At 59.7% G+C, this 57,671-nt stretch carries 51 protein-coding genes; 23 read left to right on the top strand and 28 right to left on the bottom strand.

From position 1 onward, the window contains the following. Window positions 1-118: 118 nt before the first annotated feature. Entirely contained in the window at window positions 119-1,396 is a 1,278-nt protein-coding gene (locus tag ACYVIT_RS00580) for an O-antigen ligase family protein (protein ID WP_415806995.1), read from the top strand. 20 nt (window positions 1,397-1,416) lie between these two features. Here the strand turns inward: ACYVIT_RS00580 and ACYVIT_RS00575 are convergent, their stop codons facing one another. From ACYVIT_RS00575 to ACYVIT_RS00565, 3 genes are all read right to left on the bottom strand, one after another. Beyond that, window positions 1,417-2,856: a 3-deoxy-D-manno-octulosonic acid transferase gene (locus ACYVIT_RS00575; protein WP_415806993.1), complete on the bottom strand. Its 1,440-nt coding sequence runs from the start codon at window positions 2,854-2,856 to the stop codon at window positions 1,417-1,419. 21 nt (window positions 2,857-2,877) lie between these two features. After that, window positions 2,878-3,897 (bottom strand): lipopolysaccharide heptosyltransferase I, encoded by a 1,020-nt coding sequence (waaC, locus tag ACYVIT_RS00570; protein WP_415806992.1) that lies wholly within the window; start codon window positions 3,895-3,897, stop codon window positions 2,878-2,880. A gap of 106 nt (window positions 3,898-4,003) precedes the next feature. After that, a complete protein-coding gene (locus ACYVIT_RS00565; protein WP_415806991.1) occupies window positions 4,004-6,055 on the bottom strand; it encodes an acyltransferase family protein in 2,052 nt (683 codons plus the stop codon). Between the two features lie 250 nt (window positions 6,056-6,305). Here ACYVIT_RS00565 and ACYVIT_RS00560 point away from each other — a divergent pair, with 250 nt between their 5' ends. The 6 genes from ACYVIT_RS00560 to ACYVIT_RS00535 all read left to right on the top strand — a co-directional run bounded on the left by ACYVIT_RS00560 (window position 6,306) and on the right by ACYVIT_RS00535 (window position 11,149). Further along, window positions 6,306-6,872 carry a CoxG family protein gene (locus ACYVIT_RS00560; protein WP_415806990.1) on the top strand — a complete coding sequence of 189 codons (567 nt, stop codon included), beginning with the start codon at window positions 6,306-6,308 and terminating at the stop codon, window positions 6,870-6,872. Between the two features lie 162 nt (window positions 6,873-7,034). After that, window positions 7,035-8,477: an MFS transporter gene (locus tag ACYVIT_RS00555; RefSeq protein ID WP_415806989.1), complete on the top strand. Its 1,443-nt coding sequence runs from the start codon at window positions 7,035-7,037 to the stop codon at window positions 8,475-8,477. A 15-nt stretch (window positions 8,478-8,492) separates the two neighbouring features. Beyond that, window positions 8,493-9,371, top strand: coding sequence for a DMT family transporter (locus tag ACYVIT_RS00550; protein WP_415806988.1), 879 nt, complete (start codon window positions 8,493-8,495; stop codon window positions 9,369-9,371). A 237-nt stretch (window positions 9,372-9,608) separates the two neighbouring features. After that, window positions 9,609-10,385: a hypothetical protein gene (locus tag ACYVIT_RS00545; protein WP_415806987.1), complete on the top strand. Its 777-nt coding sequence runs from the start codon at window positions 9,609-9,611 to the stop codon at window positions 10,383-10,385. Window positions 10,386-10,463: 78 nt separating this feature from the next. After that, window positions 10,464-10,847, top strand: coding sequence for a hypothetical protein (locus ACYVIT_RS00540; RefSeq protein ID WP_415806986.1), 384 nt, complete (start codon window positions 10,464-10,466; stop codon window positions 10,845-10,847). 2 nt (window positions 10,848-10,849) lie between these two features. Then, window positions 10,850-11,149, top strand: a complete 300-nt coding sequence (locus tag ACYVIT_RS00535) for a hypothetical protein (RefSeq protein WP_415806985.1) — start codon at window positions 10,850-10,852, stop codon at window positions 11,147-11,149. Between the two features lies 1 nt (window position 11,150). On the opposite strand, the gene clsB is transcribed toward ACYVIT_RS00535, so the two are convergent. The 8 genes from clsB to ACYVIT_RS00495 form a co-directional block, all read right to left on the bottom strand. Next, window positions 11,151-12,362, bottom strand: coding sequence for a cardiolipin synthase ClsB (clsB, locus tag ACYVIT_RS00530; RefSeq protein ID WP_415806984.1), 1,212 nt, complete (start codon window positions 12,360-12,362; stop codon window positions 11,151-11,153). Further along, the gene (locus ACYVIT_RS00525; protein ID WP_415806983.1) at window positions 12,359-13,219 is read right to left on the bottom strand and encodes an endonuclease/exonuclease/phosphatase family protein; all 861 of its coding nucleotides are present in this window, start codon (window positions 13,217-13,219) and stop codon (window positions 12,359-12,361) included. Before ACYVIT_RS00525 ends, clsB begins: the two co-directional genes overlap by 4 nt. Before the next feature lie 110 nt (window positions 13,220-13,329). Continuing rightward, window positions 13,330-15,117 (bottom strand): aspartate--tRNA ligase, encoded by a 1,788-nt coding sequence (gene aspS / locus ACYVIT_RS00520; RefSeq protein ID WP_415806982.1) that lies wholly within the window; start codon window positions 15,115-15,117, stop codon window positions 13,330-13,332. A gap of 41 nt (window positions 15,118-15,158) precedes the next feature. Next, the gene (locus ACYVIT_RS00515) at window positions 15,159-15,800 is read right to left on the bottom strand and encodes a DUF502 domain-containing protein (protein ID WP_415806981.1); all 642 of its coding nucleotides are present in this window, start codon (window positions 15,798-15,800) and stop codon (window positions 15,159-15,161) included. 20 nt (window positions 15,801-15,820) lie between these two features. Next, a complete protein-coding gene (locus ACYVIT_RS00510; protein WP_415806980.1) occupies window positions 15,821-16,147 on the bottom strand; it encodes an FmdB family zinc ribbon protein in 327 nt (108 codons plus the stop codon). Window positions 16,148-16,423: 276 nt separating this feature from the next. Beyond that, window positions 16,424-17,374: an alpha/beta fold hydrolase gene (locus ACYVIT_RS00505; RefSeq protein WP_415806979.1), complete on the bottom strand. Its 951-nt coding sequence runs from the start codon at window positions 17,372-17,374 to the stop codon at window positions 16,424-16,426. Between the two features lie 38 nt (window positions 17,375-17,412). Continuing rightward, window positions 17,413-17,502, bottom strand: coding sequence for a zinc-binding dehydrogenase (locus ACYVIT_RS00500; RefSeq protein WP_415806978.1), 90 nt, complete (start codon window positions 17,500-17,502; stop codon window positions 17,413-17,415). A gap of 43 nt (window positions 17,503-17,545) precedes the next feature. Further along, window positions 17,546-18,754, bottom strand: coding sequence for an MFS transporter (locus ACYVIT_RS00495; protein WP_415806977.1), 1,209 nt, complete (start codon window positions 18,752-18,754; stop codon window positions 17,546-17,548). 276 nt (window positions 18,755-19,030) lie between these two features. Between ACYVIT_RS00495 and ACYVIT_RS00490 the strand changes: the two genes are divergently transcribed. After that, complete coding sequence (locus tag ACYVIT_RS00490) at window positions 19,031-19,654, top strand: TetR/AcrR family transcriptional regulator (protein WP_415806976.1); 624 nt, start codon at window positions 19,031-19,033, stop codon at window positions 19,652-19,654. A gap of 51 nt (window positions 19,655-19,705) precedes the next feature. On the opposite strand, the gene ACYVIT_RS00485 is transcribed toward ACYVIT_RS00490, so the two are convergent. The 8 genes from ACYVIT_RS00485 to ACYVIT_RS00450 all read right to left on the bottom strand — a co-directional run bounded on the left by ACYVIT_RS00485 (window position 19,706) and on the right by ACYVIT_RS00450 (window position 29,444). Beyond that, the gene (locus ACYVIT_RS00485) at window positions 19,706-20,998 is read right to left on the bottom strand and encodes a putative Na+/H+ antiporter (RefSeq protein ID WP_415806975.1); all 1,293 of its coding nucleotides are present in this window, start codon (window positions 20,996-20,998) and stop codon (window positions 19,706-19,708) included. A 204-nt stretch (window positions 20,999-21,202) separates the two neighbouring features. Further along, entirely contained in the window at window positions 21,203-22,834 is a 1,632-nt protein-coding gene (locus ACYVIT_RS00480; RefSeq protein ID WP_415806974.1) for a GMC family oxidoreductase, read from the bottom strand. A gap of 57 nt (window positions 22,835-22,891) precedes the next feature. Then, a complete protein-coding gene (locus tag ACYVIT_RS00475) occupies window positions 22,892-23,794 on the bottom strand; it encodes a DUF6999 family protein (RefSeq protein ID WP_415806973.1) in 903 nt (300 codons plus the stop codon). 2 nt (window positions 23,795-23,796) lie between these two features. Beyond that, complete coding sequence (locus ACYVIT_RS00470) at window positions 23,797-25,740, bottom strand: iron-containing redox enzyme family protein (RefSeq protein ID WP_415806972.1); 1,944 nt, start codon at window positions 25,738-25,740, stop codon at window positions 23,797-23,799. A 19-nt stretch (window positions 25,741-25,759) separates the two neighbouring features. Beyond that, window positions 25,760-26,665 carry a fatty acid desaturase gene (locus tag ACYVIT_RS00465; protein WP_415806971.1) on the bottom strand — a complete coding sequence of 302 codons (906 nt, stop codon included), beginning with the start codon at window positions 26,663-26,665 and terminating at the stop codon, window positions 25,760-25,762. 4 nt (window positions 26,666-26,669) lie between these two features. Next, on the bottom strand, window positions 26,670-27,446 hold the full coding sequence (locus tag ACYVIT_RS00460; RefSeq protein ID WP_415806970.1) for a sterol desaturase family protein: 777 nt from the start codon (window positions 27,444-27,446) through the stop codon (window positions 26,670-26,672). Window positions 27,447-27,598: 152 nt separating this feature from the next. After that, complete coding sequence (gene dapA / locus ACYVIT_RS00455) at window positions 27,599-28,567, bottom strand: 4-hydroxy-tetrahydrodipicolinate synthase (protein ID WP_415806969.1); 969 nt, start codon at window positions 28,565-28,567, stop codon at window positions 27,599-27,601. A 385-nt stretch (window positions 28,568-28,952) separates the two neighbouring features. Beyond that, window positions 28,953-29,444, bottom strand: a complete 492-nt coding sequence (locus tag ACYVIT_RS00450) for a GAF domain-containing protein (RefSeq protein ID WP_415806968.1) — start codon at window positions 29,442-29,444, stop codon at window positions 28,953-28,955. Between the two features lie 128 nt (window positions 29,445-29,572). On the opposite strand from ACYVIT_RS00450, the gene ACYVIT_RS00445 reads away from it, so the two are divergent. The 4 genes from ACYVIT_RS00445 (at window position 29,573) to ACYVIT_RS00430 (ending at window position 32,892) form a co-directional block, all read left to right on the top strand. Then, on the top strand, window positions 29,573-30,772 hold the full coding sequence (locus ACYVIT_RS00445) for an aminotransferase-like domain-containing protein (protein ID WP_415806967.1): 1,200 nt from the start codon (window positions 29,573-29,575) through the stop codon (window positions 30,770-30,772). 72 nt (window positions 30,773-30,844) lie between these two features. Beyond that, complete coding sequence (gene ubiA, locus ACYVIT_RS00440) at window positions 30,845-31,771, top strand: 4-hydroxybenzoate octaprenyltransferase (protein WP_415806966.1); 927 nt, start codon at window positions 30,845-30,847, stop codon at window positions 31,769-31,771. Between the two features lie 34 nt (window positions 31,772-31,805). Further along, the gene (locus ACYVIT_RS00435) at window positions 31,806-32,225 is read left to right on the top strand and encodes a DUF1090 domain-containing protein (RefSeq protein ID WP_415806965.1); all 420 of its coding nucleotides are present in this window, start codon (window positions 31,806-31,808) and stop codon (window positions 32,223-32,225) included. 274 nt (window positions 32,226-32,499) lie between these two features. After that, a complete protein-coding gene (locus tag ACYVIT_RS00430; protein WP_415806963.1) occupies window positions 32,500-32,892 on the top strand; it encodes a DUF4148 domain-containing protein in 393 nt (130 codons plus the stop codon). A 181-nt stretch (window positions 32,893-33,073) separates the two neighbouring features. On the opposite strand, the gene glcC is transcribed toward ACYVIT_RS00430, so the two are convergent. Further along, window positions 33,074-33,838 carry a transcriptional regulator GlcC gene (gene glcC / locus ACYVIT_RS00425; protein WP_415806962.1) on the bottom strand — a complete coding sequence of 255 codons (765 nt, stop codon included), beginning with the start codon at window positions 33,836-33,838 and terminating at the stop codon, window positions 33,074-33,076. Between the two features lie 224 nt (window positions 33,839-34,062). Here glcC and ACYVIT_RS00420 point away from each other — a divergent pair, with 224 nt between their 5' ends. The 7 genes from ACYVIT_RS00420 to ACYVIT_RS00390 all read left to right on the top strand — a co-directional run bounded on the left by ACYVIT_RS00420 (window position 34,063) and on the right by ACYVIT_RS00390 (window position 42,854). Next, window positions 34,063-36,237: a malate synthase G gene (locus ACYVIT_RS00420; RefSeq protein WP_415806961.1), complete on the top strand. Its 2,175-nt coding sequence runs from the start codon at window positions 34,063-34,065 to the stop codon at window positions 36,235-36,237. A gap of 185 nt (window positions 36,238-36,422) precedes the next feature. After that, window positions 36,423-38,603 carry a TonB-dependent siderophore receptor gene (locus tag ACYVIT_RS00415; protein ID WP_415807033.1) on the top strand — a complete coding sequence of 727 codons (2,181 nt, stop codon included), beginning with the start codon at window positions 36,423-36,425 and terminating at the stop codon, window positions 38,601-38,603. 194 nt (window positions 38,604-38,797) lie between these two features. Then, a complete protein-coding gene (locus ACYVIT_RS00410) occupies window positions 38,798-39,220 on the top strand; it encodes a PaaI family thioesterase (protein WP_415806960.1) in 423 nt (140 codons plus the stop codon). A gap of 74 nt (window positions 39,221-39,294) precedes the next feature. Then, complete coding sequence (locus ACYVIT_RS00405; RefSeq protein ID WP_415806958.1) at window positions 39,295-39,978, top strand: nitroreductase; 684 nt, start codon at window positions 39,295-39,297, stop codon at window positions 39,976-39,978. Between the two features lie 51 nt (window positions 39,979-40,029). Next, window positions 40,030-40,425 carry a RidA family protein gene (locus ACYVIT_RS00400; protein WP_415806957.1) on the top strand — a complete coding sequence of 132 codons (396 nt, stop codon included), beginning with the start codon at window positions 40,030-40,032 and terminating at the stop codon, window positions 40,423-40,425. A gap of 144 nt (window positions 40,426-40,569) precedes the next feature. Continuing rightward, window positions 40,570-41,853, top strand: coding sequence for an MFS transporter (locus tag ACYVIT_RS00395; protein WP_415806956.1), 1,284 nt, complete (start codon window positions 40,570-40,572; stop codon window positions 41,851-41,853). 17 nt (window positions 41,854-41,870) lie between these two features. Beyond that, window positions 41,871-42,854 (top strand): threonine/serine dehydratase, encoded by a 984-nt coding sequence (locus tag ACYVIT_RS00390; protein ID WP_415806955.1) that lies wholly within the window; start codon window positions 41,871-41,873, stop codon window positions 42,852-42,854. A gap of 100 nt (window positions 42,855-42,954) precedes the next feature. Here ACYVIT_RS00390 and ACYVIT_RS00385 read toward each other — a convergent pair whose 3' ends face one another. Both ACYVIT_RS00385 and ACYVIT_RS00380 read right to left on the bottom strand, forming a co-directional pair. Next, window positions 42,955-44,013, bottom strand: coding sequence for a lactonase family protein (locus ACYVIT_RS00385; protein WP_415806954.1), 1,059 nt, complete (start codon window positions 44,011-44,013; stop codon window positions 42,955-42,957). Between the two features lie 12 nt (window positions 44,014-44,025). Then, window positions 44,026-45,018, bottom strand: a complete 993-nt coding sequence (locus ACYVIT_RS00380) for a Bug family tripartite tricarboxylate transporter substrate binding protein (protein ID WP_415806953.1) — start codon at window positions 45,016-45,018, stop codon at window positions 44,026-44,028. Between the two features lie 102 nt (window positions 45,019-45,120). Between ACYVIT_RS00380 and acnA the strand changes: the two genes are divergently transcribed. Then, complete coding sequence (gene acnA / locus ACYVIT_RS00375; RefSeq protein WP_415807032.1) at window positions 45,121-47,769, top strand: aconitate hydratase AcnA; 2,649 nt, start codon at window positions 45,121-45,123, stop codon at window positions 47,767-47,769. A gap of 21 nt (window positions 47,770-47,790) precedes the next feature. Continuing rightward, window positions 47,791-48,717: a GntR family transcriptional regulator gene (locus ACYVIT_RS00370; RefSeq protein ID WP_415806952.1), complete on the top strand. Its 927-nt coding sequence runs from the start codon at window positions 47,791-47,793 to the stop codon at window positions 48,715-48,717. Window positions 48,718-48,745: 28 nt separating this feature from the next. On the opposite strand, the gene ACYVIT_RS00365 is transcribed toward ACYVIT_RS00370, so the two are convergent. The 4 genes from ACYVIT_RS00365 to ACYVIT_RS00350 all read right to left on the bottom strand — a co-directional run bounded on the left by ACYVIT_RS00365 (window position 48,746) and on the right by ACYVIT_RS00350 (window position 52,743). Continuing rightward, window positions 48,746-49,750 (bottom strand): Bug family tripartite tricarboxylate transporter substrate binding protein, encoded by a 1,005-nt coding sequence (locus tag ACYVIT_RS00365; RefSeq protein WP_415806951.1) that lies wholly within the window; start codon window positions 49,748-49,750, stop codon window positions 48,746-48,748. A gap of 96 nt (window positions 49,751-49,846) precedes the next feature. Next, on the bottom strand, window positions 49,847-50,830 hold the full coding sequence (locus tag ACYVIT_RS00360; protein ID WP_415806950.1) for a Bug family tripartite tricarboxylate transporter substrate binding protein: 984 nt from the start codon (window positions 50,828-50,830) through the stop codon (window positions 49,847-49,849). Between the two features lie 115 nt (window positions 50,831-50,945). Then, window positions 50,946-51,644 (bottom strand): RraA family protein, encoded by a 699-nt coding sequence (locus ACYVIT_RS00355; RefSeq protein WP_415806949.1) that lies wholly within the window; start codon window positions 51,642-51,644, stop codon window positions 50,946-50,948. A gap of 40 nt (window positions 51,645-51,684) precedes the next feature. Continuing rightward, the gene (locus ACYVIT_RS00350; protein ID WP_415806948.1) at window positions 51,685-52,743 is read right to left on the bottom strand and encodes a hydroxyacid dehydrogenase; all 1,059 of its coding nucleotides are present in this window, start codon (window positions 52,741-52,743) and stop codon (window positions 51,685-51,687) included. A 134-nt stretch (window positions 52,744-52,877) separates the two neighbouring features. Here ACYVIT_RS00350 and ACYVIT_RS00345 point away from each other — a divergent pair, with 134 nt between their 5' ends. Next, complete coding sequence (locus ACYVIT_RS00345; protein WP_415806947.1) at window positions 52,878-53,786, top strand: LysR family transcriptional regulator; 909 nt, start codon at window positions 52,878-52,880, stop codon at window positions 53,784-53,786. Between the two features lie 14 nt (window positions 53,787-53,800). Here ACYVIT_RS00345 and ACYVIT_RS00340 read toward each other — a convergent pair whose 3' ends face one another. Beyond that, on the bottom strand, window positions 53,801-55,300 hold the full coding sequence (locus ACYVIT_RS00340) for an amino acid permease (RefSeq protein ID WP_415806946.1): 1,500 nt from the start codon (window positions 55,298-55,300) through the stop codon (window positions 53,801-53,803). Between the two features lie 214 nt (window positions 55,301-55,514). Between ACYVIT_RS00340 and ACYVIT_RS00335 the strand changes: the two genes are divergently transcribed. Further along, window positions 55,515-56,600: an isocitrate/isopropylmalate dehydrogenase family protein gene (locus ACYVIT_RS00335; protein ID WP_415806945.1), complete on the top strand. Its 1,086-nt coding sequence runs from the start codon at window positions 55,515-55,517 to the stop codon at window positions 56,598-56,600. 38 nt (window positions 56,601-56,638) lie between these two features. On the opposite strand, the gene ACYVIT_RS00330 is transcribed toward ACYVIT_RS00335, so the two are convergent. Next, window positions 56,639-57,586, bottom strand: coding sequence for a hypothetical protein (locus ACYVIT_RS00330; RefSeq protein WP_415806944.1), 948 nt, complete (start codon window positions 57,584-57,586; stop codon window positions 56,639-56,641). Window positions 57,587-57,671 lie beyond the last annotated feature (85 nt).

The following is a 57,671-nucleotide window of genomic DNA, read 5'->3' as shown; positions in this document are numbered from 1 at the left end:
AGGCCAGGTAGGTTTAGAATATTTTACACAAACTATGTAACAATTTTGTCACGCTGCCGTAGCACTTTAAAAGCACCGATAGGCTGCCCAAGCCGTCCCAGCCTGCCGCTTTCTTTTCATGACGCCATCATCTTTACCCCGTACCTCGCTACTGATTACCTTACTGGTAGCCCTCCTGCCTGTACTGACGCTCACTGTGGGTTTAGGCAGCGGTCTGGTCTACATACTGGCTTTCGGCTGTCTCTGCATTGTCTTGACTGCGCCTGCCGCACGCGCACTGCAGTTGCTGCATCCCTACCGCTGGCTGGCGCTCGTGTTGTGCCTGCCGCTGGCGGCCGTACTGCTCAGCCAGTTGCTCAATGGCCATTTGGAAGGCCCCGGCATTGAGCGCGGCCTGCGAATCGCCTTGGGCTTTCCTTGCCTGCTGGCCGGCTTTCTATTGATCGATCGTGACCGGCTACGCCATTTCGTCTGGGGTGTGTTCGCCGCGGGCATTGGCGCCACGGTTGTCGTCTGCTATTTGGCGGGCCCCACGTTAGAGCGCCCACTGACGCCCCAATTCAATGCCGTCGGCTACGGCAACCTCATGCTGCTGATGGCCGTGATGACCCTCTATAGCCTGGGTTGGCAGCTCACCCGCCATCCACGAGCCGAACAGGCGCTCAAACTCGCCGTCGCGGTCATCACCTGCCTGGGTTTCGTCCTGACACAAACTCGTACCGGCTGGATGGCCATCCCGGTGTTCGCAGCGATCGGCATCGTATTGGCTGGCTGGCTCCGCCGCCCAATGCGAGCATTGGCGGCGCTGCTGGGCATTGGCCTGGTCGCACTGGCTATCGGTGCGTCCAGTCCGGCATTGCGTGAACGCGTGGCTCAAGGCGTTCATGAGATTCACGAATGCGTCACCGTGGCCCCGACTGCCGACACGTCCATGTGCATACGTCTGCAGCTATGGGGCGCAGCATGGCATACGATCAAACACTCTCCCTGGTCGGGAATCGACGGTCAATCCACATTCTCAGACGAGCTGCAGCAACTGGCTGCCAAGGGTCAAGTTTCGTCTTTTGTGGCCCGGGATTTCGGCGAGCCGCATAACGATCTGCTGCTGGCGCTGGCCACTAACGGCCTGCTTGGCGGCCTCGCCTTGCTCATTCTGTATTTCGCACCGGCGGCGCTGTTCGCGTGCCGCATGCGCCGTAACGTCCCTCAGGCGCAGCGCGTGGCGGCGGCCATGGGACTCGCGGTGTGTCTGGGTTTCGCCGTCTTTGGCCTCACCGAACTCATGTTCCGGGGCATGCGCACGGTGAGTCTGTACGTGACATTCATCGCGCTGTTTACCGCGCTTTCTGCACCTGGCAAGGGACAACGCAAGACAGCGGCGCTACCAGCTGAATAAACTCGCGCGGGAACCGGTTGCTACGACGACAACCACGTTTGCAACGCCTGCAAGGTCCGCGCGGTGGCGCCGGCATGTGCCGCTGCCCAATCGCGCGCGGCGCGGCTCATAGTCAGGCGACGGTTTTCGTCGCCCACAAGCGTCAACGCGGTGTCTAATGCTTCAGGCACATCGGCAGCCCGCAGCGCGGCGCCTGCGGCAATCGCATCGGTTGCCGCCTGTTTGAAATTGAACGTGTGCGGCCCGACGATGACCGGCACGCCTACGGCGCAGGCCTCGATCAGATTGTGCCCTCCCAGCGGCACAAAACTGCCTGCGACGATGGCCACATCCGCAGCGGCAAAATAAAACGGCATCTCGCCCAGCGTGTCTCCCAGCATCACATCGACATCGAGATCTGCAAGCGGCAAATTTTCTGTTTGCGTCAGCGGTAATTGCCCCTGCTGCGGCGTTGCCTGAGACCTAAGGTCCTGGGGGGCGTATTTTTGGGCTTGGGTGCGCCGCATATACGTCAGCCCCGCGGCATTCAACTGCCCGGCAACCTCCTCAAAGCGTTGTGGATGCCTAGGGATCACCAGATACAACACGGACCGCTGAGCGCTCGCTCCTGCCGCTACCTCCATATCGACAGCCGTCTCTCCGGATCCCGCTATCGCCCCTGCCCCATTCGTCTGCGCGTCGCGCAGCGTCTTTATCGCTCGCACGAATAGTGCGTCTTCGCCTTCGCGCGTACTCGCCACAGCCACCACCGGCCGCCCTACCGCTTGACGCCAAGCCCGGCCCTCTTCGACCTGCGATTCGGGCAAGCTCAGATCGAATTTCAAATTGCCTGTCACGCTGACCCGGCGCGCGCCCGCCTGCTCCAGCCGCTGGGCGTCTTCGGGAGTTTGTGCCAACACGGCATCCAGACCTGCCAACGCATCGCGCAGCGCCCGCCCCATCCATCCCGCCTGGCGCAGCGAAGAGGCGGAAAATCGCGCACTGATCAATGCCATGCGGATCCCTTGCCGGCGCGCCTGCGCCAGCAGGTTGGGCCATACCTCACGCTCGATCAGCAGCCCGCAACGGGGCCCATGACGCTGCAAAAATCCGCGCACAGCACCAGGAAAATCATAGGGCAGCCATGTCTGACGCAATTGACCGGAGGCGATCGCCTCGGCAAACAAGCGAGCGCCTTCGGCCCGGCCTGTCGCTGTCGTATGGGTCAACAATACTGGCAATCCACGTTCCAGCAAGGCCTGTACCAAGGGCTGTGCTGCGCGTGTTTCTCCCAGGCTGACGGCATGCACCCAGACGGGCGGCCGGGCAAAGGGAGCCGGACTGCGGTCATCCGCGCGGCCGAACCTTGCGCCGGAAAAAATACCCCAGTCGCCGCCGGCCCGACGGGCACGCCGCCCCATCCAAAGCCAGACCAAGGGAGCCAGAACATACAACGCCAGAGTGTAGGTGCCGCGTCGCATGTCAGCCCTGTGCCATCACGATCAGCTTGCCGCCAATGCCTGGTCGACAGAGGCCAAGACAGCCTCTCGTGACGGCGGAGCGCCGCGGTCCCCGAGGCTGGCAGTGAAATTCGAACCTATCAACGGGGTGCGCACCGGGGTGGAAGCCCGATAGATCCCCACCGTGGGACGTCCCAACGCGGCCGACAAGTGCGTCAAGCCGCTGTCGAGCCCCACCATGATGCGTGCACCCGCCAATTGCTGGGCAATGGCCGTCAAATCCATGCGGGGCAGCACCTCGACACCGTCAAAACCGGCCACCAGGGCCTGAGCGCGCTCGGCCTCTTGCGGATTGCCTGCCAGCAGCCGCAACGTGCATCCGGCCTCGCGCACGCGCGTAAACACGGCGCGCCAGTCCTCCTCGGGCCAGAGTTTGTCGTCACGGCTGGCCGACGGCATGATCACGGCGTAGCCGCGATCCGTATTCAGATGATGATGCGGACGGGCGCAATCGCCCTGGTCTTTGCAGGACTGCGCCTGCGCGCGCGCCTGCTGCGCGAACGCCTGTAATCCGAAATCCGGCGCGCCGCTGTAGGTATAACCGAACGCCAGAGACGCCAACAATCGTTGCCGCGTCACAGCCGGCTGCCAGAACTCGACACGGTGGCGCACCTGATAAAACATCGATGCCAAAGGCTCGCGAGCCGAACGCCAGTCCAGCCCGTGGCGCACGCCGCGGGTCTGGCGCACCAGCCAGGCCGACTTCATCAGCGCCTGCATATCCAGCACGACGTCGTACTTCACCGAGCGCAACCGCTCGGCCAACGCCCGCCGCTCGGCTTTCACCGGCTCGGACCACCAGGCCTTGCGCCAACGTCGATGCGCCACTTTGATGACGTCATGCACGGCAGGATGCCAGCTCGGTATCTCCGCAAACGCCTCCTCTGCGACCCAGTCGATGACAGCATCGGGGACATGGCGCGCAATATCGGAGATCGCGGGCAGCATGTGCACGAGATCGCCCAGCGACGAAGTACGGACAATAAGAATACGGGTTGCCATCAATGGACTAGCGGGGTACCCACAAAATACGGGTCGGGCCGCAAAACAGAATCCTGGCAATTTACAACAAACGTAAACTTTATGGTGCCCGCCCCGGCAGGCAGCGTCATCGCGGTGCGGACACGGATCGCAATAGCGGTAAAAAGACCGCGCGCAATTCGCCGGCGGCGTCGTCGGTCACCTGATGCGCATTGCGATACCAGGTGCGCCCTTCGCGCGCCACCAGGCATTGCCCCGTGGTGCACAGTTCAACGGCCGGGTCCACAATTCCAAAGGGCTTTACCGTCGGCCAGACTTCCTCGATGCTCCTCACGATTGTCGCCTGGCGCGCCATATGATCGGCCAGACTGGGCCCGTATACATCGACCCCTTTCTGGTTGACACTGAGCAAAGCCGAATCGCGAGGGACGTCGTCATTGGCCAGCCGCGGCACATCCAGGATCAGCGTTACGGCTTTGCCGGCCTGCTGCAGATATCGAATGGTGTCGCGCAACGAGGTGCTGAACGTCGGCGCCGACGTCGGTGAACCATTCACCGCCGTTGCCGTTCCCGCAAAAGCCGTGGCCTCCGCCTCGGTCCAAAAACCAGCCAGAATTACCTGCTGAACGGGAGAGCGCGCGATATATTCCAGCGCTGCGTCGGTGATCTGCGCACAATCTGGACGCACCTGCGAAACCGCCCCGCGCAACGGTGCGCAGTTGGCATACGCCATGGCAACACCATGCAATTGCAGTTCACGTGCCAAAGCGTCGAATGCACCGACCCACATCCGCGCATGCGAGTCCCCCAGCAAGATGAAATCCGGCTGGGACGCCCCCACCGCAGGATCTCCCAGCCCACATCCCGACTGTCCCATGCGGATCGCGTCGAGTTCCGGCTTGCCCTCGCACTCGATACCCGGCGCGACGCTGGTGTCATGATCCAATTGCGTCAGCACTGGCGGCAGGCTCTGCTGATCGGTGCGGCTGGCGTGTATGGTCCACCATCCCGCCCCGACGCATGCGATACATACCCCCAGGGCCCCAGCGAGTATCGTCCTGGACCCCACCTTCGAAAACCATCCCGTCCGGAAAGGCCGCTCGATCCCACGCCACGAGAGCCAGGAAATCAGGAGCGTGAGCGCGAGATACCCTATCACCGGGATTTGCGGCCATCCGTGGACCGACCACACTGTCGAACGCGATAGGACCCACAAGGGCCAATGCCACAAATACAGCGAATAGGACATCAGCCCCACAAACACCAGCGCCCGCAAGGACAGGAGCCGTGTCATCCAGGCCGGCGTGCGCGAATAGCCCGCGTAGAGAATCAGGCCAGTACCGGCCACCGGCACCAAGGCATGCGCAGCGGGAAACGGAGTCGCCTGGGTATAGGTCAACACCGCCCACAGCAGGCAGATCAACCCAACGATCGAGCAAATTTCGGCGAGCCACAGTGGTGGCCGGCTCAGGCGCGACCCTGCCAGCGATGCAATGACACCGCCAAGCAGCAACTCCCACGCCCGGGATGGCAGCAGATAAAACGCGGCCGACGGATCGGCCTGCAACAGGGCGCCGCTCAACCCGAACGACACCAGAGCCAGCCCGGTCAGTACGCTGCGCACCACCCATATAGGCGGTGGGGCAAAAGGTGGGGAACCCGCCGGATCGGCGCGTCGGCCGACCCGAAAAAGCAGCGCCAGCAAGCCCGGCAGCACGATCATGAATTGCACGCCCACAGCCAGCGACCAGAGATGCCACAGCGGTTGCGTGCCCTGGTCGATCTGGTCCCAGTGACCGTTGCCTAAGCCCCAGTAATAGTGATTCGAGAAAAAATAGGCCGTCTGCCAGGCGGCCTTGCCTGTCTCGGCCAACTCGTCAGGCATCAACAGATAAAAGCTCGCAGCCAAGGTGAACGCAACCACCGCCAACAAGGCCGGCACAATGCGTTTGGCGCGACGTGCGTAAAAATCGCAGAAGGAAAATTGGCGTTGATACAGACCGGACAATATTTGCCCAGTGATCAAATAACCGGAAATCACAAAGAAAATATCGACGCCAACGTAGCCACCGCCAAAGCCGGCGACACCTGCGTGACACAGCACCACTGACAGCACTGCCAGGGCGCGCAAACCATCTATATCGGGACGATATTCAGGGGAATACAAAGAAGACGACATACGGCGTGGCACAACTCATGCGTAAAAACACCCAGGAAACTCCATGCATGCAGGCCATGCCTAATGCTAGCCGCTGTTTATATTGGGTTTTGTCCTAGTTTACTCGTGTCTAAATGTACTATTTCGCTACATATTATTAATCATCACTACAGTGGCTCCCTGGGGTTGCGACGAGAACTTGATGCGAGACAGATGACAACGGCGGCCGTCAGGTCCACAATGAATTCAAAAGCAGACCAAGGAGACCGCCATGCGCATAGCCGATGCTCAATGGATTCCGTCCACCCAGCACCAAACCTGGGACGCTCTCATGGACCCTGCTGTGCTGCAGAAATGCCTGCCGGGTTGCGTCAAAATCGAAAAACGATCCCCGACAGAGTATGCCTTGTCCTTGCATGCCAATGTGGGCGGCGTAGAAGCCAGTTACGAAGGAGAAGTTTTGCTTTCCGAACTGAAGCCGCCTCACAGTTGCGCACTGGCCTTCGAGGGTAAAAGCCCGACTGCTTGCCTGGCTATCGGGACTGCGCAGATCAATTTGTCCGAGAAGGACGATGGCACGCGACTGGCCTATACAGTCGCCGCCATGGCCGGAGGAACGCTGGGCAAGGTCGGCGAACCCGTCCTCATGAAGGCCGGCGGCAAGCTGGTGGAAAAATTCTTTGCTGCCTTTATCGATCACATGTCGAAGGTTCCACGTATTGCTCCTCCTCCACCGGCGCAAGAGCCCGAACGTGGTCTGGCCTCTTCACGCTGGTCTTGGTTGGCAGTGGCAGCGGTGGTGGTCATGATTGTGGGATATCACGCCTTCTTCAAATAGGATGACGCCCGCGGCACGGACCGTCATGCTCCGGTTCAACTGCCGGCATGACATAGCCCATCGCTTGAACGCGCGCGCGAACGATGTGAATCATCAAATTTTCTTTGAATCACCGCTCATTCACGATTAGATCGCTGACCTGTCAGTGATATCCTTGGCGGCATGACTACGCCCGCGACGCCCTCTGCTGATACCGCCCCGGAGCCCCCCCGCTCCAAGCGCGATTTGCTGATGGCGATGATGGGCGTGTCGGCCACCGTCGTGTTGGCCGCCTTTGACTCCACCATTGTCAGCACGACGCTGCCGCGCGTCGCGCAAGCCCTCAATGGCATGGCGTTGTACGCGTGGGTGGGCACTGGCTATCTGCTCGCCACCGCGGCGTCCATTTTGATTTTTGGGCGCCTGGGCGATTTATTCGGGCGCAAGCCCCTGATGCTGCTGTCTGTGGCGATCATTGCTCTGGGCTCGATCTCCTGTGGCCTGGCACAATCGATGCCGCAGCTGATTGCCTTCCGTACGTTGCAAGGCATAGGCGGCGGCATGATGATCGCCACGGCCTTCGCCGCGCCAGCCGACTTGTTTCCCGACGCCAAGGAACGAGTGCGTTGGCTCGCGCTGGTGTCGGCGGCCTTTGCCATGGCCAGCGGCATCGGTCCGCTGCTAGGTGGCGCTGCCACACAGGCGTTGGGCTGGCGTGCTGCGTTCTTCATATCTCCGATCGCTGCAGTCGTCGCCCTGTTCCTGCTGGCGCGCTATTTTCCGCGCATCCGGCCACTTGCGACGCAGGCTGGCAGCAGGCGCATCGATTGGGTGGGCAGCCTCCTGCTCGTCATCGCCGTCAGTGCGCCGTTGGCCGCCATGGAGCTGGCCTTTGCGCCCGGCGACCATGCCCATCCCATGCTGGCGCTGGCTTTGGCCTTGGCAGGCGTGGCCGCGATCGCCCTGTTGATTCCCTACGAACGGCGGGTGTCCTCGCCGATTTTTCCGTTGCGCGTCATTGCACGGCCCGAGCCGCAATTGCTGAACGTCGCCGGCCTCGCGGTCGGTGCAGTGATGTTCATCCTGATTTTTTACAGCCCCCTGCTGCTGCAAACGGAAATGGGCTACACCCCCAGCGAGGCCGGCTTGTTGCTGACGCCACTGGTGGCAGCCATTCCCATAGGCAGCATCGTCAACGGGCAGCTCTTTCCCAAACAGAGCGAGCCGCAGCGTCTGATGGTATTTGGGGGCTGTCTGTTGGCAGTAGGCTCGCTCATGGTGCTGGCGTTCGGCAAAGACACCTCGACGATCTGGATCCTGGCGGCTTTTTTCGTCAATGGCTGCGCCTTGGGCTTTTTGCTGCCCAACCTGACACTGTTCATGCAGATGCTCAGCGAGCGCCGCGACGTCGGCATCGCCTCGGCACTGGTACAGACCACTCGCGCCATCGGCAGCGCTGCAGGGACCGCCCTGGTCGGTATTGCCATTGCCCGCAGTTCGGTTTTGCAAGGCGTGCGTATCGGTCTCGTCATCTGCGTCGCCCTGGCCTTGGTTTGCGCCTATCTGGCGCATCGCGTCAAAATGAAAAATGTCCTCACCCGCGCCGCTCAACGGCGTAAAGCCTAACGGGAAATTTGCGTCATGCGCCGTCGCGACTTGCTGGACCTGCTGCTGCTGGCGGCAGTGTGGGGCGGATCATTTCTGTTCATGCGTCTGGCCGTACCGGAGTTTGGGCCCGGCCCGCTCATGGAATTGCGCGTCGGCCTGGCGGCGCTGACACTGCTACCGCTGGCCGCACTGCGTGGCAAGCTCCCACTGATTGCACAACGCTGGAAAGCCATTCTGGTCGTGGGCGCGCTGAATTCCGCCATTCCTTTCCTCCTGTATGCCTATGCCGCTCAGTCGCTTGGCGCCGGATTCATGTCGGTTGCCAATGCGGTCACACCGGTCTGGGGCGCGGTCATCGGCTGGTTATGGCTGAAAGACCGGCTGGCCTGGAGCCGAGCGTTCGGCTTGGCCGTGGCCGTCCTGGGGATCGTTGTACTGGTCTGGGACAAGCTGAATTTCGGCGCGGGGGGCGACGGGCCCGCAGTGCTGGCCGCCGTTTCCGCTCCGCTGTTCTATGGCATCGCCGCCAACTGGACCAAACGATTTCTCAGTGACGTCGACGCGTTGTCCAGTGCAACCGGCAGCATGATCGGGGCTTCGCTCATCCTGGCCCCCCTGGCCATCGCCACCTGGCCGGCCGCGCCCGTCTCCTGGCAAGCATGGTCTGCCACCGTTGCGCTTGCGATTCTCTGCACCGGATTCGCCTACATCATGTTCTTTCGCCTGATCGCCAGCGTCGGTCCAACGGGCGCGGTCAGTGTCACCTTTCTGGTGCCGGTCTTCGGCGTCCTGTGGGGTGTCTGGTTTTTGGACGAAATGCTGACCGCGAGGATCTTGACGGGCGCAGCCATCATTCTGATCGGAACAGCGCTCTCGTTGGGATTGATACGCTGGCCGGCACGACGCGCCTGATCTGAAGGGATCGCGCGATTTCCCGAAGGCAGCGTTTCACACGATGAGCGCCGGGCCTGAAGCGAAGCACGCCTGTATATCGCGCGCCCATGTCAATTTGAAACAAGCGCGAAAAATTTTGTCGATTGCCAGCGTATTACACAAAGATTGCTAGCATTTGACGGCTCTGTCGCAGGCGGTGTGTTGCATCGTCTCGCCAGAGCCCAGTCGTGGCCATTACAAAACAACGACAGCCCTATGGACGTCAAATCACTAGAACGATCAGGCGAAGTTGCCGCTCTGCGTAATAACGGCGAACTTTTGCTCATTGGTCCCTGGTATGTATTCGAGGGAATATCCAGGTCGCTGGTCATCAACGAGCCCACGCGCCTGCGTGCGGTGCTATATCCCCACCTGCGCAACGACGCGTCGCTGGCCAAGCTATCGGCGCTCTATCGACGGTTGATCTGTTCCGGCTCGGTCCCTGGACATTACTCCGCCCAGCAGACCACCGAGCAAATGATGGCGCTGATGCAGGCCGGCCAGATCTCCGCAGTCGCCCTGCCAGACTCGGCCAGCTACGACGTCAACGGCAGCGTGCAACCTGCACAACTGTCGGCCACGCTTTCCGGCCCGGTTTCTCAATGGCCCTTGGCCGATCGGTTCGGCTACGTTCTCAATCAAAGTCTGGAGTACATGCCTGCTGCACTCCAAACAGAACTGGCTGGCCAACTCAGCGGCACGAATCTGGCAATCATTGTCGGCGGTCTCGTGATCTGGGCGGGCTCACACGCCGTCGGCGTAGGGTTTGTCGCCGACGCGGCGCTGATAGCCATCGGCTTTGCTTTCGCGGGCTGGTCGATTTTCAGCGGCATCAAGAGTCTGGCGCGATTTTTCAATTTGACCATCGACGCATCCAGCCAAAACGACCTGAACGAGGCGGCCAAGCAGTTCGCGCAAGGCGTCATGGCGATGGGAGTCGGTGCGGTCATCGCGATGCTGACCCGAGGGGCCGGCCGTCTGGCACCACGGTGAGCAAGCGCAGCCACACCAAGGCCCGCGACCCCGACGCCGACAACGGCGCGATCCGCGGCTGGCGCGCAAAGCGCGCCCTTGCGCAGCCCCAATGACCTGATGGGCGTAGAACGCGCGTCAGACGATCTCCTGGACGCAGTAGGGCGTAAACGATCTCTCATCATTGCCAAACCCGGCTCCGAAGAGTTGCGCATGCTCGATTACTTTGGCGCCGAGGCCTCAGTCGGAGGCCCCTATAATTCCAGTATCTTATTGCGCGAAAATCCCAGCAAAGCCGCAGTCCTGGAAGAGTTCCTGCACGGCACGCAATCGCGCCTGGGTATTGTCGACAGACTGGGCACCAGCGGCCTGGGCAGTGCGGAAACTCACGTAAAAGACTTTATGATTCGCCATCAGGGAATGCTCGGCTTGGGAGACGAAGACGTACGCATCCTTCAAGTACTGCGCGACAAAGGACTCTGACTGTGGCACAAACGTTTTTCATCAAGAATATCTTTCGACTCGGCGACGGCACAACGGCGTTGGCCTGCCAGGGCGACCTTCCGGCGAGTTCGGTCACAGACGTTCAAGCCATCCTGATCGATGAAACAGGCAAAGTGCGCCAGACGATTCAACTCATTGGAAAGCGCACCATGGTCAATGCCACACGGCATCGCGACCTTTGCCTCTTGGAAACGCGCGACACGATAGAGCTTTCAGCGGATGAAGCCCAACAGGGAAAATGGCAACTGACAGTGCAAAGCGCGCCAAACGCCTCCAGCTGAGTCAATACTCTCCCGAACGTCCCGTCAACGCCACGCCGATACGCAGCATCGTATAGGACACGGCATCGACACACCGCTTCCACCAACCGCGCCGCTGATAGTCCAGGGGGCGAACCAATCGCCCGCCTTGTGCGATTGCCGTTTCCAGACGCTGTTGCAGGTCGCGGGCGAACGCCAGATCGTCGACCACGACATTCGCCTCGCGCGCCAGCAATAAGCTGAACGGATCGAGATTCGACGAGCCGACTATAGCCATGTCGTCAATTACCGCGACCTTGGCATGCAGATAGCTGGGCATGTACTCGTAGATTTCTATGCCGCCTCGCAATAACTGATCGTACAGCGATCGCGTCGCGTAATACTGCATGTGGTATTCGATCTTGCCTTGCAGCAGCAAACGCACCTTGACGCCACGTGCAGCCGCACGCAGCAGTGCTTTGCGGAACTGGCGGCCGGGAAAAAAATACGCATTGCCGATCAGAATATCTCGCTGGGCATGTTGAATACCGTACAAATACGCCCGCTCAAACGTCTGCCGATAACGCAAGTTGTCACGCAACACGAGCGCGGCGCGCTGCTGGCCCGCCAGCGCCGCGGAGGGCCACGATGGCAAGCCCAGCTTGACACGGGGCCACTCACGCGGATAACGGCGCAGTCTGGCCCAATTCATCCGTACCCATAGCAAGTCCTGGGCATGCACGGCATACGCCACCAAGGGGCCTCGTACTTGTACTGCAAAATCAAACCGCGGAGCATTGATACCGTCGTGAGGATCGAGATCGTCGTAGTCATCCACGACGTTGATGCCGCCAATGAAAGCGATCTCCCCATCCACGACTGTCAGTTTGCGATGCAAGCGGCGCAGCCGGCTACGTGACGGTACCAGTCGTCCATACCAGGGCGGTTCAGGGCGATAAATGCGGCATTGCCCGCCCGCCTCCACAATGCGATCGCGTATGGCTTGCGCAGTAGTGGCACTGCCAAAACCGTCCAGCACCACTCGAACCTTCACACCGCGACGCGCCGCCTGCTCCAGACTATGCAGAACCTGCCTACCAGTGCGATCGGGCAGAAAGATGTACGTTTCCAGATGCACACTGACGCGCGCCGCATCAATCGCCTGGCACAGCGCCGGAAAAAAATCGGCGCCATTTTGCAGCAGGTCGACGGCGTTATGATCGGTCCAATCCAGCCTGACGATATCGGCCTTCACGGCAGCTCGAGCTCCGCCAGCAACGGGGCATGATCCGACAAGCGCGCCCATTCGCGGCCACGCAGGACACGCGCGCTGCGCACGGCGAATCCACGTTGATAAATGCGGTCCAGCCTGAACCACGGAAACACGGCCGGAAAAGTACGTGGCGGCGGCAGCGGACAATATGCCCCATCCATCCCCAACTGGTTGCCGCGTTCTTGAACGGCCAGCGCGTTGGGCACCCCTCTCAGGGCATTGCTGAGCCGTCGCACCGAATCCCTCAGCCGGGGCAGTTCTCCACCATGACTGCGGGGGGCGTTGGCAAAGACTTCGATCACGCCCAACTGCTGTACGAACAAGGGCGCCAGACGATCACCCCAATCGTTGAAATCCCCTGCGATCAGGATAGGGTCGCCGTCGGGCACCGATTGAGCAATACGCTCTGAGAGCGCCAGAATCTGCCGGCTGCGGCTGCCCGCAAACAATCCGAGATGCACGACAAAACAGTGCACGTTGCGATCCTCGATCCGTACCCGCGCATGCAGCAAGCCTCGCTGCTCCAGGCGATGATCGGAGATATCCAGATTCTCATGATCCAGAATCTCATAGCGCGACAACAGTGCATTGCCATGATCCGTGCGGTCACGAATGGCATTGCACCCATAGGCAACATTCAAGCGCAATGCCGCGGCCAACGACTCGTGCTGCGCATGCGATATGGAACGCTGTTCGTTGCGGCCCTGCACTTCCTGCAGGAACACCAAATCAGGACGCAACCCATACAGGCCGAGACGCAAGTCATTGAGCGACTCGTGACGCCCCAAGGACGAGCGTCCCTTGTGAATGTTGTAGCTGATAACGCGGATAAGCGACATAAACCGAATGGCGCCTTGTATGCAACGGACAAGGGCAGCCTAAGCTGCCCTTACCCTGGCTAGCGGATGGGTAACACGAAACCCGCATCACCCTCTGCCCGCAGATTACTTCATTTCACTTCAACATTGCGCAGACGAATGTGCAGTTCGCGCAATTGCTTCTCGTCAACCTCGGACGGCGCCTGTGTCAGCAGGCACTGGGCGCGCTGGGTCTTGGGGAAAGCGATAACATCGCGAATCGACTCGGCGCCGGTCATCATCGTCACGATACGGTCCAGGCCGAACGCGATCCCGCCATGCGGAGGCGCACCATATTGCAGCGCATCCAACAAGAAGCCGAATTTCTCGCGGGCCTCTTCGGCACCGATCTTCAGCGCACGGAAGACCTTGCTCTGGACTTCTTCGCGGTGAATACGCACGGAACCGCCGCCGATTTCCCAACCGTTGAGCACCATGTCATAGGCCTTGGCGAATGCCTTGCTGGGATCCGATTCCAGGAAGTCTTCGTGGCCGTCCTTGGGGCTGGTGAACGGATGATGTGCCGCAGTGTAGCGGCCGTCTTCCTCGTCGTATTCAAACATCGGGAAGTCGACCACCCACAGGGGTTTCCAGCCGCTGGACGCGAGGTTGTGCTTTTTGCCGAAATCGCTGTGGCCGATCTTGACGCGCAAGGCGCCGATCGCATCATTGACCACCTTGGCACGGTCAGCGCCAAAGAAAATGATATCGCCGTCTTGTGCGCCGGTGCGCTTGATCAACTCGGTCAGCGCGGCATCGTGCAGATTCTTGACGATAGGCGACTGCAGGCCATCACGGCCCTTGGCGGTTTCGTTGACCTTGATATAGGCCAGGCCCTTGGCGCCGTAAATCGCGACAAACTGCGTGTACGCGTCGATCTCGCTACGCGATAACTCGCCGCCGTTCGGCACGCGCAAGGCCACCACGCGGCTGCCCGGTGTCGTGGCGGCGCTGGCGAACACCTTGAAATCCACATCCGCCATGATGTCCGCCACATCGGTGAACTCGAGATTCACGCGCAGGTCGGGCTTGTCCGAACCATAGCGCTGCATGGCGTCGGTCCAGCTCATCATAGGAAATTGCTCGGGCAGCTCAACGCCCTGCACCACCTTGAAGACATGACGGATCATGTTTTCAAAGATCTCGCGAATTTCGACTTCGCTCAGGAACGAGGTTTCGCAATCGATCTGGGTGAATTCCGGCTGACGGTCTGCACGCAGGTCCTCGTCGCGGAAGCACTTGGTGATCTGATAGTAACGATCAAAGCCCGACACCATCAGCATCTGCTTGAACAGCTGCGGCGACTGAGGCAAGGCAAAAAAGTGACCGGCGTTCACACGCGAAGGCACCAGATAGTCGCGCGCGCCTTCGGGCGTACTCTTGGTCAGCATCGGGGTTTCGATGTCGATGAAGCCCAACTGATCCAGGAACTTGCGCACCTCGATGGACACGCGGTAACGCAGCATCAGATTGCGTTGCATCTGCGGACGGCGCAGATCCAGCACACGGTGCGTCAGGCGCGTGGTTTCAGAGAGGTTATCGTCTTCGAGCTGGAACGGCGGCGTGATCGACGCGTTCAGGATTTCGACCTCTTTACACAGCACTTCGACTTCGCCCGAAGCCAGATCGGGGTTCGCCGTGCCTTCGGGGCGCAGACGCACCAGACCGGTGACGCGGATGCAGAACTCGTTGCGCAGGCGTTCGGCGGTGGCAAAGGCGGCATTGTCCGGATCGAACACGATCTGGGCCAGCCCCGCGCGGTCGCGCAGGTCGATGAAGATGACCCCACCGTGGTCACGGCGGCGGTTCACCCAGCCGTACAGGGTGACAGTCTGGCCGAGATGGTCACGGCAAACCTCGCCGGTGTAGCAGGTACGCATTGCGGAATGACTCCTAGGTGCTGTGTATCAGCGTAAAAAAGTTACGAATCAACGGCCGGAGCCGCTGGAATGGGGGCAGCTGCCGCGACCGGCTGGGCCGGCGGCGCCACCACGCCCATGGATACGATGTATTTCAGGGCCGCGTCCACGCTCATTTGCAGCTCAATGACATGGTCGCGGGGCATCATCAGAAAAAAACCCGACGTGGGATTCGGTGTCGTCGGGACATAGACGCTGACGTGTTCGCCCGGCAGATGGTTTGCCACCTCGCCACTGGGCACACCCGTCAGAAAGGCAATCGTCCATGACCCGGCTCGCGGATACTGCACCAACACGGCCTGGCGGAACGCCTGGCCATTGGGCGCCAGTACCGTGTCACTGACCTGCTTGACCGAATTGTAGATGGAACGCACGAGCGGGATGCGGCCCAGGAGAGATTCCCACTGCTCGAGCAGGGTTCGGCCAAGCAGATTGGCGGCAAATATCCCTGTCAGCAGCACGACCACGATAACCAGCGCGAACCGAAAGCCGGGAATATTGATGCCGAACAGCGATTGCGACGACAAAAAGCTGGGCACAAAACCCTCGAGGGTCGCCACCAGCAAACCGAGGACCCAGACGGTAATCGCCAGGGGCACCCAGATCAGCAACCCGGTGATGAAATACTTTTTGATGACGCGCATGCCCATCTGCTCCGCAGCGATCAGGAGGCGGCCGTGGGCGCAGGGGTTGACGGAGAAGCCGCTGGTGCGGGGCTGGCGGTGTCATTCTTGGCAGGCGCAGCCGTTGCGGACGTACTGCTGCCGCCGGACGTACTGCTGTCGGACTTAGCGGCGCCACTTGCACCATTGTTACGGAAATCGGTCACGTACCAGCCCGAGCCCTTGAGCTGAAAGCCGGCCGCAGTGACCTGTTTGGCGTACGTGGACTGGCCGCATTCGGGGCAAACCGACAGCGGCGCGTCAGACATTTTTTGCAGCACGTCCTGGGCATGGCCGCAGGCGCTGCATTTGTAAGCATAGATAGGCATGGTTGGGATGTTCCAGGCACGCCGGCGCATCAAAACCACCATGGCACCGCCCGGGCAAACAGGCGGCGGCCTGGCGGCGCCGGATCCAATACGGGAAAGTATTGAATTTTAGCGGTTTTTGCCGACGAGGCAGTGTCCTACAGCCAACACGTGCTCCTGGAGCGTACTTGCCAGCGGCAGGAGCCATCCCACATAATGAAAATAATTCTCATCCAATGAATTGAGTTTCCATTCTCGTACCACCCGCTTGCTTCGCCAGATCGGGTGGATTTTTCCTCAGGGTGCGTCAAGGAAATCCACCACAGCCCGGTTCAAGGGTGCTGCACATTCCTCCGGTAGCCAATGACCGCAGTCCGGCAGCACCTTGCCCGTAACATGATTGGCATAGCGGCTCACCACTTGTTTTTCGTATTCACCCATACCGCCGTTGCCGCCACCGCCGATGGCCAGCATCGGGATCTCTATCTTCTGCTGAGAGAGTTGCTTGTTGTCGATAACACCTTGGTTCAACACGCGGTAATACCCGAATGCAGCGCTCAAGCTATGCGGCTTGGAATAAGACCTGCTATAGAGATCCAGAAGTTGCGGCGTGAAGACTGCCGTATTCGTGGCGTGCACCTTGATGAAGTGCTCGAAGAAGAAGCGTTCTTTTCCAGCGATCAGCTTCTCCGCGAGTTGGTTATCGGCGTCGAAAAAGCTGAAATGCCACACCAGCGATTCGCCCTGAGGACTATACGCGGGAAAATCGTAGATGCTGTCATCAGGAATGGGCGCTTCCATATAGACCGCGCGACGGATATTGTCCTGATGTTTGACCAGCATGGGATAGGTATTCCAGATACCGATGTCATGCGCCACCAAGTCGAACTTCTGGCCGCCACTGAATTTCTCGGCCAGTTGATACAGCAAAGGGGCAACGTCGATGGCGCGATACGACTTGGGTACCTCCGACTGCCCAAGACCCGGCAGATCCACTGCGACAACGGTACGGTTCTTCGCAAGCTCCGGCATCAATTGATGCCACTCATACCACGTCTGACCGAAACCATGCACTAGATAAACCAACGGCCCGCTGCCGCCTTTGACATAGTGCAGGCGCACGCCATCGACGGTTTGGTATCCGCTGGTAAAACCGGCCGGAACGGGAAATTCATCAGCAGCAAATGTCGGCGCCGAGAGCAGTGCTGCGGACGAGAGGACCAGCGTTGAAAATAGTTTCTTGAACATGAGAGATTTCCCAATTACGTAAAAAATTTAATGTTGAATCACTGCAAAACAACGGCGATCTTGCCGAATGCCTGGTTTGATTCCGCGTATTGATGCGCTTGTGCCAGGTCCTCAAACGGGAATGCCATATCTGGAATTGACGGCATCTTTCATAACGTGGGCTTTCATCGCTCAGTGTCCCGGGACGTGCGTATGACGGGCTCCGGCCCTGAAGCCGTGCGTTCGCGCCGACCACGCGATGACGAATCCGATTATCAGCACCAAAACCAGTGCTGGCGGGAATGACGTCACACCCAACACATCCAGCAGAATCCCCCCTAGGATCCCGCCGCCTGCGATGGCACCGTTCCAGGCAACGACATTCATCGATAACGCCACGTCGGCACCATCGCCGGCCGTATCGGCCAATGCGGTTTGCAACAGCGTTGCCGCTCCGCCGAACGTCAGTCCCCATACGGCCACGCCGACATAGACGGCAGCCGGTACGCGCGCCAGCCAGATAAATAGCAGAGACACCACGACGAAGATTGCCAGGCTGCCCAGCACCGCAGCACGCAAATAGTGATCGACAAGACGGCCTACGACAGCGATGGCGGCCAGCGCCGCAAGGCCGAATATCAGCAGCACGACATCCACGTGCGCGGCCAGGCCCGCTTGCGCAACGAACGGCGCGATGTAGGTGTAGAGAATGTTATGCGCCAGCATCCAGGCGATGACCACGCCAAGCACTGGTCGCAAACCTGGCGTTGTGAACACCCGGCGCAAAGGCAAACGTTCATGGCTGGCCTGCCCCGGATAGTCCGGCACCTTGGCCAGCACCCACACGATCAGCACCAAGGTCAGCGCCGACATGATGGCAAACGCACTACGCCATCCGATGGCGGCGCCGAGCCATGTTCCCAATGGCACACCCAGCGACAACGCGATCGGCGTGCCGACCATCGCCACGGCCAAGGCCTTGCCCTGCTGACGAACAGGAACCATGCGGCGCGCATAGCCTGCCAGCAAACTCCACGCCAGCCCTGCGGCAACACCGGCCAAGAACCGGGCGACGAGCGTCAACCAGTAGTTCGACGACAGCGCCGTGATCGAATTGAATACGAGGAAGCCCACAATCGTCAGCAGCAATACGTTGCGCCGCCGCCAGCCTTGCGTTGCGATGGTGAGTGGAATAACAGCCAGCAAAGAACCCAGCGCGTAAGCCGTAACGGTCTGGCCTACCAGAGAGGTGGAGACGTCCAGACCCTGTGCCATCTGAAGCAACAGTCCAGCCGGCAAGGTTTCAGTGATGATGCAGATGAAGCCGGTCATGGCCAACGCCAGAAGTGCCGCCAGCGGCAAACGGTCGCCCTTGGCCCTGATCGTTGTTGAAGTAGACATTGTCACGGCGATCTTTCTCGATAAAAGGAGGGTTGCGTGAGGTTCGACTTTGACTCGTCTAGATATATATCAATCGGTATATATATAGGCGAAAAATTCCGCATCCCGTGTGAGCTAGATCAACAGAGGATGATGGAACCCGCCTTGTGTGTAGCTACGAGCTACAGCCTTAACTGATTTATGTATCGAACGGTATATTACTTGCGCACCGAAGCATTGTCAACGACTTATATATCGTTTAGTATCTTAATAGAAAAGAACTTCTTGGAGTTAGACATGGCGGTAATGGGGCGTCCGCGAACCTTCGACCGAGACAAAGCCGTTGAACAGGCGATGCACATCTTCTGGCAGAACGGCTACGAGTCCACGTCGTTGAACCAGTTGAAAGCAGGCATTGGCAATGGCATCTCCGCACCAAGCTTCTACGCGGCCTTCAAATCCAAGGAAGCCCTGTTTCAGGAGTGCATGCAACGTTACCTATCCACCTATGCCCAGGTGACGGAATCCCTGTGGGATCCCGACCTTCCTCCACGCGAAGCCATTGAAACCACACTGCGAAACTCGGCCAGAATGCAATGCGACCGAGGGCACCCCAAAGGCTGCATGGTTGGATTGGGCGTCATGAGTGCACCATCCGAAGAAAATGCAGATGTGACCACACCACTGACGCGCTCTCGCGCTCGGACACGAGCAGGCATCGCCTCCTGTGTACAACGAGGTATCGACAGCGGTGAACTGCGCGCCGATACGGATGTCCGGGCATTGGCGACTGTCTTCGATGCCTTTCTGCTAGGACTGCCCACGTTGGCCCGTGATGGTATCCGTTACACGGTAATGGACGCTGCCATCACTCAAGTCATGTGCTCCTGGGATGCGTCGAAGCCACAACGGGCTAATTGACAGACAGCCCACGTTGCCGAGCAATCTCCCAGGACACGTCAAGCCGAAGCATCATCGCCCAATGGGCACCAAGAACATTCCCGCCGCCACCAAGGTAGGCACCAGAGCAGACAGAAACAGCTTGCCTGCGGAAATCGCTTCGTCAGGAAAAAAAGGCCGCAAAATGGCGTAACCCGCGGGATTGGGCGCATTGGCAATTACCGTCAACCCGCCTCCGGTCACCGCACCAGCCACCAACATGTAGTGCCATGTCGGGCTCGATCCCTCGACCAGCGAACCCAGGTAGGTCAGCGCGGCGTTGTCTGTGATCGCCGTCAGCGCGGTCGCACCCCAGAACAATACGGTCGGCTCCAAGCCGCCCAGCAGATCCTGCAGCCACCATTTTTGCAGGCCCCCCAAAACCACCAACCCCGCCAGGAAAAAACCGACCATCAGCCCCTCGCGGATCAGCAAACGATCTTGGTGACGCCGATAGGCATGGGAAAAACCGATGAACAGCATCATCAAACCCAGAAAGACGGCCGGATGGTGCGCCGTCATCACAACCCCCACCAGACATGCCAGGTGAATCAGAATGATCAACAGCGGCACAGGAGCGCGCCTGGGGGGCTCGTCTTCCGCGGCATTGATGCCATTGCCTGTTCCGATACTGTGAGCTATCAGAGCGCTGCGGCAGATCCAGGTCAGAATCCCTGCATTGATGAACACGGCAATCGCGGCACGCCAGCCGAAATGCGTCGCCATAAAGGCCGAATCCCATCCAAACGTGGAAGCCACCATCAAGACCGGTGGCGCAGCATAAGCCGTCAACACCCCGCCGATAGACACGTTGACAAACAACACGCCCAGCGTCAGATATTTAAAGCGTGTATGTCCCGATCGGCGGAAATAAGCGTCACGCAGCAGAATTGCCGCCAGTGTCATCGCCGCCGGCTCAGTGATGAAAGAGCCTCCCAGCGGCACCATCGACATCACAACGAAAAACGTCGCGACCTCGCGTTGCACTGGTAAACAACGCGCCAGGCCCCTCACAACCAGGCCCACCAGTTCGAGGATCGGCCGGCTCGCTGCCACCACCATGATCACGAACACAAAAAGCGGTTCAGTGAAGTTACGCGTATCTACATAATGGATGGCCGCCTCGCTGCCGCTGAGCAGCGCCATACACACGATCAGCACAAAAGCCCAGACGCCAAATACGGCCTCCACCTCGGACAGCAAATGCCATACCCCGGCATGCGGCCCATTGCGATGCGCCAGGCGCGCAAAGACCGGTACCGAAAAAGTGTGGATAACCGCCACCGCAAACAAGATAGTGGCGACAAGCTCAATAGTGTCTGGCATAGGAGAAACCCTGAAACATAGGCAGTGCACCCTCACATTGATCGCAGCGTGCGGGAAAACTCAGGGACTATAACTCAGTGATTTGTACGGCATGCGCCCACGGACTAAGCATTTGCCCTGTCCGCACGCATCGCGTCCAGACGGTAGACCTATGCCCCTCTGAGCAGAGGGGTTGTCGCACACCGGATCAGTCACGCAGGCAGATCATGCGCCAGCTTTCGCACTGGCGTGAAGAAAATGCGCGCCTCTCTCGGCGATCATGACGGTGGGCGAATTGGTATTGCCCGATGTGATTGTCGGCATCACCGACGCGTCAATGACTCGCAAGCCTTGCAAGCCATGCACACGCAACTCAGGGTCCACCACCGCCAAGGAATCCACGCCCATTTTGCACGTCCCTACTGGATGAAAAATCGTGGTCCCGATCTCGCCGGCTGCGCGCGCCAAATCCTCATCGGTCTGCAATGCGTTTCCTGGTTTGTATTCCTCCGGGGCGTAGCATGCCAGCGCCTGCTGCGACACAATACGACGCGTCAGTCGAATACTGTCGGCCGCCACTCGCCGGTCGGCCTCGGTCGATAAATAATTGCACAGGATCTCAGGCGCATCATCCGCTTGAGGGCTCGTGACCCGCACATGGCCACGGCTGGTGGGTCGCAGATTGCAGACCGATGCCGTAAATGCCGGAAAAGCATGCAAAGGTTCACCGAATTTTTCAAGCGACAAGGGCTGCACGTGGTACTGCACATTGGCACGTTCTTGTTCAGGACCGGATCGCGCGAATGCGCCCAACTGCGACGGCGCCATGCTCAGCGGCCCGCGCCGTCCAAAGGCATACTGAGCGCCCATGAGCGCCTTGCCCCATAAAGAGCCCACCATGGCATTCAAGGTTTTGGCGCCAGTGACGCGGTAGATCATGCGCAACTGCAGGTGGTCTTGCAGGTTTTCGCCTACTCCCGGCAAATCGTGCAGCACCGGTATGCCGCGCGCCTGCAACCACGCCGCCGGTCCGACACCGGACACCTGCAGCAATTGCGGCGACCCGATCGCGCCTGCGGCCAGGATGACCTCGGCCCGCGCGCGAGCCATTTGTTCACTGCCATCGCCCAGACGAAACGCCACACCCTCGGCACGTCGATTCTGAAACACGATGCGCGACACGTGCGCACCCGTCATGACGTGTAAATTGGGTCGGCTGGCCGCCGGCTTGAGGAAAGCCCTCGCCGCACTCCAGCGCATACCACGGCGCTGATTGACCTCGAAATAGTCGCAGCCCTCGTTATCGCCCTGGTTGAAATCCGACACGGACGCGATCCCGGCCTGCGCTGCCGCGGCACGAAATGCATCGAGCAAATCCCACGACAAGCGCTGACGCTCGACCCGCCATTCACCGCCCGCACCGTGAAACTCCGACGCTCCGGCATGATGGTCCTCGCTGCGCATGAAAAACGGCAGCACCTCATCCCATCCCCATCCTGTATTGCCCAACGCCGCCCAGCCATCATAGTCCGCGCGCTGGCCACGCATATAAATCATGCCGTTGATCGACGAACTGCCGCCCAGCACACGGCCACGCGGATAGCCCAGGCTGCGCCCATTCAGGCCCGGATCGGGATGCGTGCGATAGCACCAGTCGGTGCGCGGATTTCCGATGCAATACAGATAGCCGACCGGGATATGAATCCAGTGCCAGTTATCGCGACCGCCGGCCTCCAGCAACAACACGCGCTTGCCTGGATCCGACGACAAACGATTGGCCAGCAAACACCCTGCCGACCCTGCGCCCACCACGATGTAATCAAACACCAGATCGGTACTGCCCGTCTCGGCCACCATGGGTTGTGTCTCCGTTATCTTGTTCGGTTTTCCTTCAGTATGCCAGCACAGCGGATCTTATGCTGTCTGCGACGCCGGAAAATCGGCGGTCTCGGCGTCTCTTTTCGCGCGCATCAACAGACTGTGCAACATCTCCGTCGACAAACCGTGCAGCACCAATCGATAGCCAGCGCGCAAGGTCGACAACGGCACCAAGGGATGTTTGTTGTTTACCAGAATCAAATGCTGCGGCGCGCCCAGAATCTGCGCGGCATAAATCCCGACGGTTTCGTCCAACTGCAAGGAGTTCGCCGCTCGCCAGAAATCATTGTCGGTCAGCATCAATTGATAGAGCGGCGTGAACAACTCGATCGCGCTTTGCAGATCCAGAAAATTCCGTTTGCGTTGCGGCATATCTTCCAGCCGCAACCCGGGATCGCGGATCATCGAAAAATCCACTTTCTCGGGCGCATGCATTTCCACACCCGCCTCGCGCAGCGCGCCATTCAACCGGATCACAAAATTGAACAGGTTCAGATCATGTTTGACGAACAACTCGTCCTTCAGATCCGCAATACACATGGGCTCCAGCGGCGTAGTCGACACCTGCACCGGCGCATTGCGTGCGATGAACGACAAGACCTGCGCTCCCAGATGAAAATGCCGCAGGATCAGCCAATTGGCTTCGGGTGAGACAAAGTGTTCCAGCCCCCACGCCAAAATCCGGTGGAGCAGTTTCGAATGCGACCACTTGCGCGGCAGAAACGTCTTGACGACTTGGATCAAGATGATGAACGCGCGCGCCAAGGGCCGCAAAAACGGCAGCAAATACTGGCGCGATCCACAACTGGAATCCGCGAGCCATGCCTCTTTCACGGCATCGGGCAAAGGCGTGCTGCGATCCAGATACAGCGCCAGCCACGGGCTCGGGTCTGCCGGATCGTGTTCGCGTGTCAAAAACTCAGGGGTGCGGGAACTCATGGTTATTCGGCCTCCATCACGTGATGGAATTGCATCAAGTAGAGCGCCGCTGTGCGGCGCGCCGTATCCACGATACGACGCTCTGCCTGGCCGCGATCGTCGGCGTCCAGCGCCAACTCCACCGCCATCAACCAACGCGCCAGATGGTTCTCGTCATTGTGCCCGTGATACTCCAGGAAACGGAATCGATCCGGCGGCAAATCCAGGCTCGCCCTCAAGAGCGGCAACAATGCCGGCACAATGCGTTGGCCTGTGCCTTCGATGATGTAGATGGCGCCCAGCAATCCAATCGGATCCTGCGTCGCCGCCAAGGCATGCAGATAGGCATTCAAGGCCTCGCCGCCGGGATTACGGCGCAACGCATCGATGTCAGCGATTGTGCCACCCGCGTTTCGATAATCCTGAAACAAAATCTGGAAATCGTTCTGCTCCTCGCCGGCATGTACGCCAATCAGATCCGCCAGGGTCTGATACGTATCAGTGAGCGATGCTGCGCCCTCGCGCATCCACTTGCTGCCTTCGCGCACTTGAGGGACCCACTGCTCCATCCAGTTCAAATAATCCGCCGTCGCGAAACGGCGCTCGCGCAAACGCCGCACGACAGGCGTACGCCAGACGCGGGAACGGTAATCGTGCCAGATCGAGGCCAACTCCGTCAGCAGCGGCCCCAGCCCCTGTGGCGCTTGCTCGGGATCATGCGGCGGCGCAATCGTGTCGGCATCATCGCTGTGCACCGATGCGCTCACGGGGGCACTCGGCCGCGTCGTCGCAGCGGCCTGACCTGTGGGCGACGGGACCGATAACGGCGCGTCGACCGCCTCGGCCTCGAACAGCATATATGCCGTCATGAACCGGCCAGACTCCGGGATGTAGCAAAAGACTTGCTGTCCGGGCGTAAGGGTATGCGTTTCGAGGAACTCCGCCAGCATGATCAGAATCGATGCGGCGCCGGTGTTCCCACGCCAGGCCAGGTTGCTGAACCATCGCTCGCGAGGAATCTCCAGCCCCGCTTTTTCCATGAGATCGGCCACGACCGGAATGAATTTCTCTGACGAGTAATGACACAGGAAATGGTCCACCCGTTCAGGATTCACCCAGCCATCACGCACCAGACTCACATACTCGTGAATGCCTATATCAAACAGATGCGGCAACAGGCGAATGTCCTGACGCAATGACAAGGCTCCCGCGGCCTCGGCCTCTGTCCACGATGCGTAATCCAGATGCCCCTGGCCGCCCTCGGCGGGCAAGCCCAGTTGCATGCACACCGGATAGTCGCCCGAAAACGCGCGTTGATGAATCCACTTCAATCGCAATCGCACACCCGACGAAGCTCCCGGTAACGCAGCGCCGCTATTGCCCAGCAACAGCGCGCCCGCCCCATCCGATAGCATCCAGCGCAGAAAATGCGAATCAAAGTCCGCGTCATAGCCTCGCGCGGCAAAACGCGAACGCTTGAACAATCGCGAGGGCATCTCGCTGGCGACCGCCAAGGCGCGAGGATGCGCGCCCAGCTCAATCCCCTGTGCCGCCGATTGAATCGCCGACACCCCGGCCGCGCAGATACCATGCACCGACAGCGTCTCCATCGGTGGCGCCGCCAACTCGCCCTGGATCATATTGGCAAAGCCCGGCATCAAGGCATCGCCGCCCGAGGAACCGCAGGTCAGCAACGACACCTCGCTCAGCGTACGATCCTGCCGGCGCAGACAATCGCCGATAGCCTGCGCGGCTTGCGCAGCATTCGTCCAGCGCGTATTTCCCGTTTCGTCGATTGAGTAATACCGCTGCTTGATGCCGTTTTCAGCCAGAATGCGCTGCTTGATACGGCCCGATATGCGGTTCAACGGCGCAATATAGCGATCCATATCCTCATTGTTCACGGGCTCGCCCGGCATGAAATAGCCGGCGCTTTCCAGATACACGCGGTCAAAGGCAACAGGCATGAGAAGGAACGCTCCTACTTTAAATAATATGTTCCGGCCGCATCAATGAACGACTACGGCAGCGCGGCCAGATCAGCGCCAACACAAACACCCGCAACATATACGGGACCAGGCCGCGTTCGATCAGCATGGGATCGACGCGATGGCGATAATGTTGAACATGCAGACGCGTCAGCTCGGACCAATGCGCGCGGCCATGCTCATGATGTGCGGTATGCAATCCGATGTTGAACAGCAAGGGATTGACCCAGCCTTCGAAATTACGCGCATAGCTCAACCGCGCACGACGCTCAGGCCCGCCGTCGGTATGGGCGTGCTGCAGATAATTCGTCGCCAGCAACCAATGCAGGCCATGCAGCTGCGGCACGATCACGAACACCAGCGCCTTGGCCGGATTTACCGCCAACAGTCCAGCCCATAAACCCAGCCACGCGGCATATTGCCAAAGACAATAGCGCAGCGCCCCCGGCCAGTATCGGCGCAACCGCGCCAACCAGCGCCAGAACAAGGGATACAAACTCCACACCGCTTGAAACGGGTGCAGTAAATACCCCGCGAGATGATTCGTATCGCCACCGTAGCGATAGGTCCGCGCCAAATCACTCGGCCCATGTTGATAGCGATGATGATTGCCCGCATGAGCAGGAAAAAACACAAACGTAGGGTGCCCCTGCAGTAAGGTCAACGCCATATCCGTCGCCCGGTTCGCGCCACGATGACGCCACATGCGCAAGTGCGTATGGTTGTGATGCACGACGCCGATGCCCAATGTCAAAAACAACATCAACCCATACAGCAGCCAATTCAGCCCGTAGATCCACTGCCACGCCATCAATGCCGGCAAGGCGACCATATAAGCCAGGCTTTGCACGTCACGCCAATGACGCAGCATGGGCAGCCGGCGCGGCCCTCTCGCGAGCGCCATGGCACTAGCCCCGACGCTCAATCGCGCCTCGCCGGCTGGCCGCGGCCAATTGCGCTGAGGCCGCATCTGCCGTTAACCGCGTACGGAATAAACGGTCCATGAACGTGAACTGGAATCCATAGTTGCCGTTGTAGCAAGCGTGGTGCAGATGATGCCGGCGGCTGGCGGCAAACCAGTGCGCGTACGACACGCGCGGGAAAAAATCGTAGTTGGCATGCCCCACGCAGTTGAAAAACAGGCTGAACAGCGGCACCGAAAACAGTGACCAGAAACTAAAGTCGTGCAGCACCATGGGCAACAAGATCACATTACCCAACATCAGCGCCTCGATGGGATGAAAGCTGTACGTCGAAAACGGCGTCGTCACCACCGAACGATGATGCGGCAGATGAAAACGGCGCAGCCACCGCGTGTGCAGCAGACGATGGTTGATCCAGAAATGTACGTCGTTCCACGCCACCAATACCAGGATCTCTACAACGATCTGCATGGCACTCGCATCGAGATTGAGATGCGCCCACCCGAGCTGCAAAAGGCCCCAGGGAAAGATCATGCCCAGCCCAAAGATCAGGATGGACAACCCTGACTGCGTCAACTCGCGACGCAGTTGGCCAGGGGCCAACGGTCGCGGATCCAGCGCCCCGCCAATCCCCAGCGCCGGCAGGACATAGCGAGTCAGCAGCCAAGTCGCCGTGCCGAACAACAGATAGATACCGCCGAAAAACAACAGGCCGGCCATCATGACCTGCCACGCCGACAGCGACTCAAAAGTATGCGCCATGGAACTCCATAGCCCACTGCGGGGCTATTCAGGATGGCCGCATCATAGCAATATGGCAGAAATATGTACGCATCGGCATCGCCCGCCGTTCAGGGGATGCCGCCAGGCGATTTGGCGGCATCCCCTGAACGGCAGAACCGGCTGCCCACGCATCAGGCCGCGATGCCCAGCCGGCCCGCAATCGGAAACGCCTGATTCAACCCGATGACGGCCGCCTCCAGCTCTGCCGCCAGGGCGGCACTGGCGTTGGGCATCGGGGCGCGCAGCACATCGGAAAGCAGCCCTTGCCGGGCCAAGAGCGCCTTGAGCGGCCCCGGATTCGGCTCGGCAAATACCAGGCGAATTGCGGGAGCCAGGGCATGGAACAATCCCCGCGCCACCTCCAATTGCTGCATCTGCACCGCCCGATGCATCGCCACGAACAGATCCGGGCGTATATGTGCAGCAGCCGCAATCATGCCACTGCCGCCGAGACACATGGTGGACAATGCCTGCAAATCCTCGCCCGCCATTACCTGCATGCCGCCATCGGCGATCAAGGCCACCGTCTTGTCCAGCGAACCGCCACAATCCTTGATCGCAGCAATATTGCCGTGCCTGGCCAGCGCCAACAGCGTTTCGGTCTCCAGCGTAGCCCCGGTGCGATACGGAATGTCGTAAAGCACCAGCGGCACACGTGAGGCGTCGGCCAGCGTGCGAAAGTACGTCAGCGCACCCTGCTGCCCCGGGCGCACGTAATACGGCGCAGGCGCCAACACCCCCGCCAGCGGCCGCGTCCCGAACGCCGCCAGGCGCTGCATCACATGCCCTTGATGATTCCCCGCCAACCCCATGACCACTGGCAGGCCCTGCGCTTCGTCGAGCACAGTATCCAGCACGGCCAATTGTTCCGCGTCGTCCAGCGCAGCGGCCTCGCCGGTGCTGCCGCAGACCACCAGCCCGTCCACGCCTGCGGATACGTAGTGACGGACCAGGCGCCGCAACGCGCCGCCGTCCACGGCGTCAGTGAAAACATGCCCGCCCCGCGGCGCCTTTGGCTGGCGGCCCACCTCACCGCTGAACGGCGTCACCAAAGGAATCCAGACGCCCTGGAAAATCGAACTAGAAGCAGAACTCGACATAAAGCACTCCTGATGCAATGCGGACCGTCAAAGGAACCGTGCAGAAGTGCTAAGGATGCTGGGGGATATTCGCCGCGTGTCATGCCGCCGGGTTTGCCGCCGTTCCGTCGCCCATCTGACGGAACAGCATGCTCCGGTCAGATGAGCGGCTGTTTTTTGGATTTCAGGCCAACGCACGTCAGCCCCACGCAGCTGGCGCGGAAAGCAACGACGGAGCGGATGGCCGGAAGCATTGGAAAAATAACGCGTACGCGAAGTGGGCGTAGAAGAAACCGAAATCTACCGGGCCGAGGCAAGGCTGTCAATTCGCGGCGACGTCTCAAGGAAGCGCAGATTTCCTGAGTCACAGATAAAAAAGCGTCCTGCCACGCGGCCTACGAAAACCTCACCGCTGCCCGAGACTTTCCAGAAATACGGCGCACAACGCCTCCATCCCTTGGCGGTCCTCGTCGTCGAAACGGCCAGGTTCGGGACTGTCCACATCCCAGACGCCCAGCAATTCGCCATTGAGCACCAGCGGCACCACCACCTCGGAACGCGACGCCGCGTCGCAAGCAATATGCCCCGGAAACGCATGCACGTCCGCCACGACCTGCGTCTGCCACTGGCTTGCCGCTGCGCCGCACACGCCGCGATTCAGAGCAATGCGCACGCAGGCCGGTTTGCCCTGAAAAGGCCCCAGCACGAGCTCTTCGCCGTTATAGAAATAGAAACCCGCCCAATTAATCGTAGGCAGCGCCTGATACGCCAACGCCGCAAAATTGGCGGCATTCGCAATCCGGTCCGTTTCGTCGGTCAACAACGCCCGGGCCTGGGCGGCAAGTTCGGCGTAAAAACGCGGCTTGTTATCGGTAGGAAGATCAGTGGCGGTAAACATGGAAATGTAACTGTACAGGCAACTTTCGAACCAAGTGATTTTAGGCCCACCCGCCCCGTGTGACGGCCTGCCTTGGCGTTGTGGGACAATATTTGCTCATTTTTTCCGTTCTTTTTCCAAAGTTTCCCATGGACCAGCCTCTCGAACCCGTGTGCGTGTTTTCTCAACGCGCCCAACAACTCACCAGCTCCGCCATCCGCGAAATCCTCAAAGTCACCGAACGTCCCGAGGTGATTTCCTTTGCCGGTGGCCTGCCAGCCCCCAGCGGTTTCCCGGTAGAAGTGGTACGAGCGGCGTTCGACAAGGTATTGGCCGACAACGGCCGCGCCGCCCTGCAATATGGTCCCACCGAGGGTTATGCTCCGCTGCGCAAATGGGTGGCCGAGGATCTGAACCGCGCCGGCGCAAAGGTCACGCCGGATCAGATCCTGATCGTCTCGGGCTCGCAACAAGCCCTGGATCTGTTGGGCAAAGTCCTGATCGATGAGGGCAGCAAAATCCTGGTCGAAGACCCCAGCTACCTGGGTGCACTGCAATCGTTCAGCCTGTACCAGCCCAAGTTCGTCCCCGTCGCGACCGATGAGGGCGGCCTGATCCCCGAGACCATTACGCCCGAGCTGGCCGCAGGCGCCCGTTTTCTGTACGCCCTGCCCAATTTCCAGAATCCCACCGGCCGCACCCTGACCCTGGAGCGCCGCAAGGCCCTGGTTCAGCGTGCAGCCCAACTGGGTCTGCCCATCATCGAAGACGATCCCTACGGCGAACTGCGCTACGCCGGCGAACCGCAGCCGGGTCTGCTTGCCCTGGCCAGCGAGTACGGCGCCAATGTCATCCGCCTGGGCACGTTCTCCAAGGTCCTGGCGCCCGGCCTGCGCCTGGGCTACATCGCCGCGCATCGCAGCATCATCGACAAGCTGGTCCAGGCCAAACAAGCCACCGACCTGCACACGCCGACGCTGACCCAGATGGCCGTCTACGAGGCGGTGAAAGACGGCTTCCTCGAAGAGCACCTGCCCGCCGTACGCGAGATCTACCGCGTGCAGGGCCGCTGCATGCTGGACGCCCTCGCGCAGGAATTCCCCGACACCGTCACATGGACCATCCCCGAAGGCGGCATGTTCCTGTGGGTCACGTTGCCCGAGCACATCGACAGCACCAAGCTGCTGGCCCAGGCCATCGAGCAGAACGTGGCCTTTGTTCCCGGCAAGCCGTTCTACGCGGGCAAACCCCAGACCAACACTTTGCGCCTGAGCTTTGTCACTGTCCCCGAGGACAAGATCCGCTCCGGCATTGCCACTCTGGGCAAATTGATCAAACAATACGTCTGATCTCTTACGTTGGGCGGCGCATTCCACGGCGCCGCCTTGTCCCAGCACACGCCTATCCACCGAGTTGTCATTATGGCGAGCGCGCAGCAAACCTCCTCTCCCGATCTGAACGACATCGTCTTTACCGACTGGGTCGAACGTTGGCTACCTAAATCGTGGCGTCCTTACGCACGCCTGTGCCGTCTGGACCGCCCTATTGGCACCTGGCTGACGCTCCTGCCTTGCATCGCCACGCTGATCCAGGCTGCCGGCGGTCTGCCGGAACTGGGTCGATTGATCGTGTTCTCGCTCGGCGCCTTGCTGATGCGCGGCATCGGCTGCACCGTCAACGACATGTGCGACCGCGATATAGACAAACATGTTGAGCGCACCCGGTTTCGTCCACTGACCAGCGGCCAGCTCAGCATGCGGCAGGCAGTGTGGTTCCTGCTGGGCCAGTTGCTGGTCTGCGGATCGCTGCTGTTTTTCATCAACGAGATGAGCCGTTGGCTGGCTATCGCCGTCCTGCCATTCGTGTTCATCTACCCATTGTGCAAGCGCGTCACCTACTGGCCGCAGGTTGTTTTGGGTATCTGCTTTAACTGGGGCATGCTGATGGCGTGGTCCGATACGCAAAACACCGTACCGCTGGGCGCCATTGCCATGTGGCTGGGTGCGGTGTTGTGGCAAGTCGGCTATGACAGCATCTACGCCTACATCGACGTGCGCGATGACCAGCAACTCGGCCTGCGCTCGACGGCCCTGCGATTTGGCGACCGTGGCAAACAATGGGTGGGCGGGTTTTATCTCGCCACCATCATTCTGTGGGCATGGGGCGGCTACGATATCGGCATGAGCTGGGCCTACCAGGTCGGTATCTTTGCCGTTGCGGTGCACTTGGCATGGCAGTTGTATATCTTTGATCTGCAACGGCCGGCACGCAGCTTCATGCTGTTTCGTGCGAACCTCTGGACTGGCCTGCTGCTGATCGCAGCAGCGTTGGCCGGTACACTCATCTGACGCCCGGATAGCGGGCATGCAACAAGGAGTCGTCATGTCCGTTCTACCCCGCCTGTCCTGCTGGCTTGCCGGTGCCGCCCTGTTGGTGCCGGCCCTCTATGTCCAGGCTGCCCCCGCGGCCGCCATCCAGGACTGCAGCGCCCTGCGCAGTTGCGCGGCCAAGTTCTGCCACATCGAAAACGACATCGCCGCCGCACAAGCCAACGGCAATACCCATCGCGAGGCCGGCCTGCGCCGTGCGCTATCGGAGGCCCGCGGATCCTGCACGAACGAGTCTTTACGCAAAGACCGTCTGCAGGCGATCGATGAACGCAAAGAAGAAGTCCAGGAACGCGAAGAAGAACTCGCCGAAGCCCGCGCCAAAGGCAAACAAGACAAAATCAACAAGGCTCAACGCAAACTCGAAGAAGCCCAGGCCGACCTGAAAGACGCGGAAGACGAACTGCAGCGCTAGCAGCGCACGGGGAATCCAAGCCCGAAAACGTCGTCGATGGGCGCCCCGGCAAGACGAGCTGACCCTGGCCCGTCGATTCCATTTATCATCTAAATCGCACGGTTTTCACAAAACCGTCACCAATTATCCTTATTTTTGGAAAAATATTTTCAGAAAACTAGGGTTTATCCCAGGTCTCAACAGGCACACAATGTCTTCAACGGGCAACAATCACACCCCCTAAAAATTTAGCTGCCGGGTGCGATGGTCCCAAGACAATGAACTGGAGATCGTCATGAAGACCCTTGCTACTGCCATCCTGTTATCCCTGGGTGTCGCCGCTGGCGCCCAAGCCGCTGATACCAACACACAACCCATGACCCGCGCCCAAGTGCAGGCCGAACTGGCTCAGGCCAAGGCCAACGGCCAATACAGCTTTGGTGATCTGGACTACCCGCCCACCGTCGCCGCCCAAGGCCCCGGCCTCAGCCGCGCCGAAGTCCAAGCTCAATTGGCCCAAGCCAAGACCGCCGGCCTGGTGACCTACGGCGAAGAAGATTACCCCGCCGCCGTGGCCGACAACGGCAGCCACCTGACGCGCGCTCAAGTACGAGCCGAACTGGCCGAAGCCAAAGCTTCCGGCAACTACTCGTTCGGCGACCTGGACTATCCGCCGTCCAATAGCTGATTGTCCCGATCGGGGGTCCCCCCTCCTCCCCCGGCACACTGGCCTCCTTCGGGAGGCCTTTGTGCGTCTGGAGACAGCGTCCATGCGCTCGACGCCGTACTGCCGTCCTGTGGCAGCACTGGCGATACCCATCCAGATCGACGAATATGAATTGCGTCGAGCCGTACCGCAGTAGGGCAGACTACGCCCAGCCCTCCAGGCGCAACGTCGCCCGTACCAGACGCTGTTCTTCTTGCTCAATCTCGCCCAAGCTTTGCCGCACGCTGTTGACATGATCCGTGGCGGCTTGATGGGCCTGATCCGGCAGACGCGCCGTCACCGCCTCGAACACGGCCGTGTGCTGACGATCAATTTGTTGCTTGTGCGGCTGGCGATGGTACAGATTATTCACACAGGCAAATACTGACCCCAGCATCAGGTCCGTCAACGATTGCAGTGTGTGCGTCAGCACTGGATTATGCGAGGCCTCGCACACGGCCAAATGAAAAGCGTGGTCCAGATGGGCGTGCGTCGCAATATCGGTGTCCTGCTCATGCGCGTCCATCATGGCCTGATAACGCCGGCGGATCATGATGAAATCCGCCTCGGTCCCTCGAATCGCCGCCAGGCGCGCAGACTCCCCCTCGAGCAGGGCGCGCACCTCCAGCAAGTCATACAGCGTGCGCGGCTGGGAATGGAACAAATGCACCAGCGGTCCCGCATCCACCTGTGAAATCGGCGCCACGAACGAGCCCTTGCCTTGCTCGGTGTGAATGATGCCGCGTGCGCGCAAGAGTTTCAGCCCCTCGCGCAGGGCCGTACGAGAAGCGCCGAGTTTTTCCGTCAAACGGCGCTCGGACGGCAATGCCTGCCCGGCTTTGAGCACGCCATCCATGATCAGGCGCTCAATACGTTCGGCCACCACGTCGGCGACCTGGCGTCCTGCTGTCGCAGTCTCTGTTTCCATACGGAGCTCACTGGTATGACCGGGTGATCACCTCTCATGCCGCATGCATGCGGGATCCAGTCAAGTAATTGAAATAGAACCATAAAAAAGCCCATTCCCGCAAATTCACACTAAATAAACTGGTATGACCAGCAGGTTCAGAGGTAGACATCGTGCCCGCATGCCCCGATCATGTAGGTTCATCGCGCTGGTTGCGCCCGCCCCTGATTTTTTGCGAGCAAAAGATGACTGAACGTATTGAGCAAGATGGCCTGCAAGTGGCGGCCGTGCTTCACCAATTCATCCAAAACGAGGCCTTGCCCGCAAGCGGCATTGCCCCTCAAGAATTCTGGCGCGGTTTTGCCGCCATCGTGCGCGACCTCGCGCCGCGCAATCGCGCACTGCTGGCAGACCGTGACCGCCTGCAAAATGAGCTGGACAACTGGCATCGCGCCAATCCTGGCCCAGTACGCGATCTCGCCGCTTACCGGGCGTTTCTCACCAAAATCGGCTACCTGCTGCCCGTTCCCGACGCCGTGCAAGTCAGCACGCCCGATGTCGACGCCGAAATCGCCGAGCAAGCCGGCCCGCAGTTGGTCGTACCCATGTCCAATGCACGCTATGCCCTGAACGCCGCTAACGCGCGCTGGGGCAGCCTGTACGACGCCCTGTATGGCACCGACGCCATCCCTCCGACACCCGGCGACACCGGCCGCGGCTATTTCCCGCAACGCGGCGAAGCCGTCATTGCCCGCGCACGCGCCGTGCTGGATCAAGCTGCGCCCCTGGCGCAGGGCTCGCATGCAGATGCCACGTCCTACACCATCGACAACGGCCAACTGGTCGTCACAACCCAACAAGGCAGCACCGGACTGAAAGACGCCGCGCAGTTCGTGGGCTATGTCGGCGAACCGCAGGCCCCGCAATCCATCCTGCTCAAACATCACGGCCTGCATATCGAAATCCAGATCGATCGCACGCACACCATTGGTGCCACGGATTCGGCCGGCGTCAAAGACGTGGTGGTCGAAGCCGCGCTGACCACCATCATGGATTGCGAAGATTCCGTCGCCGCCGTCGACGCGGATGACAAAGTGCAGATCTACCGCAACTGGCTCGGCCTCATGAAAGGCGACCTGACCGAGGAAGTCACCAAAAACGGCCAGACCTTCACGCGCCGCATGAATGCCGACCGCGAATACCGCACACCCGACGGCAAGAGCACACTGACCTTGCATGGCCGTTCGCTGCTGTTTGTACGTAACGTCGGCCACTTGATGACCAACCCGGCGATTCTGGATGCCAGCGGCAACGAGATCCCCGAAGGCATTCTGGACGCCGTGCTTACGACCTTGACGGCCCTGCCTGACCGTGCAAACAAACGCAATTCGCGCAAGGGCTCGATCTACATCGTCAAACCCAAGATGCATGGCCCCATCGAAGCGGCCTTTGCCAATGAATTGTTCGATCGAGTCGAGAACCTGCTCGGTCTGCCGCGCCACACGATCAAGATGGGCATCATGGACGAAGAGCGGCGCACCAGCGTCAACCTCAAGGCGTGCATCCTGGCAGCAGCCGGCCGCGTCGCCTTCATCAATACGGGCTTCCTCGATCGCACAGGTGACGAAATGCACTCCACCATGGAAGCAGGTCCCATGATGCGCAAGGGCGACATGAAATCCAGCGCCTGGATCGCCGCCTATGAGCGCAGCAACGTTCTGGTCGGCCTGGATTGCGGCTTGCGTGGCCGTGCCCAGATCGGCAAAGGCATGTGGGCCATGCCCGACCTGATGGCCGCCATGCTGGAGCAAAAAATTGCCCATCCCAAGGCCGGCGCCAATACCGCGTGGGTACCGTCACCCACCGCAGCCACCCTGCACGCCTTGCACTATCACCAAGTCGACGTGTCTGCCGTGCAACAGCAACTGGAAAGCACCAGACTCGCCGACGTACAAGACGAACTGCTCAATGGCTTGTTGATCGTCCCTGTCGGCAACCCCGCCGACTGGAGTCCCGATGACATCCGCCGCGAACTGGAAAACAACGCCCAGGGCATCCTCGGCTATGTCGTGCGCTGGATCGACCAGGGTGTCGGGTGCTCGAAAGTCCCGGACATCAACGACGTCGGCCTGATGGAAGACCGCGCCACGCTGCGTATCTCCAGCCAGCACATCGCCAACTGGTTGCGTCATGGCATCACGACGCGCGAACAAGTGCAGGAAACTCTCGAGCGCATGGCCAAAGTCGTCGACCAGCAAAACGCCAACGACCCGCTGTATCAACCCATGGCCGGTCATTTCGATACGTCCGTTGCGTTCCAGGCGGCCAGCGCCCTGGTGTTCGAAGGCCTGACGCAGCCCAACGGCTACACCGAGCCATTGCTGCATCGTTATCGCCAGGAGTACAAAGCGGCGCATTGAGTCCGCACATTCCGCGATGATCTTTCGACGGGCCCTTGATAGGGCCCGTTTTTTTTTTGTTTTTATCGATTACCGCACTCAAACATTTCAAGAATTAAAAGTAATTGCGAATTACTCGCATTTTCAATAAAAAGATAGGTTTTCCTTCTATCTTTCCTGTCTGGAGCCCCTCCGTGGCTTACTCAATGTACTTCCGGCAACGTCCTGCATGGTTCGGTGTCCAACGTCCCAGTCTGCCTTCGGTGCTGGCCCTGGCCTTGGCTGGCGTCTATGCGACTTGCGCCCAAGCGCAGTCCATTGACGCACCGAGCGCAACCACTGCATCGAGCGTGACGCAAATGCCAGCCGTCACCATTCAGGCCGATACCCTCGATGACTCGCTGGAGCACCTGAACACCCCGGTGAACGCAGGTGCATTGGGCAGCCGCACGCAACTCGAAACACCGTTCTCCAGTACCGTTGTCACCGCTGCAGATATCGAAAACCGCCAGGTTTCCAAACTGGGCGACGTGTTTGCGCTGGACGCCTCTGTAGGCGATAACAGCTCGTCCAACGGGGCCTGGGCCAGCTATCTGACCGTGCGTGGCCTGCCCCTGGATTGGCAGAACTCGTACCGCATCGATGGCAAGCCCTTTGTCAGCTATGTCACCACCTTGCCCTATGAGCAATTCGAACGCATCGACTTGCTCAAGGGCGCCTCGGGATTCATGTACGGCTTTGGCGCGCCGGGCGGCATGCTGAACTACGTCACCAAGAAACCCACCGACGAGCCTGTACGCAGCATCACACTAGGCTATACCTCGCAAAGCGTGCTGCGCGAATCCGTTGATCTGGGAGGCCGCGCCGGCGATGACGGACGATTCGGCTATCGGCTCAACGCGACTCACGAAGAAGGCACCACCTACAACGACGGCTCGCTTTATCGGGACTCGGTTTCGTTGGCACTGGACGCGCGTCTGACTGACAAATTGACGTGGGACTTTCAGTCCATCTACCAGGACCGCAAAGCCATCAGGCAGGACGCGACCATCACCGCGGCAGGCATGTCGGGCACCTCGCTGCCCTCGCCACTGCGAGCCGATAACAACAATCTTCAGGGCGAAGGCCCTTATGCCGACAACGCTTTCCGCTTTTACTCCACAGGCCTGAAGTATGCGGTGAACGACAACTGGAACGTCAGCACCCACTACACCTATAACTCCACCCGTACACGTCGCAACGAAGCCGTACTGTCGCTGACCAATAGCGATGGCGACTACGACGATTACCGTTCCGACTATGGAGAGGCCTATTCCTATAATCAATGGGAAGCCATGGCCGAAGGCAAATTCAGTACCGGCCCGCTCAAACACCAGGTCGTGCTGGGCGTGTCGTGGCAAAAGCAAAAGAACGATTACAGCTCCAATGGTGTGTATCAGCTCCAGGGTACAGGCAATCTGTATGAGCAGAATCCCAACACCTATTACAGCGAAGGCCAGCTCGATCTGTATCGCGCCGCAGAGATCACACAGAAAGCGGCGTTCGCCAGCGACACGATCGACTTGACCGGCGGCTGGTCGATCCTGGGCGGTCTGCGCTACACCAATTATGAGCAGCAAGGTTTTGATGCCGCAGGCGTTCGGTCGGAACCCTATGAGAAAAACGGCGTCCTGACACCGACCGTGGCGCTGATGTACAACTTCACGCCGCAGACCATGGCGTATGCCAGCTACATCGAATCCCTGGAACCGGGCTCGGTCGTGGGCAATACCTACGAGAACCGCGGTGCCCTGCTCAGTCCACTCAAGAGCAAACAATACGAGCTGGGCATCAAGACCGAAAACGAGGATTGGTCAGCGACCGCCGCGCTATTTCGCATCGAGAAAAAATCGGAGTACGCCCGGCAGCTCGCAGACGGAGGACAAGAGCTGGTGCAAGGCGGCAAGTCGATTTACCAGGGCCTGGAGCTCGGCGCCTCGGCGCGCGTCGCGCGGGACTGGAATGTCGGCGGCAGCATCATGCTGCTCGATAGCGAGTACAAGAAAGGCGCCGATCACAACGGCAACCGCGTCGCGGGCGCACCCAAATTCATCGCCGCGGCACAAGTTGTCTATGATGTGCCGCAACTGCCGGGCCTGAAACTGCGGGCCGATGCCAAATACACAGGGGGCATCATGCTGGACGCGTCGAACAACATCAAGGTCGACGACTACACCGTCTTTAATATCGGCGCCACCTACGACACGCGCATCTATGGCTACAACACGACCTTCCGTGCCGGCATCAACAACCTCACCAACAAGCGCTACTGGCTGTATCAGTCGGAGAACTACATCAAGGCGGGCGATCCGCGCACTTATAGTTTGAGTGCCAGTATTGCGTTCTGAGCAACCCGGGGACTGATACACGCCAGCCGTGCTGGCATCAGGCGCAGCAGGTATCACGAGGCGGACGATGAATGATCATCGTCCGCCTCGCCGCTTGTGACAGGGCTCAGCCGACAAATTGATCTATCAACGGTATCATCAATGGTTGTATCCGGGCGTACGCACCCGATTTCACTATCCATTGCCACCGTACCATGAGCCGTTTCGAAGACAATCCTTTTCTGCACTCGCTAGGCGCCACAATCGAGAGTTGGGGCGACGGCCGCGTCGTCATTCGCATGGCGCTGCAACCGAACCATCTCAACCGCCAAGGCGCGTTACAAGGCGGTGTGGTCTCCGCCCTGCTGGATGCTGCCTGTGGTTATGCGGGTATCGATCCCAATCATGCCGAACGCAGCAACTCCGTCACCATCTCGCTGGCCATCAACTTCATCGGTTCCGTCAAAAGCGGCCATGTCCTGGCAACCGGCACGGTCACCGGCAGCGGGCGCAAGATTTATTTCTCTCAAGCCACGGTGACCGCCCCCGACGGCCGCGTATTGGCCTCCGCACAGGGATCATTCAAATACGGCAGTCCGCGCGTCAATACTGATGCGCCAGAGGTGCCAACCGTCTGATCCGTGACTTGAACTCGTTATCCTCGAATCGACGACGCATCGATCAGGATGCCGCTATCCCAGGAACCACTGAAATGAACGATGCACCGCACGCTATTGAACAAGCCATCGTCTCGCGCCAAAGCATTCGAGGTTTCTTGCCCAAGCCAGTGCCAGAGGAACTGATTCGCCGGATCCTGGAGGCCGCCGCTCGTGCGCCCAGCGGCAGCAATATCCAGCCCTGGAAAGTACACGTCGTCACCGGCGCTCGCCGCGATGCCCTGTCCCAGGCATTGCTGCAGGCCCACGCCCGCCACGAACCGGAACGCCGAGAGTATCAGTACTATCCGGTGAATTGGCGCAGTCCCTATCTGGATCGGCGGCGCGAAACAGGCTGGGGCCTGTACAGCCTGCTGGGCATTCAGAAAGGCGATCGCGAGGCCTCGTCGCAGCAGCATGCCCGTAACTACGTGTTCTTCGACGCTCCTTGCGTACTGCTGTTCACCATCGACAACGACATGGACAAAGGCAGCTGGCTGGATTACGGCATGTTCTTGCAGAACATCATGATCATGGCTCGTGGCTGTGGCCTGGACACCTGCCCGCAGGCAGCTCTGGCTAATTACCCCGACATCATCAAACAACAACTGGGCATCCCGGACGATCAGATCGTCGTGTGCGGCATATCGCTGGGCTATCAAGATCCCGACGAGCCAGTCAATCAATACCGCACTACGCGCGTTCCGGTAGACGAGTTCACGGTTTTTCACGACGGCTGACCTCACGTCACGCATATCGATATCGACTTTTCAACTATACGGAGCTATTCCATGTCGACCAGCCCCCCATCCTCTTCCAGCCCGATCAAACGCCTGCCCAATTTTTCGCTGTACCGCCGCGCAGGCGACCTGGTTTTCGTATCCGGCCAAATGGCATTCGGCGAAGGCTTTCGCCTGATCGGCGACGACGTCGCCACGCAGACGCACGTCTGCCTGGAAAACATCGAACGCCAGCTCAAGGCAGCCGGGCTGACCGCACGCGACATCGTCAAGGCCACGGTCTGGTTGACCCGCACCGAGGACTTCGCCGCGTTCGACGCGGCCTATGGTGCGTTTTTTGGAGATGCCACCTTGCCTGCGCGATCGACCGTGCGTGCCGATCTGATGGTGCCGGGCGCCTTGATCGAGATCGAAGCCATTGCTCAAGCTGGCGCAGGCCAGGCCTGAGTTTGGCGCTATCCTTGCATTCGAGGCCGCATTAGTGCGACCTCGGCACACCAGCCGGACGACATCCTGTTTTCCGGCTTTGTATTTAACGCTGTCTGACAGCATTCCATTAAACGCTCTGTCTCACTTTCGGACACTTCATCCATGGACACCGCATCAACGGTATCGCCAGCAACGGGCAAGGCCTCTCCTTCGGCAGGACGCCTGATCGCCGCCGCCTCAATCGGCAATGCATTGGAATGGTTTGACCTGGTGGTTTACGGCTTTTTCGCCGCCACCATTTCGCGCTTGTTTTTTCCGAACGAAAACGAAACGATTTCGCTGCTGATCACGTTGGGTACCTTTGGCGTATCGTTTTTCATGCGTCCGCTGGGTGCATTGGTGCTGGGCGTGTACGCCGATCGTGTCGGCCGCCGTGCTACCTTGACGCTGGCCATCATGCTCATGATGCTGGGCACATTGATGATTGCCGTCATGCCCACCTATGCTGCGATCGGTATCTGGGCGCCCATCGGCATTGTGATCGCGCGCATGATCCAGGGCTTTTCCGCAGGCGGAGAGTTCGGCAGCGCCACCGCCTTTCTGGCCGAACACAGCCCGAACCGCCGCGGCTTCTTTGCCAGCTGGCAAGTCGCCAGCCAAGGCCTGACCACCATCCTGGCCGCCGGTTTCGGCACAGGACTGAATGCCTGGTTAACGACCGAACAACTCGAGAGCTGGGGTTGGCGTGTGCCGTTTTTCTTTGGCCTCTTGATCGGCCCCGTCGCGTATTACATTCGCACGCGTATCGACGAAACACCGGAGTTTCTCGCGGCAGAGCGTACAGAATCGCCGTTGGCCGACACCTTCACGCAACACCGCACACGCCTGATCCTCGCCATCGGCTCCGTCGTACTGGGCACGGTTGCGACCTATCTGATCCTCTACATGCCCACGTATGCGGTCAAACAACTGGGTATCCCCGCGTCCGCCGCGTTTGCCGCGACCCTGGTCACCGGCGTCGTTCAATTCATCTTTGCACCCATGGTCGGACACTGGTCCGATCGCCACGGCCGCACAGGCATCATGCTGACCTCGGCAGTGCTCTTTCTCGTCTTGATGTATCCGCTGTTCTTGTTGCTGAGATCGTCGCCCACCTTTGCCACCATGATCGTGGTGCAATTCGTGATCGGGGTCTTGTTGGCGGGCTACTTCGGCGCGCTGCCTGCGTTGTTGACCGATCTGTTCCCGACCCAGTCGCGCACGACCGGTATGTCACTCGGCTACAACATCGCCGTCACGATTTTTGGCGGATTCGCGCCGTTCATCATCGCCTGGCTGATATCAGTCAGTGGCAACAAGCTCGCGCCGAGCTTCTATGTCATTTTCGCGGCCGTGATCAGCTTGATCTCGCTCCTCTCCGTACGCAAGAAACTGGGCCTGCGCTAAAACCATAGGAAACCACCATGACCACATCTGAAGAAACCTTCCCCATTCCGGATCTAGGCGCCATCACCGAGCTGCATGGCGAACTTCAACGCTGGGTACGCACGACGCCTGTCGTTGCAAAATCCGATTTTGATCCTGTCGCAGGCACTGACGTTTTCTTCAAATTCGAATTGCTGCAAGCCAGCGGAACGTTCAAGGCGCGCGGGGCATTTTCCAATCTGCTTGCGCTTGACGAAGCTCAGCGCAACGCTGGCGTCACCTGCGTCTCTGCCGGCAACCACGCCGTCGCGGTCGCGTACGCCGCCATGCGTTTGGAAATTCCCGCCAAGGTCGTCATGATCAAAACGGCAAGCCCTGCCCGCGTGTCCCTATGCCGGCAGTATGGCGCCGAGGTGGTCCTCGCCGAAGACGGCCCCTCTGCATTTGAAACAGTACGCCGTATCGAAAGCGAAGAAGGCCGATTCTTCGTCCACCCCTTTAACGGCTATCGCACTGTCCTGGGCACCGCGACGCTGGGCTACGAATGGCTGCAACAGGCAGGCAAGCTTGACGCCGTCATCGTCCCCATCGGCGGCGGCGGTTTGATGGCAGGTGTCAGCACAGCAATCAAACTGCTCGATCCCCAATGCCAGGTCATCGGCGTAGAACCCGAGGGCGCCGATGCCATGCATCGCAGTTTTGCCACCAATGGCCCCATCAAGATGGGCCCCATGCAAAGCATCGCCGACAGCCTGATGGCGCCTCATACCGAGCAATACAGCTATAACCTGTGCCGTCAGAACGTCGACCGTCTCGTCACCGTCTCGGATGATGATCTGCGTGGCGCGATGCGGCTGCTGTTCGATCAACTCAAACTTGCGACCGAGCCCGCGTGCGCTGCGGCGACCGCAGCGTTGGCAGGAAAACTCAAAGACGAGTTGGCAGGCAAACGAGTCGGCGTATTGCTCTGCGGCACCAACACCGATCCCGCGACGTTCGCGAAACATCTGAACGTCAAGTAGTCTCTGAGCGACGGCCAACATCATGCAGGCGATGTGCGGTGTTGGCCAATCACCATGCGGCAAGCTGGTGCGGGTTTAAACGCTGACCCGCTGCGGCCCGTCAATCGCGACCACGCGAGAAAATCATACATACCGGGCTTCCCACCGTCACCAGGTCTGCGGCCGGCGACAACTGGCCCGTTGCCCCATCCACTCGCATCGCCACGATGCTGTCGCTATCTTCATTCAGCGCGTACATGAAACGGCCACCAGGCAAGAACGTCATATAACGCGGCGTTCGCCCTCCGGACGCATGGGCGTCCATCCACGTCAGCATCCCTGTCGCCGCATCGACACGAAACACGGCGATGCTGTCATGCCCGCGATTCGAGGCATAGACGTAGCGCCCATCATCACTCACTATGATTTCAGCCGCGCGGCTGTTGCCGGTAAACGTTGAAGGCAGCGTCGACAGGATCTGCAGCGGATTCAACGACCCGGTGTTCGCGTCGTAGCGATACGCTGTCACCGTCGAATCCAGCTCGTTGACACAATACGCATACTGCGCCGATGGATGGAACGCGATATGGCGTGGCCCAGAGGCTTCGCGTGCCACCACCTCGACGGGCGGCGCGGACAACCGGCCCTCGTCAAAACGGAACGAGAGCACACGGTCAGTCCCTTTATCGGGCACCACCACATATCGGCCATCCGGCGAAAATGGACAGGCATGCGGTTTGGCATGCGGCTGCTCGATACGATGCGGGCCAGCAGCGCCCTGCACCTGCACAAGCTGCATCAATGGCAACAGCGAACCATTCTCGGCGATCGGCAACACTGCCATACTCGCGCCTATGTGATTGCATACGACCAGATATTTTCCACTGGGATCCACGGCAAGATCGACCGGATTCTTGCCCTGTGTCTGTTCGGTATTCAACGCCCTCAACATCCCGCTGCCGACATCGACAGCATAGGCGCTCACCCGCGTCGTATCGCCATGCACGGCATACAATCGATCCCCGCGCGCGTTCAGTGTCAGAAAGGACGGATTTTCCAATCCGCTCAACAACTGAATCCGCTGCAAGGCCGCCGTTTCCGGATCGACCTTGAACACGCTGATCCCTTCGCCTCGCGCATTGCGCTCACGCGTCGTGCGGCTTCCTACATAGGCGTACATGACGTCTCCCGATCAATGCTCAGCCGTGATATTGGCCTGCGTCACGATCGACTTGTACTGCTCGCTCTCGTGCTGAATGAATTGCTTGAACTCAGAGACAGACATTGCTTGTACTTCGCCGCCCTGATCGCGCAAGCGCTGCACCAACTCCGGATCCTTCAACGCAGCCGTCACGGCCAGATTGATACGCGCCAGCACCGGTTCGGGTGTCTTGGCAGGCGCAAACAGGCCAAACCAGTTCTCCAGACGATACGCCGATAGCCCCGGCGTTTCCGCGATAGCGGGAATGTCCTTGGCGAAGCTCGCCCGTTGTGCTGACGTCACCGCCAGCGCCTTGACCCGATTCGCATCGATGAACGGTTTAGCTCCGGCGTAACTGACAAACGTCATATCCACATTCCCGCCTGCCACATCCGCCAATTGCCCGGCTGCGCCTTTATATGGGACGTGCACCATCTCAACGCCGGCGATGGATTGCAGCAACGCCCCGTTCAAGTGCTGTGGATTGCCCACGCCGCTTGTCGCATAGGTCAGTTTGCCCGGATTAGCCTTGGCCTGGGCCACCAACTCGGCAACGGTGTTCACCTTCAGCGACGGCCCAGCCACCAGCACATTCGGTACTCGCGCAACGAGCGAAATCGGCGCCAGGTCCTTTTCGGGCTCATATGCCATGCGCGCTTTGTACACGTATGGATTGATCGCCGTTTCGCCTGCCGACCCTAGCAGCAAGGTATAGCCATCGGCGGGAGCTCTGGCCACAAACTGCGCCCCCAGCATCCCGCTGGCACCCGGCTTGTTTTCCACCACGATGTTCTGATGCAAAGAATCGCGCAGCTTTTCAGCCAGCAGGCGGGCCATGACGTCGACGCCGCCCCCGGCCGAAAACGGCACGATCAGCGTGATGGGGCGGCTGGGGTATTCCTGAGCAGAGGCCGGCAGCGCATGTCCCACCAACCCGGCCAACGCCAGCAGCCCCAGCATATGAAATTTACGAAGAATGGACATGCACGTCTCCAATATGGCTTTTTTTGATAAGGATGAGGCGGCCATTGCGGTGACCGTTTTTTATATTGCATTTTTTAAATTGAAAATGCAATAATGGATTCCATGGAACCTGCCCACTTGCCCCCTGCCAACCCGGCCACGTTGGTTATCGGATCGCAAACCTACGCCATCGTCGACCTCCCTGGCCCATTTGGCGCCGAGTACTTTCGGCTCCCCGTCGTGCTGCGTCTGCTGCTGGAGAATGCGCTGCGCAATATGCAGGGCAGCGAGCGGGACAGCGCAATACAGGCGCTGTTTGACTGGCTGCAGACGGGCTCGAGCGAAGCAGAGATCGCATTTCAGCCGGGCCGGGTGCTCATGCACGACACCACCAGCACCCCTGCCCTGGTAGACATCGCCGCCATGCGCGATGCCCTGGCCGAGGCGGGCGTCGACCCAGCGGTGCTCAATCCCGGATTACCGGTGGATGTCTCCGTGGACCATTCCCTGGCAGTCGAGGCCTATGCCCAGCGCGACGCCGCGGCGCAGAACATCGGCCATGAGATCCGCCGCAATCAGGAGCGTTATCGCTTTCTACGCTGGGCCTCACAGGCCCTGGAGGGCGTGCGCATCAACCCGCCTGGCACGGGCATCATGCACACGATCAACCTGGAGCAATTGGCAACGGTCGTGCAAGTCGATCAACGCGACGGGCAGGACTGGCTCGTGCCCGACATGATGATCGGCACCGACAGCCATACCCCCATGGTCAACGGCATCGGCGTGCTCGGCTGGGGCGTAGGCGGCCTGGAAGCGCAGACCGTGATGTTCGGCATGCCCACGATGTTGCGTATCCCGGATGTCATCGGTGTCGAGCTCAACGGAGCTTTGCCGCCCGGGGTCTTGGCCACGGACTTGGCTTTGACGGTCACGCAACAGCTGCGCGGCTTGGGGGTATCCGGTGAATTCGTCGAGTTCTACGGCCCCGGCGTCTCTACCCTGTCGGCCAGCGAACGCGCTGTCGTGGCCAATATGGCCCCGGAATATGGAGCCACCACCGGTTACTTTCCCGTTGATGAGCATACCTTGGCCTATCTGCGCCAGACCGGCCGATCCGAGTCGACCATCGAACATGTACGCCGCTACGTGCAACGCACAGGACTATGGTTCGATCCCTGTGCCCGCCCCCGTTATACGCGCACCCTGCACATTGCACTGGACCAGATCGGCATGCACGTCGCTGGTCCGAGGCGCCCGCAAGACCTGTTGCACTACCGCGAGGTACCAGCGACGCTCGACGTGCTGGCATTTCAGCCGGCGGACTCCCACACCGATCTACCGCGTTATCCCGTCGCCATCGCAGCCATCACGAGTTGCACCAATACCACCGACCCTGGCCTGCTCATGGCTGCCGGTATCGTCGCCCGCAAGGCGCGCGCCCATGGCCTCAAAGTTCCTCATTGGGTCAAAACGTCTCTAGGGCCCGGCTCTCCTGCCGCGGCCAGTTATCTGCAGCGCGCGGGCTTGATCGACGATCTGTCGGCCGTGGGCTTTGATATCGTGGGCTATGGCTGCACCACCTGCATCGGCAACTCAGGCGCCTTGCCTGAGGCCATTACGCAAGCAGCCAAAGCGGGCAACATCCATCCTGTCGCCATGCTGTCCGGCAATCGCAATTTCCCGGGCCGCATTCACCCTGACCTGGATCTGGGTTTTCTCATGTCGCCGCCGCTCGTCGTTGCCTATGCCTTGACCGGTGACGCCGAGCGGGATCTGGGCAGTGATCCCTTGGGGCACACTGATGACGGCAAGCCCATCTATTTGCAGGACCTATGGCCCACCCACGCAGAGATTCAGGCTTGTCTTCAGGCCGGCTTGGACGCAGCGGATTTCCGGCGAGATTTTCAGATCGCGCAGCGCAATCCGTTGTGGCAGCAACTCGATGCGCCGTCATCGCCTCAGTTTCCCTGGAACCCAGCTTCGACGATTCTGCGCCGGCCGCCCTTTGCTGCCACCGACGCAGGCAGTCAACTGGGACACTACACAGCGCATCCGCTCCTGGTCGTGGGCGACGACATCACCACCGACCATATCTCGCCGGCCAGCGCCATTCCTGCCGACAGCCTGGTCGCGGACTTTCTGGTCGAACGCGGTGATGATCGCGACGACTTGAATGTTTTCGCATCACGCCGCGGCAACTGGGAAGTCATGCTGCGCGCGGCATTTCACAGCAAAACACTCGTCAACTTGCTATGTCCAGAGGCGCCCGTGGCGCACACGCGGCATGCGCCCACAGGCGACGTACTGCCGCTCTGGGAGGCCGCACAGCGCTACCGTAATGCGGGCGATTCGCTCGTCCTGATTGCAGGCGAACGCTACGGCACCGGCTCTTCCCGCGACTGGGCGGCCAAGGGCCAGCGGCTGCTCGGCATCCGCGCCGTCCTGGCGCTGAGCTTCGAACGTATCCACCGTTCCAATCTGATAGGCATGGGTATATTGCCGCTGCGCCTGCCGGCAACTCATGGCCCCGACGCCCTGCAGATTCAATCCGGCGACCGTATCGAGATCGACGCGCCCGCGAGCGCGATCACGCCGCGCTGCGACATTGCGGTACGCATCCACCGCCAAAACGGTTCGATCACCGCTTTCAGCGCGCGCGCCGCGGTAGAAACTCAACTGGAAGTGGACCTGCTTGCTGTCGGCGGCGTCATCCCCGCCATCTTGCGCGACACCTTGGCGGCACACCCCGTTTCGAATAGGGTGGCGGACTGATTCTGCGCTACAGTCCCGAGCATGACTCCGCAAAAATCCCTCGCCGCACAGATCGTTGAACTCATCCATATGGATGGCCTGGCCGTCGGTGCTCATTTGCCTGCGCAAATGCTGGCCGACCGGCTGCGGGTGTCACGCTCGCCGATCAACGAGGCGCTGCAGCAACTGCACGAAAAAGGGGTGTTGAGCCGGCAACGCAATCGCGGTTACTTCGTCGCTCAAGCCGTCCCTGCGCGCGCCGACGAGTTGGCGGCAGAATTGGGGCTACAAGAACACGACGTCCTCACCAACGTCTACTTTCGCATCGCCGACGATCTGCTGCACGGGGAATTGCCGGCAGCCTTTACCGAAACGCAAATGCGCACGCGATATCAGCTGACGCCGGCGCAATTGAACGCTATCCTGGGACGCATTGCCAACGAAGGCTGGGCCGAACGCCGTCCTGGCTACGGTTGGGAGTTCTCCGGCATGATGCACACGCCCGACGCATTGCTGCAGTCCTATCGTCTGCGGTTGGCACTGGAGCCGGCCGCACTACTTGAGCCGGGATACCACCTGGACCCCGCCATCCTGGCACGCTGCCGCCAGGCTGAACTGCACCTGCTGGCAGGCGGCATCGAAACCGATACCGCAGATCAGCTCCATGACCGTGGCGTGCGCTTTCACGAATCGCTGGTAGAGGCTTCAGGCAATCCGTTCTTTATCGACACCGTACGTCGCGTCAATCGCGTACGCCGCCTGCTGTCCTATCGATCGATGCGCGATCGAAAACGCTACAAACAGCATTGCGAACAGCACCTGCACATCCTGGAATTACTGGAGCAAGGCCGCAACGCCGACGCATCGCAGGCCTTGCGCGAACATCTGCAAAGCACGCTGAGCAATATTGGGCAGATCACCGATATCCTGGCGACCGAACCCACCGCAGCAAAGCGCAGGCGCGCATAGCATTCAAGCTGGCACACCTGCCTGGCCCTTACTCCGGCTGAATGCCCGATTTCTCGGCCACCGATTTCCAATTGGCCAGTTCGTCAGCAATCACCTTGCCAAACGCAGCAGAGCTCATCGGCGCGGCCTCGGCCCCTTCTTTGAGCAGGAACGCCTTCATATCGTCGCTCTTGAGCGCTTCGTTGATGACATTGTTCAAGCGTTCAGTCACGTCAGCGGGCACATTGGCCGGTGCCAGAATTCCCCACCACAAATCCGTCGCGCTGCCTTTGTAGCCTGCCTCTTCCAAAGACGGCAGATCCGGCGCCACCGGCGAACGCTGCGCGGTTGTCACGGCCAAAGCGCGCACATTGCCGCTTTGCACCTGTCCCAGGATCGACGGCGCGCTCGCCACCAGTACATTGATCTGACCGCCGATCAGATCATTCGTCGCAGGCCCCATGCCCTTGTAGGGCACATGCGTCATCTTGATATTCGCCGCTTGCGAAAACAGCTCCGTCGAAAACTGATTGATACTGCCGATGCCCGATGTCCCGTAGTTCAACTTGCCCGGGTTTTCGCGGGCATAAGCCACCAGTTCCTGAATCGTCTTGAAAGGCTGGTCCTTGTTGATGGTGATCAGCAGCGGGCCTTGGGCAATCATCGCTACCGGCGTAAAGCTTTTTACCGCGTCATAGCCGAGGTTGGTGCGGATCGCCGCGCCCGTGGTGAACGTAGAAGACACCATACCCAGCGTATAGCCGTCCGGCGCAGCCTTGGCGACCAGCGAGTTCGCCAACACACCGCCACCCGATGGGCGGTTCTCTACCACGACGGTTTGTTTCAACGCATCGCCCATGTGCTTGGCAATGGCACGCGCAAACACATCATTCGATCCCCCTGGCGACGACCCCACGATGAGCGTGATGGGTTTGTTCGGATACGCAGCATCGGCCGCATGCGCCGCAGGCATCATCCACGTCGCCAGCGCCAGTCCCATCGCACTCAGCTGTACGACACGCTTGCCGGCCAATCCAGAAATCGATACTTTCATTCCATGTCTCCTCAATAAGGTGAAAACAGCAAAACCCACCATCCCCATGCGCATCATACGTACGCATAGAGAAAGTGGGCCCCTGGTGCATACTCGCTAGCTAATTTTTATATTGGCCTCGCGAATCAACTTGCCCCATTTGTCGTACTCGTTACGAATGAGCGTAGCAAATGCCTCAGGCGTTCCAGCGTTGGGTTCGTTGCCCTCGGCTTCCAGACGCTCTTGCACCTCTTTGCTCGACATGACTTCCACAACGGCAGCGTTGACCTGCTTGACAATATCATCTGGCAATTCGTCCGGCCCGACCAGTCCCAGCCACGTGGTCGCTTCAAAATTTTTATAACCTTGTTCTGCCACCGTCGGCAGATCAGGTAAAGCCGTCAAGCGCTTGGCGGACGTCGTCGCCAAGCCCCGAACAGCGCCCGCCTGCAGCTGTGGCATGACCGATGCCGCACTGCCAAAATAGGTGTCGACCTGGCCGCCCATCAAATCATTCATCCCTGGTCCCGCACCTTTGTAAGGCACTTGCATCACGTCGATACCTGCTTCACGCGTCAGCATTTCCCCCGCCAGATGGCCTACCGTGCCCATGCCGGCTTGCGCCATGGTGTACTTGCCCGGCTCTTTTTTGGCTGCCGCGATAAAGTCTGCCAGTGTCTTGAAGGGTGACTCCTTACGCACCACGAGGACCACCGGTTGCGCGCATACTTGGACAATCGGCTTCAGGTCCTTCAGCGGATCGAACAGCATCTTGGGATACAAGGCCGGATTGATGGCCATGTTCGATGTCTGCGCCATCGCCAAGGTATAGCCGTCAGGCTTCGCTTTGGCAGTTTGATCCAATCCGATATTGCCCGCTGCGCCCGGACGATTGTCTACGATCAGTTGCCACTTTTTCGAGACGGTGAGCTTCTCTGCCACCAAACGGGACACCGTGTCCGTACCGCCTCCCGGCGGGAAAGGCACGATCAGCCTGATGACGGTCGTCGGCCAATTATTGGACTGGGCCTGCGCCGCCCAAGGCAGCGTGGCTCCTGCTGCACCGGCAGCCGCTAGCTGCAGAAAATCGCGTCGATTCATAAACGTCTCCGTATCATTTTCTTTTAAAAGCAAACCCGTTCGCGCCCTCGGATACCTGGCACGATACGCTCGCCTGAGCTCGGCTCATCGCGGGTCTGTCGTTACACGCCAGTCATCAAACCGGCAGGCCCTTGGCACGCAACACTGCATCGAACCGCTCGGGGTCTGCCGAGCCCGTACGATTACTTTCCCGAATGCGCGCTTCTTTTTCCAGATGAGCGCGCGTGCGCGCCAATACGTCTTCGGCTTGATCTTTCGGGACAGCGATCACACCATCAGCATCGCCCACAATCAGGTCGCCTGGCAATACTGCCAATCCCGCGCAGCTGATGGGCACATTGATCTCGCCTGGACCATCCTTGCTCGGGCCGCGATGCGTGTGGCCTTTCGCAAAAATCGGCATGCCGTCTTCGGCCCACTCGGTCAGATCGCGCACTGCGCCATCAATCACCAAGCCTGCCACGCCTTTGGCCACGCAAGTCGTACGCATCAACCCGCCTACCAAAGCCTGCGTCACATCGCCGCCGCCATCAATCACCAGCACGTCACCCGGCTTTACCATCATCAGGGCCTTGTGGATCATCAGATTATCGCCCGGCCGTACACGCACGGTAAACGCCGGACCGCACATCGTCGTGTCCAGACGTGCATGATATTGACGCAGGCCTACCGTCCCGACATTACGGCTCATCGCATCGCCGATCGCAGCTGCAGGCAAGCCCTGAAAACCGCTGACCACTTCTGCCGAAGGGCCCGCGTCGCGCGGGTTGATGCGATAGCCAGCAGGCCAGGAAATCGTGGTGTCCGTGCTCATGAAATATCCTAGTAAGAAAGAAGTACAACGTCGTGGCGCACTACGCCGACACAGCCGACGCAGCCTTGAGCACCTGCGCATTCACGCAGGCCGAGGCATCCGCCGGCTGCCCCGCCAGCCACCCCAACACATTGCGCGCAGCGCCCGTGGCCATCGCAGCCAAGGCAGCGGGCGTGGACCCGCCTACATGCGGTGTCAGCACCACATTCGGCAACGTGATCAAGGGGCTACCCCCGGGCAACGGCTCGACCGCCATGGTGTCCAGTCCTGCCGCGTATAGCTGACCGTCCTGCAGCGCCTGGATCAGCGCTGCCTCGTCGACCACTTCACCTCGCGCGGTGTTGATCAACACCGCCTGCTTCGGCAAACGCGCCAAACGCGCCGCATCAAACAAATTGCGCGTACGTGCATTCAAGGGAACATGCAAACTGACCACATTGCAATGCGGTAGCATATCGTCCAGATCGCTCCACAGCGTCACACCGGGCAACGGCGAAGGCTGCCCCTGTAATGCGGGATCGTAGGCATGGACGCGCATACCGATCGCTAGACATGCTGCAGCGACACGCTGACCTACCTGGCCGAATCCCACCAATCCCAAGGTGCGGCCATGCAGTTCCAGACCATCCTGTGCGCGAGACCAGCGCCCCCCTCGCAATTCACTATCCATCCAATGAATGCGGCGCGCGGCGGCAAACATCAAGCCGAGCGTCATTTCCGCCACGGATTGCGCATTCGCCCCTGGCGTCACATACACGGGAATACCTCGTTCGGTGCAGGCCGCCACGTCGATATTGCTGACCCCGACGCCATGCTTGGAAATCACCTTCAACGTTGGACATGAGGCAATCGCCTCGGCATCGAGTGCCACGGTCCGCGAAATCACGGCGTCCACTGGCTCTGTCGCCATGATGTGGCGTACGGCTTGCACGTCGTCCGCCGCAGGCAGATAAATGACACGGGCGCCCGCTGCTTGCAGGACGTCGACCCCAGCAGGGGCCAGCTTGGGCGCCGTTACAAAAATGGTGATGGGCCTGCCGGTGGGGGCAATAGGGCGTTGCGCCGAGGTCACGAAACCGTCTCCTTGAGTTTTCTGCATTCTGGGCTGCCCAATTGATTCCGTCTACTTTAAAATTTTCATCAATTGAATCTTTTTAGCGATCAATTGGCGGCCGTCTTCCACGGCTCCACTGATTCGATTTGAAGGTTTGAACTCTCTGACAGGTAATCATCATGGACCTGCGCGACCTGAAATATTTCGTGGCTGTGGCTCATGCCGGCAATACCCGCCGGGCTGCTGACATCGTGCACCGCTCACAACCCGCCCTCACCAAGGCCATCGATCGGCTGGAGGCCTCATTAGGCGCCAAGCTCTTTGAGCGCGAAGGGCGCGGCCAACGGCTCAGTGTGGCCGGCGCTGCTCTGCTGGCTCGTGCCACACCGCTGCTGGGCACAGCCGATGCCGTACGCAACGAGGTCGCCGCGCTCGGTCGTGGCACAGCAGGTCTGGTGCGCCTGGGCAGCGGCCCTCTGGGCGCCGAGTATCTGCTGCCCACGATCTCACAGCTGCTCCTGAAAGAAGCCCCCGATGTTCAACTGCAATTGCTGATCCGCATGAATTACGAATCGCGCGTTGAACTGCGCGACGGCAACCTAGACGTGGTGCTGGGATTCGTGCCCGATCGGGAAGCCGAGTTCGTCTGTGACACCCTGCTCAAAGATGTCGTGGTCGCGGCAGCTGGCGCGCAGCATCCCATTTTCCGCAGCAGAAAACGCCTGACACTGGAATCACTGACCCATTACCGCTGGGCGCTGCCCAATGTATCCGTCGCCAGCCGCATCTGGCTGGACCAGGTGTTCGAATCCCAAGGTCTCGCGCGCCCCTACGCGCAAATCGAAACCAACTCGATTCCCCTGATTCCCCGCGTCATCGCCCACACGCATCTGCTGAGCTTCGTATCACGCCGCACCATCAGCGCCAGCCAGGGACAACTGCGAGAGATCCCCCTGCCGGCTACCACGCTGGTTCGAAATTTTGGGCTGACCTATCTCAAAGACGTCAGCCTCTCGCCTGCTGCCGAAAAACTCATCAACCTGCTGCACACTCATGGGCAGAGCCTGTTTCATGGTGACGAAGCCTGAGCCGCACAGACGTCCTAGCGGACTCGACGCAACGGAAATGTCATGTCCGCATAACGCACAAACCGCGAACCGCGTGCCAGGCAATAACCCGCCCATATCAGTAAAAACAAAGGAATACCGATATACGTCGCCGCGACGCTTATCCAGTCAATATCGTCCTCGAAAAACGCTCTGTAGTTTTGTCCCAGCGTAATGACGAGACAGACTACAAACGCGAAAATGGGCCCAAAGGGAAAGAACGGCGACACGTAAGGCAGATCCGTCAAACGACCTCCCTGCGCAACGTAACCCCGGCGAAAACGATAATGGCTGATCGCGATCCCCAGCCACGCAATAAAGCCCGTCATGCCCGACGTGTTCAACAGCCAGACATACACGGCCTTGGGGCTGAAGATAAAAGACAAAAAGCACAACGCAGCCACTGCCGCCGTCGCCAGCAATGCCAGCACCGGCACGCCGTTCGAGGCCACGCGGCTAAAGACTCTGGGCGCCTTTCCTTCGCATGCCAGAGCGTAAAGCATGCGAGTGGCCGCATACATCCCAGAATTGCCCGCCGACAACACCGAGGTCAACACCACCGCATTCATCACCGAGGCAGCCGCGAGCAAGCCCGCTCGTTCAAAAATCAACGCAAAAGGGCTGACACTGATATCTGTGACATCGTTACGCAGCAACTGCGGATCGGTATACGGTATCAAGAGGCCAATCACCCCGATCGCCAATACATAGAAAAGCAGAATGCGCCAGAACACGCTGCGCACCGCGCGCGGCAGAGTACGCGCCGGGTCCTTGGATTCTCCGGCGGCAATGCCGATCAGTTCCGTACCCTGAAACGAAAATCCCACGACCATGGCGACGCCGATCAAGGCCGCAAACCCGCCGGCAAACGGCGCGTCTCCCACAGTCCAGTTCTGCCAGCCGCCCGTTTCCCCACCACGGATGATGCCCAGCAGCATCATCACACCCATCACGATAAAGGCGATCACGGCAATCACCTTGATCAAGGCAAACCAGAACTCCGCCTCGCCAAAGCCTCGTGCCGACAAGGCGTTCAAGCCGAAAATCACGGCCAGAAACAGCGCGCTCCAGTAAATTCCCGGCACATCGGGCAGCCAATAAGACATCACGAGCTGTGCCGCAACCAGATCCACCGCTACCGTTACCGCCCAGTTGTACCAATAGTTCCAACCTAACGCGAACCCGAAGCCCGGCTCGACATAGCGCGCGCCGTATGTGGCAAAAGATCCCGATACCGGCATGGCGGCCGCCAATTCCCCCAGACTGGTCATCAGGAAATACACCATCAGGCCAATGAATACATAGCCCAGCAGCGCCCCTCCTGGCCCCGCCTGCGCAATCGTGCTGCCAGAGGCGACGAATAAACCCGTGCCGATAGAGCCGCCGACGGCAATCATGGACAGGTGGCGGGCAGCCAGCGTACGACGCAGCCCGGTCGGTGCGGGATCGCCCTGGGTGCTCGTATCAACGGCGTGGTGACTTGTGGTCTCGGCCAAGATCGTGGTTTCCTTTTTTAAGGAGATTATGCAAACAGGGCGCCAATGTAGCTCAATATGCGCAATATTGGCTCGCCGCGCCGCAAACCCCTGCCCTTCCACACCGGTAAAAGAGGCGGCAATCCACGCATACACTTGACGTAACCGACCCTCCGTGCAAGTGTTGCAATCAAGAAACACCACACCCCAATCAATAATGAGGAGACAGCAGCAAATGGCCAAATATGAAATTGTGACGATCGACGGCGATGGTATCGGCCCCGAAGTCTGCCAATCCGCCATCACCGTGCTGAAAGAAGCCTGCGGGTCCGACTTGTTGTCTTTCAGTAGCCATGAAGGCGGCGCCGATCATTACGTCAAATCCGGCCATGTCCTCCCTGATGACACCTACGCCGCCTGCAAAGCGGCCGACGCCATCCTGCACGGCGCCGCCGGCATGCCAGGAGTGACCTATCCTGATGGCACCGAAGTCGGCAACGATCTGCACCTGCGCCTGCGCTTTCGCCTGGATCTGTATGCCAACGTACGCCCTATCCGACTGTACCAGGGCGTGGACTCGCCCCTGAAATACTTCCAGCCCGGCCAGATCGACTATGTGATCGTGCGTGAAAACACCGAGGGCCTTTATGCCAGCCGCGGCGGCGGCATCGTGCTGCGCGATGAACTGGCCACCGACACCATCGTCGTCACACGCAAAGGCATCGAGCGCGTCGCGCGTTTCTCATTCGATTTGGCGCGTTCGCGAAGAGGTGCGCCGCGCGACGGCAAGCGCCGGGTCACCGTCTGCGACAAGGCCAATATCCTGCGCAGCTACGCATTTTTCCGCAACGTATGCGATGACGTCGCACGCAGTTATGACGACGTGGAAATCGACTACGCCTACGCCGATGCCATCACCGTACACATGCTCAAGCGTCCTGACACCTTTGATGTGATCGTCGCCGAGAACATGTTCGGCGACATTATTTCGGATCTGGGCGCTGGCACCATCGGCGGCATGGGGCTCTCGCCTTCGGCCGAACTGGGTGACCAGCACGGCTTGTTCCAAGGCGCGCATGGCTCGGCCCCCGACATTGCAGGACAAAACGCAGCCAGCCCATTGGCCACGATCCTCTCAGGCGCGATGATGCTGCGCTGGTTGGGAGACACGCATCATGACGGCACCCTGCGCGATGCCGCCCATCGCATCGAATCTGCCGTGGAAAAGGTGCTCGCACAAGGCGAATATGTCCCGCGAGATCTAGGCGGCAAAGCCAGTTGCACGGAGATGACCCAGGCTGTTTGCCGCGCGCTGGCGTGAGCGATTGGCCGGCGATTTGGAGCCGCTTGTCGCAGATATCACTCTACACGAGTCTCATATCTGTCGGCAGCGCCATCTCGAGTCATGAGGATGAACTCGCTCCGTGCCCCATCGTGATAAATCACACGATCCTTTAGGATGTCCATGCCGATATACCCATAGGTGAGGATGCCTCTCTCATTGATCGTTGGATTGGGAACAACTGGCTGCGATCTGAAAATCTTCCCATTGATACTCAGATCGATAAGACGCATGTATTCGTCTTGCTGGAGTTCGGCTCCGAACATATCCATCGTCCTGCCGCTCTTCGGCCCTTTCGGTTTGGAGTCGATTAATGAGGAAAGGACGTTGGTCACGGATGCACCAGTATCGACGATCAACGGAATCTTGCTTCCATCGAGTTCGACGTGAATCCCCATGACACCGTACGGATTCGGAATAGTGGCTCCTCGGCGCACATCAAGACCACTGCCTGAACGGATGTCGAATGATGGACTGGTAAAAAAACAGTTCTTTTCCAAGTCGATAACAACAGCGTTATTTTGTGCAAGTGCTTGAGGGCTGAGAATCCCTGAATAACCGTCAGCAGCGAGAACCGAGCCCCGTACTACGTGGAACTCATGACGTAGAGCGTTTCCACGATCATCCTCCAATGTTGCTTTAGCTGCCTGGGCATCGACCGAGGCAACATGCGCATCGAGTCGATGGACATCAGGGCCGGGAGTTTCGTCGAGCAAAGCTGTCTCCCACAGGATACTCACGCTGGCCCTCGTATCCAGCATCATCTTAGCGATCTTGCCGTTGACCAAAACGTGAACGGTCGGATTGGCCTTGCTATGAATGTCATCGTACTCGATGACGCTTTCGAATTGCGCTGGGCTTGCTGTCCAGTCGGAGGCGCAACTGGCTATCTCCGCCGCTCCCTGAAAGGGCGAGCTAAGCGCGACCAAGAACATAAGCCAGATAGTGGGATTGGGAATTTTCATTGCCGTGGCGCCGCCGCTTCGGTACGGTGGTTATAAGAGTGGTAGTAGACGGAATCGCCCCGTTTGATTAGAGGGCCGATTCAGA

The organism is Bordetella muralis, from assembly GCF_054781015.1.
The sequence above is the reverse complement of the archived record's forward strand: the minus strand, read 5'-3'. Positions and strand labels throughout refer to the sequence as shown.

What these genes read in the sequence shown, in the direction of transcription:
- ACYVIT_RS00465 (WP_415806971.1), bottom strand. Translation starts at nt 26,665, where the DNA reads ATGGCGCTCGCGAGAGGGCCGCGCCGGCTGCCCATGCTGCGTCATTGG.
- ACYVIT_RS00450 (WP_415806968.1), bottom strand. Translation starts at nt 29,444, where the DNA reads ATGTTTACCGCCACTGATCTTCCTACCGATAACAAGCCGCGTTTTTAC.
- ACYVIT_RS00475 (WP_415806973.1), bottom strand. Translation starts at nt 23,794, where the DNA reads ATGAGTTCCCGCACCCCTGAGTTTTTGACACGCGAACACGATCCGGCA.
- ACYVIT_RS00495 (WP_415806977.1), bottom strand. Translation starts at nt 18,754, where the DNA reads ATGTCTACTTCAACAACGATCAGGGCCAAGGGCGACCGTTTGCCGCTG.
- ACYVIT_RS00360 (WP_415806950.1), bottom strand. Translation starts at nt 50,830, where the DNA reads ATGAATCGACGCGATTTTCTGCAGCTAGCGGCTGCCGGTGCAGCAGGA.
- ACYVIT_RS00415 (WP_415807033.1), top strand. Translation starts at nt 36,423, where the DNA reads ATGTACTTCCGGCAACGTCCTGCATGGTTCGGTGTCCAACGTCCCAGT.
- ACYVIT_RS00505 (WP_415806979.1), bottom strand. Translation starts at nt 17,374, where the DNA reads ATGTTCAAGAAACTATTTTCAACGCTGGTCCTCTCGTCCGCAGCACTG.
- ACYVIT_RS00335 (WP_415806945.1), top strand. Translation starts at nt 55,515, where the DNA reads ATGGCCAAATATGAAATTGTGACGATCGACGGCGATGGTATCGGCCCC.
- ACYVIT_RS00550 (WP_415806988.1), top strand. Translation starts at nt 8,493, where the DNA reads ATGCGCCGTCGCGACTTGCTGGACCTGCTGCTGCTGGCGGCAGTGTGG.
- ACYVIT_RS00420 (WP_415806961.1), top strand. Translation starts at nt 34,063, where the DNA reads ATGACTGAACGTATTGAGCAAGATGGCCTGCAAGTGGCGGCCGTGCTT.
- ACYVIT_RS00565 (WP_415806991.1), bottom strand. Translation starts at nt 6,055, where the DNA reads ATGTCGTCTTCTTTGTATTCCCCTGAATATCGTCCCGATATAGATGGT.
- ACYVIT_RS00560 (WP_415806990.1), top strand. Translation starts at nt 6,306, where the DNA reads ATGCGCATAGCCGATGCTCAATGGATTCCGTCCACCCAGCACCAAACC.
- ACYVIT_RS00350 (WP_415806948.1), bottom strand. Translation starts at nt 52,743, where the DNA reads ATGCAGAAAACTCAAGGAGACGGTTTCGTGACCTCGGCGCAACGCCCT.
- ACYVIT_RS00580 (WP_415806995.1), top strand. Translation starts at nt 119, where the DNA reads ATGACGCCATCATCTTTACCCCGTACCTCGCTACTGATTACCTTACTG.
- ACYVIT_RS00575 (WP_415806993.1), bottom strand. Translation starts at nt 2,856, where the DNA reads ATGCGACGCGGCACCTACACTCTGGCGTTGTATGTTCTGGCTCCCTTG.
- ACYVIT_RS00490 (WP_415806976.1), top strand. Translation starts at nt 19,031, where the DNA reads ATGGCGGTAATGGGGCGTCCGCGAACCTTCGACCGAGACAAAGCCGTT.
- waaC (WP_415806992.1), bottom strand. Translation starts at nt 3,897, where the DNA reads ATGGCAACCCGTATTCTTATTGTCCGTACTTCGTCGCTGGGCGATCTC.
- ACYVIT_RS00430 (WP_415806963.1), top strand. Translation starts at nt 32,500, where the DNA reads ATGAAGACCCTTGCTACTGCCATCCTGTTATCCCTGGGTGTCGCCGCT.
- dapA (WP_415806969.1), bottom strand. Translation starts at nt 28,567, where the DNA reads ATGTCGAGTTCTGCTTCTAGTTCGATTTTCCAGGGCGTCTGGATTCCT.
- ACYVIT_RS00515 (WP_415806981.1), bottom strand. Translation starts at nt 15,800, where the DNA reads ATGCGCGTCATCAAAAAGTATTTCATCACCGGGTTGCTGATCTGGGTG.
- ACYVIT_RS00480 (WP_415806974.1), bottom strand. Translation starts at nt 22,834, where the DNA reads ATGGTGGCCGAGACGGGCAGTACCGATCTGGTGTTTGATTACATCGTG.
- ACYVIT_RS00365 (WP_415806951.1), bottom strand. Translation starts at nt 49,750, where the DNA reads ATGAAAGTATCGATTTCTGGATTGGCCGGCAAGCGTGTCGTACAGCTG.
- ACYVIT_RS00395 (WP_415806956.1), top strand. Translation starts at nt 40,570, where the DNA reads ATGGACACCGCATCAACGGTATCGCCAGCAACGGGCAAGGCCTCTCCT.
- ACYVIT_RS00400 (WP_415806957.1), top strand. Translation starts at nt 40,030, where the DNA reads ATGTCGACCAGCCCCCCATCCTCTTCCAGCCCGATCAAACGCCTGCCC.
- ACYVIT_RS00410 (WP_415806960.1), top strand. Translation starts at nt 38,798, where the DNA reads ATGAGCCGTTTCGAAGACAATCCTTTTCTGCACTCGCTAGGCGCCACA.
- ACYVIT_RS00435 (WP_415806965.1), top strand. Translation starts at nt 31,806, where the DNA reads ATGTCCGTTCTACCCCGCCTGTCCTGCTGGCTTGCCGGTGCCGCCCTG.
- ACYVIT_RS00380 (WP_415806953.1), bottom strand. Translation starts at nt 45,018, where the DNA reads ATGTCCATTCTTCGTAAATTTCATATGCTGGGGCTGCTGGCGTTGGCC.
- ACYVIT_RS00460 (WP_415806970.1), bottom strand. Translation starts at nt 27,446, where the DNA reads ATGGCGCATACTTTTGAGTCGCTGTCGGCGTGGCAGGTCATGATGGCC.
- aspS (WP_415806982.1), bottom strand. Translation starts at nt 15,117, where the DNA reads ATGCGTACCTGCTACACCGGCGAGGTTTGCCGTGACCATCTCGGCCAG.
- ACYVIT_RS00500 (WP_415806978.1), bottom strand. Translation starts at nt 17,502, where the DNA reads ATGGCATTCCCGTTTGAGGACCTGGCACAAGCGCATCAATACGCGGAA.
- ACYVIT_RS00510 (WP_415806980.1), bottom strand. Translation starts at nt 16,147, where the DNA reads ATGCCTATCTATGCTTACAAATGCAGCGCCTGCGGCCATGCCCAGGAC.
- ACYVIT_RS00470 (WP_415806972.1), bottom strand. Translation starts at nt 25,740, where the DNA reads ATGCCTGTTGCCTTTGACCGCGTGTATCTGGAAAGCGCCGGCTATTTC.
- ACYVIT_RS00555 (WP_415806989.1), top strand. Translation starts at nt 7,035, where the DNA reads ATGACTACGCCCGCGACGCCCTCTGCTGATACCGCCCCGGAGCCCCCC.
- ACYVIT_RS00545 (WP_415806987.1), top strand. Translation starts at nt 9,609, where the DNA reads ATGGACGTCAAATCACTAGAACGATCAGGCGAAGTTGCCGCTCTGCGT.
- ACYVIT_RS00405 (WP_415806958.1), top strand. Translation starts at nt 39,295, where the DNA reads ATGAACGATGCACCGCACGCTATTGAACAAGCCATCGTCTCGCGCCAA.
- acnA (WP_415807032.1), top strand. Translation starts at nt 45,121, where the DNA reads ATGGAACCTGCCCACTTGCCCCCTGCCAACCCGGCCACGTTGGTTATC.
- ubiA (WP_415806966.1), top strand. Translation starts at nt 30,845, where the DNA reads ATGGCGAGCGCGCAGCAAACCTCCTCTCCCGATCTGAACGACATCGTC.
- ACYVIT_RS00345 (WP_415806947.1), top strand. Translation starts at nt 52,878, where the DNA reads ATGGACCTGCGCGACCTGAAATATTTCGTGGCTGTGGCTCATGCCGGC.
- ACYVIT_RS00485 (WP_415806975.1), bottom strand. Translation starts at nt 20,998, where the DNA reads ATGCCAGACACTATTGAGCTTGTCGCCACTATCTTGTTTGCGGTGGCG.
- glcC (WP_415806962.1), bottom strand. Translation starts at nt 33,838, where the DNA reads ATGGAAACAGAGACTGCGACAGCAGGACGCCAGGTCGCCGACGTGGTG.
- ACYVIT_RS00445 (WP_415806967.1), top strand. Translation starts at nt 29,573, where the DNA reads ATGGACCAGCCTCTCGAACCCGTGTGCGTGTTTTCTCAACGCGCCCAA.
- ACYVIT_RS00330 (WP_415806944.1), bottom strand. Translation starts at nt 57,586, where the DNA reads ATGAAAATTCCCAATCCCACTATCTGGCTTATGTTCTTGGTCGCGCTT.
- ACYVIT_RS00390 (WP_415806955.1), top strand. Translation starts at nt 41,871, where the DNA reads ATGACCACATCTGAAGAAACCTTCCCCATTCCGGATCTAGGCGCCATC.
- ACYVIT_RS00525 (WP_415806983.1), bottom strand. Translation starts at nt 13,219, where the DNA reads ATGTCGCTTATCCGCGTTATCAGCTACAACATTCACAAGGGACGCTCG.
- ACYVIT_RS00370 (WP_415806952.1), top strand. Translation starts at nt 47,791, where the DNA reads ATGACTCCGCAAAAATCCCTCGCCGCACAGATCGTTGAACTCATCCAT.
- ACYVIT_RS00385 (WP_415806954.1), bottom strand. Translation starts at nt 44,013, where the DNA reads ATGTACGCCTATGTAGGAAGCCGCACGACGCGTGAGCGCAATGCGCGA.
- ACYVIT_RS00355 (WP_415806949.1), bottom strand. Translation starts at nt 51,644, where the DNA reads ATGAGCACGGACACCACGATTTCCTGGCCTGCTGGCTATCGCATCAAC.